The following is a 57,180-nucleotide window of genomic DNA, read 5'->3' on the forward strand; positions in this document are numbered from 1 at the left end:
TTGTCAGCTATCTGCCCGACAAACATGGCATCCGCATGTCCCAGAGCGACTATGCCTACGGTTACGGCCGCGCCCTCTCTGACGGCGTCGTGCGCCCGGTGATGTTCATGGTGTACGCCGGGCATATGAAGTGGCGAACCCGGGCCGGTGACGAGATGGAAGCCAAGCTCGGCGAGGGTAACACCAAGGACATCACGAGCCAGGCCTGGCGCACCGCACTCGAACCGAGCGGGCAGTGGATTCCCGCCGTGCTGCGCGCCGCGAATTCCCGGCTGACCGAGGTGCGGCACGGCATTCCGGATGCCGGTGGTCTCGTCATTGCCACCGACCAGACCACTGCACGCGCCTACGCTGTCATTCTGGAGGACATCTGTGGTGAGCCGGTCACCATCGTGCTGTCCGATGAGAAAGAGGCGAGCGATCGCATCGACGAGTTCTCCAAGAACACCCGTCGTTGGATGGTCGCCGTGCGCATGGTGTCCGAGGGGGTTGATGTACCGCGCCTGGCCGTCGGCGTGTACGCGACGAGCGCGGCCACCCCGCTCTACTTCGCCCAGGCGATCGGCCGGTTCGTGCGGGCCCGCCGGCGTGGTGAGACGGCATCCATTTTTCTGCCGAACGTTCCCGGGCTGCTCAGCCTCGCCAACGCGCTCGAACTGGAACGTGACCACGCCCTCGACCGCAGCAACCGTGACGACGGCGACGACGGCATGTTCAACCCTGAAGACGCCATGGTCGCCGCGGCCAACAAAGAAGACAAAGCCTCCGACGACCTGGGCCAAGACGATTTCACCTGGCAGGCCCTCGAATCCCAGGCGACCTTCGACATGGTCATGTTCGACGGTGACGAATTCGGCGAGCTCGCCGAGCCGGGCACCGATGAGGAATTCGATTTCATCGGCATCCCGGGCCTGCTCGAGCCGGAACAGGTCTCGGAGCTGCTGCGGCAACGCCAATCTCGGCAGTCCAAGCGTTCCACCGACAAGCGAAAAGATCCGGTGACCGGTGAAATCGCCCCGCTCGATCCGCCGCCGCTCTACCGCACGCTCAAGGAACAGCGCACACTGCTGTCCAGCCTCGTGGGTATGTGGTCGAAACTCGCAAACGAACCACACGGCATGATCCACGCCGAACTGCGTCGGCTGTGCGGCGGCCCGGCCGTCGCCCAGGCCAGCGTCACCCAGCTGCAGATGCGCATCGACCTGCTCCGGCGCCGTCTCGGCCGCAGTTAGTTCGGTGACTGCGCCGACCAGCCAGGGGTCCCGGCTCCCACCGGCACACGGGCGACCAGCAGGGCGGTCAGAATGTCGTCCATGAGGTCATCGATGTGTTCCAGCCCGATGGAGATGCGCACGATGCCGGCGGCCGGGCGTGCGTCGGCAGCGACCGGCCGGTGCGTGAGCGAGGCCGGATGCTGCACGAGCGAATCGACCCCGCCGAGAGACACAGCATGGGTGATCAGGCGAAGCGTTTCGGTGAATCGCAGGGCCGCCGCATAGCTGCCGAAATCCAGTGCCAGGAGCGACCCGGCTCCGGAACACTGGCGCCCGATCAACCCCTGGGGGTCTTGGCCGGGCAGACCGGGGTAGAGCACTCGAACCAGCGCGGGGTGGCCAGCCAACCGCCTCGCCACCTCACCGGCTGTCTCCTGTTGAGCCCGCACCCGCACCGGCAGCGTGCGCAAACCACGATGCAGCAAGTAGGCACTGAACGGCGTCAGCAAGCCACCGGTGAGAGCGCGCACCTGGCGCAGGCGCACCATCCACTCCTTGGGGCCGGAGACAGTTCCGCCCATGGCGTCGCCGTGCCCGCCGAGAAACTTGGTCGCGCTGTGCAGCACCAGCGTGGCGCCCGATTGCAGCGGTTGCTGGAGGACCGGGGTCGCGAATGTGTTGTCCACCAACACCGGAACGTCGCCGGCGGCGTGCACCACCGCCCGAATGTCCGTCAGCTCGAGGGTCGGGTTGGCGGGCGTTTCCAGAATGACCAGGCCGGTATCCGAGCGGATGGCCGCAGTCAGGCCGGCGAGATCGGTCCAGGTCACCGTCGTGCCGAGTAGCCCGCTCGCCAGGACATGATCGGTTCCGCCGTACAAGGGGCGCAGGGCCGCGATATGGGGTTTGCCGGCGGTGACCGTCGCGATCAACGTTGCGGTGAGGGCGGCCATCCCGGTGGCGAAGGCCACCGTTCCCTCGGCCTGCTCCAACGCCGCGAGTGCACTTTCGAAGCGGGCGACTCCGGGCTGCCACAGGCGTTGATAGACCGCGGAATCCCCGGGGTTCGGGGTTCCTCCGGTCGCGAGATTCTCGTACGCCTCACCACCCGATTCGACGCCGCGCAGCGGATTAGTGGTCGATAGGTCGATACCGGGAACGTGAACGCCGGCCTCGGTGAGGCCGTCCATTCCGGCATGCACGGCAAGGGTTTCAATATGTGACAACGGTGGCAGCATGCCCCCACAGAAACAGATTCTGTGCTTGCGCGCAAGTGACACTGCAGACCCTTGCGAAACATCTCATCGAATCGCATAAACTCCTTGGTAACGAGGGAGCCACTTGATGGAATCGAAGAAGCCGGAACTTGACCGGGTTGACCGCGCCCTGCTGCGCGCCCTGTCGGTCAATGCCCGGGCCTCGGGGGCAGCCCTGGCGAGCGAAATCGGCGTCGCCGAGTCCACCGTGTCCCTGCGCCTGCGCCGGCTTCAGCAGCTCGGCCACATTCGTGGCTACCGCGCCAATATCGACCTGGCCGCGCTCGGCGCAAGCCTGCAGGCGCTCATATCGGTGCGTCTGGCCAAGCACGCTCGGGTGCAGATCGACGACTTCCGTAATGCTGCCCCGCACTGGCCCGGCGTGATCGGACTGTTCCACACCGCCGGTGCTGACGACTACCTGTTGCACGTGGCCGCAGCGGATGCGTCTCATCTGCGTGATTTTGTGCTGGAACACCTCGCGGAGCATCCCGCCGTCGCCCACACCGAGACGAATCTGATCTTTGAGTACGTCGACGGTGACGGGTGGCAAGATCTGGTGAAGTAGGTCGGCATCGGCCGGGCCAACAGTCGGTTGGTGTCGATGGTTTAAACAAGAACGCCTCCCGCCGAAGCGGGAGGCGTTCTTCGCAAGCTCTATTTAGAGGGCGCGGATGTTCTCGGCCTGAGGACCCTTGGGGCCCTGGGTTACCTCGAACTCGACCTTCTGGTTCTCATCGAGGGACTTGTAGCCATTCGACGCGATCGCGGAGTAGTGCGCGAAAACATCGGCGCTTCCGTCGTCGGGTGCGATAAAGCCGAAGCCCTTTTCAGCGTTGAACCATTTCACGGTACCTGTTGCCATTTGTAAAACTCCTCCAGGAGTGTTAGATCGGCCCCGACTGTCGGGACCGTTCGTCGCGGTATTCGTCGTCCGCTTCCGAAAGGAATGTGGCGCACCAGCTGCGATCCAGATGAATCACAATCAGTACGTTTAAGACGTGCAAGCACTACAACTTCGTATCCAACACTAGCCCACAAGTCTGGATTGTTTAGGAATTCCCGACCTTTTTGACACGAAAGCGTTACGTTTGCTGGAAAAAAATAGGTGAACTCCGGGTCTACCACTGCCCACTTCGCGCTCCATGAAATTTTCGAGAGCTGATGTAAATGAGTTATTCGGCTGTCACGAAGTCGATCAGGTGTTCCACTCGTCCCAGAAGTTGCGGTTCGAGATCCGCAAACGTGCGCACCTGCCCAAGAATGCGCTGCCACGCCCGGGCGATGTCAGCCTGCTCATCGTGCGGCCAGCCGAGCGCGTCGCAGATGCCGTGCTTCCATTCAATACTCCGCGGTATCTGGGGCCAGGCAGTGAGGCCCACCCGGGCAGGCTTCACCGATTGCCAGACGTCGATGAACGGATGCCCAACGACGAGCACGTTCGCTGCGAACGGCCCGAGTGCCACGGCGTCGGCAATGCGGCTCTCCTTGGATCCGGGGACGAGGTGGTCTACCAGTACCCCCACCCTGCGTCCCGTACCCGGACGAAATTCGCGGAGCATTTCGTCGAGGTTGTCGACTCCTTCGATGTATTCCACAACGACGCCCTCGATACGCAGGTCGGCGCCCCAAACCTTTTCAACCAGTTCGGCATCGTGCCGTCCCTCGACAAAAATGCGGCTGGCGCGGGCGACACGAGCGGGTGCGTTGGGTACGGCTGTCGACCCCGAGGCCGTGCGCGTCCGCCCCAGTGCCGCAGCCATCGTCGGAGCAACCAGGGTGACGGGACGGCCGTCGATCAGAAAACCGGAGCCGAGCGGAAACAGTCGCAGCGTGCCGTGCCGATCTTCCAGCGTGACGATTTTTTTTTCCACTCGTAGGACGGCACCGCAAAATCCGGTGGCGACTTCTTCGACGACCAGGTCACGAGTGGCTTCCTGCGTCGGAATCGTAATGCGGCCGGCCTCACGCCAACCGGGGGAGAGCACGTCTGCACTGTATCGATCGTCCATTGCATTGACGCTAGCGGAAGTCCTGCGACATGGTCTGCACGACCACGGTGCGTGGATCAAATTTATAGACCACCGCGTTGATCACTTCTTCCGGCGAGCGTTCGGGCACGCCGCGCACGATGAGAGCCGGGGATTCGCGGGCGATGCGCCGGAAGCGATTCCAGACACCGATCCCGCGATGACGTCGAGCGTTCCGGTCTCGTCATCCAGATTGATGAATGTCACTCCATTCGCGGTGGTGGGGCGCTGGCGGTGGGTGAGCACACCCCGCCTTCGATACAACGGCCGTTCTCCTGCCCGAGCCGGTCCCGCGTGTGCCGGATCGGGTGTTGGTTCTTCCTCGATCGTTGATGGTACTGAGTTGATGACACTGCGGAGTTGATGACACTGCGGCGTTGATGACACTGCGGCGTTGATGACACTGCGGAGTTGATGACATTGCGGCGTTGATGACACTGCGGAGCGCGACGGGCGTTGTGAGGCAGAGGATGGCAGGGTCGATGTCAGAGTGCGTCGGCATCATTATGGTCATCAGCAGCCAGCCCTGCCAGCGTCAGAGAATCCATTGGTTCCGCGGTTTGAAGTCCCCGCAGCAGGCCAATTCGCGCTTGGCACCGCGAGGGCTTTATGGTCTCAAGCCGAAATCCCGCGCGCAGGGAGCGCTCACTTCGGCGCAGATCCTCGAGTTGGAGGCGACGGTGAAGCTGGAACGCTCGGCGCGCACAGCGGATCAGATCCGCCGCATCATGGCCGACACTCTCGGGGATGCGTCGTCGGAATCAGTGTTACTGCGTCACTGTGGCACGCTGCACATTCCGACGGGGAACGGGGAGGTGTGCGGCCGGTTCGAAGCGGACTATCCGAACGAGCTCGGGGTGGGTGATGGCCTGCAAGCCCGCGGCGTTCCCGGAACTTTCTTACGTTAACAACGGCTCGCCGTTCGATCTGGCCGGGCCGATGACCGTCTCCGCCGGCAACGGTGTTCCCGCAGCCGAAGCGGTGCTGTTGGAGATCAAACGTCACGTTCACAGCAAAGCCGTCAACGCTGTCAAAGACGCTGATGCCCGCGCGGTACACGCGTCCTCGATCGACGATTACCCGCTCTTTTCTGAGATTCGCCACAAGGCGGCCCTGAAGGTCCACTCGATCAGCTTCGACACGATGCCCACCCCGCCACTACTGGCGGCCACACCCGCTGCAGCCCGGACGGTCGTCTTCGAATGCGTATCGTCCGCCTGCTTTAAACCCATTACGGTTTCACGTGCACGCCATTCAGTCGTGATGGTCCGTCGCAGGCCCTGCACGCGCACCCGTCACAGTGGGAAGCGGTCGCCCGCATCGATTGGTGCGGAGCCAACGTCATCTCGGCGTGATCACCGGGGAGGTCGGCGCCGGCAAAACCGTCGCCATCGTCATCGAACATGACGAACAACACCGAAAGGTCACTGGCATGCGGACCGTCAATACGCGAGTGCAACAGCTCAGTGGCCTGATGTGCTCAGCAGTGTGCTGCCATCCAGAGTGCCCCGCCAACGGCAGGGCGATGAGTTCCCGCTGTCACGTTCGACATCCATCACTATCGAACGCACGTGCCAGTAGGTCAAGAGCCTAAGGTCGCGAACGCGGGCCCCATAATCCCATCCACCGCATTGCTGCACCGGAAAATACGACGGTGAAACACAACCCGATATTCTAAAGGCATGTGTGGTCGATTTATCATTACCGATACAGCGCCCGATCTGGCTGCCATGTTCGATGTCGAACATGAGGGGGAAAACCTGCCGGAACCGTCGTGGAATATTCGGCCGACCGAGCAGATTCCGATCGTGCTCGAATCCGCGAGAACCGACCCGGCCGTCCGCCGGCTGGAATCGGCCCGCTGGTCATTGATCCCGTCGTTCGCGACGGAACCGACCTCGAAATTCTCTACCTTCAACGCTCGGGCCGAAACCGTTGCCGAGAAACCGACCTTTAAGGCATCCGTGCGGTCACGACGTGCCCTGGTTCCGGCAACAGGCTACTTCGAGTGGCACACCGAGGGCACGGTGAAGACTCCGTACTTCATCCACTCCGACGATGGCCTGCCGCTCGCCTTCGCAGGTTTGTATTCCTGGTGGAAGAATCCGGCCGCAGCCGATAACGATCCGGCCCGCTGGGTGCTGTCCGCCACCATTCTGACAACGGACGCCGTCGGTCCGCTGGCGCGGATTCACGACCGCACACCAGTCGCCCTGCCGGAGGAATGGTGGGACCAGTGGCTGGATCCGCGGACCGAGGGCGACCAACTACTGGTCGATTCAGCCGTGGTGGCCTCCCGCCAGGTCGTAGAGTCACTCAACTTCTATGAGGTCACCCCGGTAACAGGTAACGGCCCAGAACTGATCGAGCCGGTCAACAACGATTCGATGTAAATGCACCCGGCCCTAACCGGTACGCTCGAATCAGTACGATCAACTACGTACGCTCGAAGCAGTGACGTGACGAAATTCCGCGGGCGCTGCCGTGAAAGGATCACCCATGCACATTGTCGCCTTCATCGTCGCGTTTGCGATCTTCGTCTTCGGTTTCTGGCTGTTCGGCCTGGCCTTCTCTGCCACGTCCCTGATGGCGCCGATTTTCATCGGCGGAATCCTGTGCGTGTCCGTCGCCATGGCGATCCCGTTTCACCTGGTGCGCGACTAAGCCGAACCAGCCGGCCCCAAGGCCCCTCCAGCGCCCGTCACGTTTCACGCGGGCGGGCGGCTAGTGCAACAACCCAGCCACGAGGTTGATGAGCGTGGCCAAAATCACCGAGCCGAACGGAAACGACAGCAGCGCGTGGCGCAGCGTCGTCATCCGCAGCGAGTGATTTTGAATACTCGTGTCTGAGACCTGATAGGTCATACCGATTGTGAAGGCCAGGTAGGCAAAGTCGCTGTACCGCGGCGCTTCGGTCTGGTTGAAATCGATGCCGCCAGGGGAGTCGCTGTAATACAGCGACGCGTAGCGCAGAGTGAACAGGGTGTGCACGAGAACCCAGGACAGGGCAACGCTCGCAATGGCCACCCCGGCCAGCAGCCCGCGCTGCGACCCCGAGGTCGCGGGGGTGCCGAGCAGCAATACGACGATCGCACCCAGGCTTGCAAGCCCGGCGAAAAGAATGAGAAATTCCGAGGCGCCCCGCGACGGATCTTCGCGGATCGCGTGACTGGCCGTCGAGTCCGCATCCTGACGGCCGATGACGATCCAGACCCAGCCGATGTAGGTCACGCAGGCGGCCGCCCAACCGAGGATCACCGCGAGGGCCCAGTCACCCGGTAGCCCTGCCGCCACACCCACGACTATCCCGACCACGAGCATGACGACGAGCCGGGTGCTGTACCGGTGCAGGTGTGCAAGTGGAATGGTCACAGGCCGATCGTGGCACACAATGGTCCGGTCAACCGCAGCAGGAACCGTCGGCCCGGTAACAGAATCGCGCGGTAATGTTGATGTCCAATCGATTTCGCACCGATTACCCGAACACGGAAAGGTCCCGCCCAGGATGCAAGACAGCCCGGCCGCATCCACCCCCTACGAGGTTCTTGGCGTGAGTCCAACCGCGACCGACGATGAGCTGCGTCGCGCTTACCGGTTGCTCTTGCGCCAAACCCACCCTGATGTCGGCGGCACCGCGACCGAATTTCACGCCGTGCAGCTCGCTTGGGAGCGCATTGGCAGCCCCGAAAGTCGGGCCGCCTACGATCATCGACGCTTTGATAACCCCGAGCAGACTGCCCCAGGGGATGCCTACGCCGCCCCCTCCGCCAGCGGCCCGGCCACGAAATCCAGCCTGAAAACCCGCATGCACGGTCACCCTGGCGGCCAGGCGAGGCTGAGATACCTCGATTTAGTGCGCGAATGGGCCGGCCGCGGTACGGTCATCGACGACCCGTACGCCCCCGCCCTCATCCGCAGCGCCCCGCGACTCGTGCGCCACTGCCTCGCCAAGGCTTTCGCCGAAGAGGCCACCGCCCAGCTCGTGGCGAACCTCGGCATCGGTTTCACCGCCTGGCATGACGTTGACACCGGCGGCCAGACCGACAAAATCGACCACATCGTTCTCGGCCCGGCTGGACTGTTCGGCATTCTCTCCGAGGACTGGGGCGGCCCGGTTCAGCTGCTCCGCGGGGAGCTGGTCGGCGACGAGCTGCCCGAGGAGGACCGACCGATCCGCCAGTTCGACGACGCCGCCCGAATGATCACCCGGGCCTTCAAGGTGCGCTTCACCGCGCTCATCGTCGTACTACCCGACCGGGCGCTCGACGCCCCCGTGTCGCTGCCCAAACGCGGTCGGCGACCGATGATCATCGTCATCCCGCGGTCACGCCTCGTCGGAGTGCTGCGCGACGGATTGGCCGGCATGGAACGCGGCAGCTTCGAGAAGGTCTTCGAGCTGCGCAGCACCCTCCAGAACGGCATCCGCTTCGTCAACACCTAAACGGTCAGTCGGGCAGCGCCAGTTTCTCGACCCAATAGTGCAGGAACGTAGCCCCGGCCTCATCGTGAATCTGGTCGCCGATCACGATGACCGGGTACGGTCGGTCCAGAATTCCATCAGACGGCCGCACGTCCACATGAGACACGTCGTAGCCGGCTTCATGCAGGTGGTCAGCCATACGGTAGTCGCTGCGGGAATCGCCCACCGAACGCCACAGCCGGGGCAGCGGACCGCTCTGCGCGAAGTAGGCGAGCGCGCGTTTCGCGGCATGGTCCTTATCGAGCGTGACCGATTCAATATCGGTCGAGATGATCGTGGCATCCAACCGAAACGGAATCTCGCCCCACCTATCGGTAGCCTCCTGATCGTCGAAGCGAACGCCGAGCCCGTGTTTGACCAGGATGGCGAATGCGGCGGCGTTGAATTCGGGTTGGCGGGCGAGAAAGTCCTCATGGCTGACGTCGGTGCGCTGCTCGACCGAGATCATTGCCTGCTTGGTCTCGTCGAAGAACATTTCGTTCGCAAACGACTCCGTGACCACCTTGCGCACCTCCTCGATGACAGCCGTCGGCAGGGCGACGGCCCGGTCGACCATCACCTCACCCATTCCGCCCGGCCCGATCGGAAACCACACCGCGCCCTTCTCACAGACGCCGTACATGCGAAAGGTCTCGGGAAGCCCGACCGCCACGAGCGGGGCAACGACCTGCTCGCGAATGAAGTCGGCTGACCGTCCGGTGATGAAGGCGATCGGCACGTGTCCGGCCGCGAGGGTGATCAGGTCGCTCAGAATGCTTGGCGTAGCAATAGTGCGAGTGACCGGGCTGGCAAGCGGACCGTCAACGTCGAGGAGCAGTCCGAGCGGGGACACAGGCGTAGGCATTTCGCTATTGTCCCATAACGGTCGGCGCCGAATCAGGCGGTGACGGCCAGCGGAGGCTACGGCCAACTACGCAAACGCCTATCGTTGTCTGAGATGATTACGCGACGAGAAGCAGCACTACGCCTGGACATTCCGCTGGAAATGGCGGCACGCCACGGAATTCCCTCGCGCCTCAGCGAGGGACAGCTCGCCAAACTCGAGGCGGAACCGCCGGTCTGGCTGGTGCAGTCGCGCGCTAATCGCACCGGTACGAAGCCCGTCTGGGTTCAGCTCACCTGCACGATCTGTGGCTATACCGAAGCCGTCCGCCCGAAAAAGTGGTGGCCGAAGTTCACCTATATCAGTTGCTCAAATCATGGCTTCGACGAGCTGCCCGAGCCGGCCGCCGGTTTCGGCCGCACCGAGTGCGACGGCATCGGCAGCCAGTTCATCGGCATCACCGACGAGGGTACAGTCCAGAGTGCACCCGCCTGACGACCGTTGCGGTACCTGAAAATACACTGATCTCGCAGCTGGCGAGCACCCTGGGGGCGTACGATCACAGTATGAATCTGACTGCAAGAGGTCGTTGAACATGTCTCATAATTCTGTGAAATGGCTTCCCGCCTTCCTCGTACCGGCGGTCGTCGTCGCCGCGGTGATCGCCGTGCCTCTTCAGGCCGGCGCCGCCGTCGATCTGCCCGACAAAACACCCGAGCAGGTTCTCCTCCTGGTGAACGACAGCACCGTGTCGACCTTCTCCGGAACGGTCGTTCAATCCTCTGATCTCGGACTCCCCCCACTGGACGTCAGCCCGGGTATGACTGAATCCATGCAAAAATCCATGACGGAAGGTGCGCCGAAAGGCACGACCGACGGCGCGACCGCGGTGTCGTCCACCGGCGCGCTGACCACGGCACTCGACTTGCTCAGTGGCTCCCACGAGTTTCGAGTGTTTATCGGCGGCCAGGACCAGTCCCGCGTGCAGGTCAAGGACCGCCTGGCTGAACGCGACGTCGTGCATAACGGCAGCGATGTCTGGCTGTTCGACTCAAGCAGCAACGCGGCGAACCATCTGAGCCTTCCGACCGATCTCGCCGCTAGCGCCCAAGCGAAATTCACCGAGCTGGAATCGCAACTGCCCACTGACCTTTCAACGCCTTCCCAGCTCGCCGAACGCTTCCTGAGCGAACTCGACCCGAGCACGACGGTGTCGGTCGGGACCGACGCCCGGGTTGCCGGGCGCAGCGTGTACCAGTTGGTGCTGAAACCGAAAACGGCTGACACTCTCGTCGCATCCGTTTCTATCGCTGTCGACTCCGAGACCGGCCTGCCCCTGCAGGTGACCGTGCTTGCGGAGGGCCAGAGCGCGCCGGCTCTGCAGGTTGGCTTTACCGCCATCAACTTCGCAGCTCCGAACACCGACCTGTTTGACTTCGTGCCGCCCGCCGGCGCCACGGTGACGGAGCAAGCCCTTCCGGCGATGCCCGACGGCGCTACCGCTGATCACGCGGGCGGCCGCAGCACGGCAGCGGGTGAGGTTCCGGTCGTCACGGGAACCGGTTGGTCCAGCATCGTCGAGGTGCCCGCGGCCGCCGTACCAGCCGAACTGAGCAAGAACCTCATGGTCGAACAGGTCACCACGGCTGTCGGCGGCGGTCGGGCCCTGTCAACGTCCCTCGTGACGGTCTTCTTGGCCACCGACGGTCGCGTTTTCGCCGGCGCTGTTCCGCTCGCCAGGCTCCAGGCAGCCGCCGAGTGATCTCTATCGCAGTGCGTCGCGCCACACTGTGACCGGTCAACCCCCGGCTCTCGACCTCGCAATCGAGACCCGGGGTCTGACGAAGCGGTTTGGCACGCAGACCGCAGTGAACGGCATTGACCTTGCGGTTCCCCGCGGATCGGTCTTTGGCTTTCTGGGTCCAAACGGTTCGGGCAAGACCACGAGCATTCGCATGCTGCTGGCACTCACCCAGGCAACGAGCGGCACCATCGCCGTACTCGGCCAGAGCATGCCAACCCGACTGCATGAGGTGCTGCCCCACGTGGGTGCCCTCGTCGAAGGCCCGGCGTTCTATCCCTTTCTCTCAGGTTTGGCGAACCTCTGGCGGCTCGACACCGCTGATCGGCATGCACCGAGCGGTACCCGCCGGGCACGGGTGCAGCTAGCCCTGGAGCGGGTGGGCCTCTCCCATGCGGCCGACAAGAAAGTGCACGCGTATTCGCTCGGAATGAAGCAGCGACTCGGCCTAGCCAACGCCCTGCTGCTGCCGCGGGAGCTGCTCATACTCGATGAGCCCACGAACGGCCTCGACCCCCAGGGCACCCGGGAGGTGCGCAGCCTCGTGCGCTCCCTGGCCGCCGAGGGAACGACCGTGTTCGTCTCCAGCCATCTGCTCGCCGAGGTCGAGCAGATGTGCACGCACGCCGCCGTGATGAGCGCCGGTAGCATCGTCGCCCAGGGCACGTTGGCCGCGCTGCGGCAGGTCGGTGAGACCCGGGTCCTCGTGCGCACACCGGACGCCGCAGGCGCCATGCGCGTGCTCACCCATCTCGGGCTGGAGCCGGCACGCAGGGCGATCGATGCTGCTGACCCGGTCGTCGTCGCGCCGCTCATCAGCACCCGCTGGCAGCCGGAGGCCATCGTGACGGCCCTCGTGGCCGGTGGGGTGCGCATTCGCGGTTTCGCCATCGAAGAGCCGAGCTTGGAAGAACGTTTCGTCGCACTGACCGGGGAGGGTTTTGATGTCGTCCAGTGAAGTTCTGCCCTCGGTGCCGGGCAGCGTGAACCCCGCGCGCCGCGGAGGAGGATGGGACCTGCTCGGTTCCGAGATTTCGGTGCTATTTCGCCGCCGACGTACCTGGGCCATGCTGGTCGCCGTCGCGCTCATCCCGATCCTGCTCGCCGTTGCGGTGCGTTTGTCGTCGTCGACGCTCGCGCCGGGGGAGGGCCCGCCATTTCTTGACCGAGTGACACAGAACGGTCTATTTGTCGGCTTCACCGCGATGGTCGTCGCCATCCCGCTGTTTCTGCCACTCACCATCGGTGTGGTCGCCGGAGACACCATTGCCGGGGAAGCCGGCCTCGGTACTCTACGCTACCTTCTGGTGGCACCAGCCGGCCGGGTGCGGCTGCTGCTGGTCAAGTACGTCGGTGCCGCCCTGTTCTGCCTGGTGGCAACGTTGACTCTTACGGTGTCCGGAGCGCTCATCGGCGCCGCCCTTTTCCCGGTCGGCCCGGTCACCCTGCTGTCTGGCGACACCATCAGTGTGACCGAGTCCCTGTTACGCTCACTGCTGGTGGCCGCCTATGTCACCGTGTCTCTGCTGGGCCTGTCCATGATTGGGCTCTTCATCTCCACGCTCACCGATGTTCCCGTCGGGGCGATGGCGGCGACAATCGTGGTGTCGGTAGTAGCGCAGATCCTCGACGTCATTCCGCAACTGTCGTGGCTACACCCGTGGCTGTTCAGCCATTACTGGCTCGGATTTGCCGACCTGCTGCGGCAGCCCCTCGATCTGGGCTCGTTTGGCCAGAACGCGATCGTTCAGCTCTGCTACCTGGCCGTTTTCGGTGCCTTGGCCTACAGCAGGTTCGTGACCAAGGATATTTTGTCCTGAAATCATTACCCGGCCAATGGTGCCGTCACTATCCAATCGGATTAACGAGACAGGGCCGGATCCCTGGGATCCGGCCCTGTGAACTGTCTCAACCAGTCCGCGTTGATCTCCCGAAAGAAATCTCCGTGTCCGAGATGGGAATTGAACCCACACGCCCTTAACGGGCACTGGCACCTCAAGCCAGCGCGTCTACCAATTCCGCCACCCGGACTGGGTGAAGGCCTCCGGACGAACCGGCTGCCGAGGTAATAACTTAGCATGGATTAGAACCCCGGTTGTGTCACTGTGCCCGTGACGACGGGTAGCGTTTGATCATGGCTTCCTCCCCGAACGTGCCCACGGCAGCTAGTCCCGCTGATACAGCGGGTACGTCGCCCACAGATGCCCCACAGAAACTCGACCTGACCGCCGAAATCGCGCGTGATCTCATTCGGTTTGACACCACGAACTATGGTGGGGGCCGTTCCAACGGCGAAACGGATGCGGCCGAGTACGTTGCCGAGAAGCTGCGAGCCCTCGGCTTGAAGCCCGAGCTGTTCGATTCCGAACCGGGCCGGACCAGTGTTGTGGCGCGGGTGACGGGACGCGGTCCGTCCCGGGACGCCCTGGTCGTGCACGGTCACCTCGATGTCGTGCCGGCTGACGCGGCCAATTGGAGCGTCGACCCCTTCGCCGGCGTCATCAAGGACGGCCTGCTGTGGGGCCGTGGCGCGGTCGACATGAAAAACATGGACGCAATGATCCTGGCATCCCTGCAGGACGTGATCTGCGCCAACGGTGCGCCCCAACGCGACCTCGTCATCGCCTTCTTCGCCGACGAAGAGGCTGGAGGCGTGCTCGGCTCGCACTTTCTCGTGAATGATCACGCCCACCTGTTCGACGGCGCGACCGAAGCGATCAGCGAGGTCGGCGGATACTCGATCATGCTCGGCGGCAAACGCGCCTATCTGCTGCAAACCGGAGAGAAGGCGCTCATCTGGGTCAAGCTCGTCGCCCGCGGGGACGCGGGGCACGGCTCCCGCATGCACCCGGCCAATGCCATCACACGGCTCGCCGAGGCCGTGGCCAAACTGGGCCGCCACGAATGGCCGATTCGGCTGACCGACACGACCGAGCAGCTCCTGGGCGAGATTGCTCGCATTCTCGACGTTGATCCGCAGCGCGTCGGCCCCGACGAACTCGCCCTGGCCACCGGAACCGCTTCTGGCTTCATCCAGGCCAGCCTGCGGACAACGGCCAACCCGACAGGCCTGACCGCCGGGTACAAGCACAACGTCATCCCCGACACGGCCGAAGCGCTCATCGACATCCGTTCACTGCCGGGGGAGGAAGACCTCGTACTCGCCCAGATTCAGCAGCTTGTCGGTTCCGACATCGAGATCGTGACCATGCACCGCGACATCGGTCTGGAGACCGAATTCAGCGGACCGCTGATCGAGGCCGTTGTGAGCACACTGGAGCGCCATGACCCCGGCGCACCGGTTCTGCCCTACCTGTTGTCGGCGGGAACCGACAACAAAGCGCTCAGCACTCTCGGGATCAAGGGTTATGGTTTTGCGCCCCTTCGACTCCCGAATGACTTGGACTTTCCTGCAATGTTCCACGGAGTGGACGAACGGGTGCCGCTGGACGCATTAGTGTTTGGCAGGCAGGTTTTGACTGATCTGCTATCAAAATATTGACGCTGTGAGCACCGCGCTCGACCCTGGTTGGTGTGGGCTCTTTCCAAGAAAGCGAAGCCTGTGGACTATCTGAATGCGATCATTCTGGGCCTGGTTCAGGGATTGACCGAGTTTCTTCCGGTGTCGTCGAGTGCTCACATCGCCATCGTTGGCCAGTTTCTGGGTACCGGTGAAGACCCAGGGGCTCGGTTCACGGCCATCACCCAGATTGGCACCGAAGCGGCCGTGGTTATATTCTTCTGGCGCGACATCGTGCGCATCATCGGCCAGTGGGCGAAATCGCTCAGCGGCCAGGTCTCTCGGAAGGATCCGGATGCCCGCATGGGCTGGCTGATCATTCTGGGTTCGCTGCCCATCATCATTCTCGGCCTGCTGTTCCAGGACCAGATCGAAACCGTGCTGCGCTCGCTCTGGCTCACCGCCACCATGCTCATCGTCTTCGGCATCCTGCTCGGTATTGCCGACCGCGTCGGCGCTAAACGACGCCAACTACAAGACATCACTGTCGGCCACGGCGCGATCTTCGGGTTCGCACAAGCGCTCGCGCTGATCCCCGGAGTGTCACGGTCGGGCGGCACCATCACTGCCGGGTTGTTCCTGGGCTACGAGCGCGCCGCAGCCGCCCGCTATGCCTTCCTGCTGGCGATTCCCGCTGTACTCGGCAGCGGCTTTTACCAAATGTACAAATCCATTGCCGAGCCGTGTGTGGCCGGCGCAACGACCTGTACTCCTGAAATATTCGGACCGCTCGAAACGCTCCTGGCGACGGTCATCGCCTTCGTCGTAGCCCTCGGCGTGATCGCCTTCTTCATGAATTACATTTCCAAGCGCAGTTTTCTGCCATTCGTGATCTATCGCATCGTCCTCGGTATCGTGCTGTTCGTGCTCCTCGGCACAAACGTCATCTCCGCGTAGGCGGCTCGCGAAGCAGGTGCCCCAGCAAAGCTAGGCTTGCTCCATGCGTGCATGGAAACGACCCGATATTGTCTCTGTCCCCGGCGAGTCGAGTGCACCGTGGCTCCATGACACGAAAACCGACAGCCTGGTGCTGGCCCGGCCTCGCGATGCGGCTCGCCTCTACGTGTGCGGCATCACCCCCTACGACGCGACCCACCTCGGCCACGCCAACACGTATCTCGCCTTCGACACCCTGCAACGCGTCTGGATCGACGCCGGTTTTCGCGTGCACTACGCCCAGAATGTGACGGACATCGACGACCCGCTCCTCGAGCGGGCGACCGCCACCGGCGTGGACTGGCGTGACCTGGCCGAATCGCAGGTTGAGCTATTTCGCGCCGACATGGAGGCGCTCGGCATCATTCCGCCGAATGACTTCGTCGCCGTGACCGAGGTTATCGACGAGGTCGCCGCTGCCGTCGCGCTGCTCCGGGATGCGGGATTGGCCTACCCAGTGCCCACGGACGATGCCATTGGCGGCGCCGACGGAACGATCGCCGCTGACCTGTATTTCGATATTCGTGCCGCGGAGGCCAGTACCGACTGGACGCTCGGCGAGGAGAGCAATCTCGACCCCGTCAGTATGCTCCGCCTGTTCGCCGAGCGCGGGGGAGACCCCGACCGCGCGGGCAAGCGTGACCGCCTCGACCCGCTGTTGTGGAGGGCCGCGCGCGCGGGGGAACCGGCGTGGGAATCGGCAGTCGGCGCCGGGCGACCCGGCTGGCATATCGAGTGTTCGGTCATCGCGCTCAAGGAACTCGGCACCGACTTCACCGTGCAGGGGGGTGGGTCAGATCTGATCTTTCCGCACCACGACATGAGTGCCGGGCACGCGCAAGCGCTGTCAGGGCATCCGCTCGCCGGGGTCTACAGCCACACCGGCATGGTCGCCTATCGTGGCGAGAAGATGAGCAAGTCGCTCGGCAACCTGGTTCTGGTCTCGGGACTACGCGCCCACAATGTAGACCCGCGCGCGATTCGACTGGCCCTGCTCGCCCGCCACTACCGCACCGACTGGGAATGGACGACAGCTCTTCTAGACGAAGCCGTCGAGCGACTGTCCGTGTGGGCGGCGGCCTTCGGCACCGCGGTCGTGACTGGAACATCGAGGGCGACGAACCTCGGTACTGCCAATATTGCAGGTACGACCCGCACAGCGGCCTCGATCGTGCAATCTGTGCGGCTGGCACTTCGCCATGACCTCGACACGCCTCAAGCCATGCAACTCATCGATGCCGCTGCCGCGGGGCCACTCGATGACCCGGCACTACTAAATCGTGCCATCAGCGCGCTGCTTGGCGTCGCCTTGTAACGCGCGATGCCGCACGGTTGAGTTGCGTCGTGTCGTGTCGTTCGGCTGCCTGCCTGGTGCCGATGCCCCCCCAGTACAGAGGGTGTCTAGTGCCGAGGCCCGTCCGGCCTGCTGCCTGGGCCATCCGGTCTGCCATCGGGTCGCCCATCTGCGCGTCCCTCTCGCCCGTCGGTTCCGCGCTTGCGCAGGTATTTCTCGAATTCCTGGGCGATCGCCTCGCCGCTCGCCTCCGGCGAATCGACGGTGTCGCGGGCTTGCTCGAGCTGGGCAATGTACGCGGCCATTTCCTCGTCTTCACCGGCCAGAACATCGATACCGGTCTCCCATTCGGCCGCCTCCGTCACGAGCGCGCCCCGGGGGATCACAACGTCGATGACCTCCTCGAGCTTGTCGATCAACGCGAGCATCGCCTTGGGCGACGGTGCATTATGCACATAGTGGGGAACGGATGCCCAGATCGACAGTGTCGAAATTCCCATCGTCTCGGCGGCATCCGACAATACGCTGAGAATCCCCACCGGGCCTTCATAATTGCTGCGTTCGATTTGCAGTTCGGCGCGCACCTGCGCGTTGTCGCTCGACACGAAGATGGAAATGGGACGGGTGTGCGGAACGTCGGCGAGCATCGCGCCCAGGAACACCACGCCGCTCACGTCGGCGGCGAGGGCCGCGTCGAGAATCTCGGCGGCAAAGCTCTTCCAACTCCGCGATGGTTCCGTGCCGATCAGCAGGTAGATGTTGCCCGCATTCGTCCCGCTGACCCGCAACTCGGCATCTTCGGCCAGCGGAACGGTGACAACGCCGGGCGTCGTCGGCCCATACATGATCGCGCCCGGCCAACCGATGGTGCGCACGCCGTCCTCGTTGGTCGATACGGTCGGTCGGTTGAATTGGTAGTCGAAGTACAACTCCGGATCGACCTCAGTGATCATTTCCACGTCGAGCAAATCTTTGAGCGCGCGAACCGCGCCCGTCGCGGCCTCGCCGGCATCGTTCCAGCCTTCGAAAGCGACGACGAGAAGCCGTCCGCCCAGGAACCCATTACCGTCAGTCACCGTGTACGCCCTCAATTCCTGCAGCCTCCCGCGTGGAGGGCCTCAGTCAAGGATAGGCGGTGGCCCTACACTTGAACCCCGTGAATGTTTTTCCTCTGCCGCTCCCCGCGCCCGCCTCCCTGCCCGCCGCCGTTCTGTGGGATATGGACGGCACCATCGTTGACACTGAACCGTACTGGATGCGCGCCGAAACCGAGCTCGTGGCCGAGTTCGGCGGTGTCTGGACTCAGGACGACGGCATGTTGCTGGTCGGATCCGGACTGTGGAATTCCGCGGCGATTCTGCAATCCCGCGGTGTGGAGCTCACCCCGAATGCCATCGTGGCTCGCCTCACCGACCGCGTGCAGGAGCAGCTGGCCGAACACGGGATTCCCTGGCGCCCCGGATCCCGCGAGCTCCTCCAGGCATTGAAAGCCGCCGGCGTACCAACCGCACTGGTGACCATGTCGGTGGAGCGCATGGCCCGCCAGATCATCGACCTCATTGATTTTCCCGCCTTCGATGTTGTCATCGCCGGCGATATGGTCGCCAACAGTAAGCCGCATCCCGATCCGTACCTGGTTGCCGCCGACCGTCTAGGTGTCGATCCGCGGCTGTGCATCGCGATTGAGGATTCCGTTCCGGGCGTCGCTTCCGCTGTCGCCGCCGGGACCATTACCATCGCCGTTCCCCACCAGATCGACCTACCGGAGAGTATGTCCTACACCCGCTGGCCGACGCTCGTCGGGCGCACCCTCCTCGATATTTCGGCGCTGTATCAATTCTCGAACCCAACCGATTCAGCGGATCCCGTTAGTCCTCCCGCCCCCACCGGCTTCGCCCGCAACGAAAGCGCACCACTCGCATGAGCAACAACCAGGTCATTCAAAATAGTGGACGATTTCGCATCGGCGACCGGGTGCAACTCACCGGGCCGAAGGGGCGGATGAACACCATCACCCTGCAGGAAGGCCTGACGTTTCACACCCACCGCGGCATCCTCGCACACGACGACATCATCGGGCAGCCCGACGGCTCGGTCGTCACTAATAACGTCGGCGTCGAGCACCTTGCGCTGCGGCCGCTTCTCGTCGACTTCGTGATGAGCATGCCGCGCGGTGCCGCCATCATCTATCCCAAGGATGCGGCCCAAATTCTGGGACAGGCCGATATCTTCCCCGGCGCAACGGTCGTGGAGGCCGGCGTCGGATCGGGCGCGCTGTCGCTCTGGCTACTGCGCGCAATCGGACCGGCCGGCCGCCTCGCATCCTTCGAACGTCGCGAGGAATTCGCCGACGTCGCCCGGGACAATATCGCCACCTTCCTCGGGAGCGATCCACAGAACTGGACCATCACCCTCGGCGACCTCGCCGAGACGCTACCCGCAACTATGCCGGCGCAGAGCGTCGACCGAGTCGTCCTTGACATGCTGGCACCGTGGGAATGCCTCGGCGCCGTCTCCGATGCTCTCAAGCCGGGGGGCGTGCTGCTCTGCTATGTCGCCACGGTGACGCAACTCTCCCGCGTGGCCGAGGCCATCCGCGGCACCGGGTTTTACACCAACCCGGATTCCAACGAAACGATGATCCGAGGCTGGCATGTGGAGGGACTCGCCGTGCGGCCCGACCACCGCATGATCGGCCACACCGGCTTTCTGATCACCGCCCGCCGTCTGGCCCCCAGCACGATCCTGCCCGAACTGAAGCGACGTCCGTCCAAAACGGACTTCAGCGACGCCGATGTCGAAGCCTGGACCCCGGGAGCGCTCGGGGAACGTAACGTGAGCGCCAAGGTCATGCGCAAGCGCGTGCGTGCCGCCGGTACCAGCGCCGAGCTTTCCAAGGCTCGAGACCTCGACGCCGGTTAGGATGGTTTCCGGCCCGTTTCGGTTGTACTGCGCCGAAACCGCAGCCGTCTGACCCCCGGAGCACCCGCACCACCCCTCACACCCGCGCAGCAGATCCGTGCTGCAGCAAACCCGTACCGAAAGAAGGACTCGTGCGCAAAGCATCCGCGCTGATCGTCACCGCCGGCCTCGTGATGACGGCATTGACCGCGTGCGCCAGCCCCGGCATATCCCAGGCGTCGTGTGATGCGCCGGTCACCACGGGTGCGGCCTCCGAGCTGGTGTCCGCCTCCGGGAACTTCGGCTCGGCGCCAGACGTGACGTTTCCGACCCCGCTGAAGACGACGTCAACGCAGCGCACCGAGATTATCTCCGGTTCGGGCACACAGGCCGTGGCAGGCCAGCAACTCAACGTCGAACTCAACGTTTACAACGGAACGACCGGCAAGGTCATCCAGCAGGCTGCCTACGACGGTAAGAATTTCATTCCGGTTGTGCTGAATGGCGCGGGCGTCAAGGGCCTCACCGATGGTCTGCTCTGCGCGCAGGTCGGCGAACGTGTCGCGATCGTCGTGGCACCCGAAGACGCCTTCGGCGCAGCGGGCAACGATCAGTTTGGCGTCGCACCGACGGATTCCCTCGTCGTCGTCGCCGATGTTGTCACGGCGTTCCTGCCCCGTGCTAACGGTGTGGATCAGACGGTCGCGAACGGCCTCCCGGCCGTGGTCCTCGATGAGAACGGCGTCCCGGGCGTCGTCATTCCAAACGGCGACGCTCCCACCATGCTCGAAGTCGGGGTGTTGAAGAAGGGTGCCGGCGAGAAGGTCACGGAGGGTTCGACCGTCACGGTGAACTATTCCGGCATCCTGTGGAAAGAGAAGACCGTCTTCGACTCCAGCTGGGCCAACGGATCGCCGGTCCCGCTCGTCGCCGCCGTCGGATCCGCAACCCAGCCGGGCGTGATTGCCGGCATGTCCACGGCGCTCATCGGTCAGACAGTCGGATCCCAGATCGTCATGGTCATTCCGCCCAGCCTGGGCTATGGCGGCGCAGCGTCCGCCGCGATTCCGGCCGACTCGACCCTCATTTTCGTGGTCGACATTTTGGGCATCAACTGACACTGGTCGCGCCCTCGGGTCACGGGTGCCCGGCACCGATCACGTCGCACATCTCGGGTGGCCGGCTCGCTCGGGCAGCTCGGGCGATAAGATCACAGCGTGATAGCGATGCCTGCCCAGCCTGACCCGAAGCGTGAACCGGCCGCGGGCGTGGGTGCGTCCAAACCCCGATCGGTCCCCGCTCCTGAGCGCTTATTCAGTCTGGTGCTGGCTCTGGTGGCGACGGAATCCGGCCTGACCAAGGCCGACATTCTCGCCAACGTGCAGGGTTACCGCCAGAGGTACTCGTCCGCCGGCCTGAACGACAGCCTCGAGCGTCAATTTGAACGCGACAAGGACGACATCCGTGAATTGGGTATTCCGCTCGAAACAATTGAGTCCCCAGATGATCCGGGCAGCAACCATTTTCTGCGCTATCGCATTCCGAAGGGTCTCTACGACCTGCCTGCCGACGTGACCTTCACGCCCGACGAGGTCTCCCTGCTGAAACTCGCCGGCACGGTCTGGCGGGAAGGATCGCTGTCCGGAGAATCCCGCCGGGCCCTGATGAAGTTGAACTCCCTCGGTGTCGAATCGAGCGAACCGGTCCTCGGCTACGCACCCCTGCTGCGCACGAAAGACCAGAGCTTCGAACCCCTGAGCAAGGCTCTTGACCGCGCGCAGGTCGTGGCCTTTCTTTACCTCAAACCGGGGGAGACCAACCCGGCCCGTCGAGTGGTTGCACCTCGCGCGCTCGTGCAACACGAAGGCCGCTGGCACCTGTACGCCACGGATGAGGTCGCTCACGCACCGCGCACTTTCCTCCTGGCCCGCATCGCCGGCACGGTAGCGGTGGTACCCAACGCGATTCCCGCTCCGATCAGCGCTGGCGCACCGCACAATGCAACCGACAGCGCACAAGCTCTCGCCGAGCTCGATGACCTGTGGACCAGCAATATCGCCCGCATCGTCGTGGTGCCAGGGTCCGACGCCGCCGTGCGGCTCGGTGCGCGTCAGGCGGCGCAACACCCCGCACCTCGGGTTGGCCCTTCCACGGAACTCGAGCGCACCCTGCACTTCACCGACCTGAACGTCCTCGCTGACGAACTGGCTGGATTCGGCCCGGAAGTTTTTATCCAGAGTCCGCTCGCCCTGCGCGACGCCGTGCAGAAACGACTGGTCGCTGCCCGTGACGCTCATGCCAGCGCCCTCCCGGTCATCCCTCCGGGGCGTACGCCGCTTCGCCGGGCAACCCCGCCACACGCGCAGACGACCAAAGTCGCCACCCAGCCCCGAGTCGCTGGCGACCAGCTCACCCTCTTACTCTCCCTCGTTCCGTACCTCATCGATCAGGGGCGAGTCACCGTCACCGAGGTGGCCGAGCACTTTGGACTGTCAGCGGAGCGGGTGCGCGCCTTGGTCAGCCTCATCGCCCTGTCCGGCATCCCAGGCGAAACACGCCAGTACCTGCACGGCGACTTGTTTGACATCCTCTGGGACGAGTTTGAAACCAACGATCGGATTGTGCTCACCCATCAGGTCGCCATCGACGACTCACCGCGGTTCTCCGCCCGCGAGGCTGCGGCGCTCATCGCCGGCCTGCAGTACCTGTCAGCTCTGCCCAACAACGCCGACACCGATGCCATCTCGTCGTTGATGGCCAAACTGACCAGGGGGGCATCGGCGCCGCCAACCCAACTCGCAGTCGCGCAGCGCGATGCCGGCACGACCCGCGGCATCGTGCAGGCGGCGTTGATCACCGGGATGCAAATCGAGTTTGACTACCTCAATGCGCGCGGCAGTCAGGTGCACCGCCTCGTCGACCCGCTGCGCATTGAATCCGTCGACAGTGACTGGTATCTCCGTGGCTGGTGCCATCTTCGAGAGGCGGTGCGAACCTTCCGTCTGGACCGCATGAGCAACCCGCGCGTCACCGTCGTGCCGCTCAGCACGCACCCGGCAGACCTGCTGCTGCCCGACACCCTATTCCAGGCGTCCTCCGACGACGTCGACGTTCGACTTGAGCTCGCGACTGCGGCGCTGCCGTTGCTGGCCGACTACCGGCCCGAAGGTTCGGAGCCTGTCGGCTCGGGGGTTCGCACCCGCACGACCCTGCGCGTCGCCCATACCCATGCGCTCAAACGCCTCGTCACCGGCCTGGCCGGCATCGTGACCGTGCTCGAACCGGCCGAATCACGCCAGGTTGTGTTCGACTGGGCCGCAGCCGGACTTGCGCAGTATGCCCCGGACGAACAGTCCCAGACGGAAATGGACTAGCCGATGCCGTGGTGGTCGTGGGCACTCATCTGGACTGGGCTTGCATTAATTCTGCTCGCTGTCCTCGGCTGGTTCGCTGTGGCGCTGTACCGCAAGTCGCTCGGCACCCTGAGCGCGGTAGCAGCCCTCAGCGATCGGGTCTCCTCGGTGGATCTCGATCTGCCTCTCGGGTCCGCTCCGTTCACCGCCGCCGTGTTCGCCGATTCGGCCGAGTTGGTCCGTAAAGTCGAGCAGCATCGAGTAGAACGCACCCACAGGCGCCAGCTGCGTCGCGATGCGCGAATCATGCGGGGTAAACTTATTCCAAACGCCCGCTAATCCAGAGGACACACCGTCATGCTGCAAAACCTGACCGGATGGCACTTCCTGATCATCCTCGTCGTCGTACTGCTCCTCTTCGGTGCGCCTAAGCTCCCCGGACTCGCTCGCAGCCTCGGCCAGTCAATGAAAATCTTCAAGAGCGAGATCAAGAGCGACACTGTCGACGCTGATCCCAACGCCCCGGCCCAGCCGACCACGCGCACGGGTCACGACGCATCGACGCCGTCCGGCCCGACGTCGGCCGCCCCCGCCGATCCCGCCTCGAAGCCCTAGCCCCGTGGCGGTCCGCGCTCGACGAAGTGCGACCGAAGCGGGAAAGATGTCGCTGGGTCAGCATCTGATCGAACTGCGCAAGCGCCTCTATCTGGCCGCCGCCGGCCTTCTCATCGGTGCCATTGCAGGTTGGTTCCTCTCCGATTTCGTCTGGGATCAGTTGCGCGAACCGATTTACGCCATCATCAATGCGCAGCATCGCAACGCGCAGATCAACTACCCCGACATCACGAGCGCCTTCGACCTCAAACTGAAGATCTCGCTGTACGTCGGCCTGATTGTTTCGAGCCCGGTGTGGCTGTATCAGGTGTTCGCCTTTCTGGTTCCCGGACTTACCCGCACCGAGAAGAAATACACGTTTGGATTTCTTCTCACGGCCATTCCCTTGTTCCTGGCCGGCTGCGCGGCGGGTTGGATCGTATTGCCACACGTGGTCGAGCTCATGACGAGTTTCGCTCCCACCGAGGATTCGGCGTTCATCAACGCGCAAGGCTACTTTGACTTCGTGCTCAAGCTCGTCGTTGCGATCGGTATTGCATTCGTGCTGCCCGTATTCATCGTGCTGCTCAACTTCGCTGGCGTCATAAGTGCTACATCGATCATCAAGTCCTGGCGGATCGCCATTTTGGTCATCGTGCTCTTCACGGCAATCGCCACCCCGGCGGCCGACGTGGTTTCCATGTTCCTGTTGGCCGTTCCCATGGTCATGTTGTACTTTGCCGCCTACGGCATCGCCTGGCTGCACGACCGCCGAGCGGCCAGAAAAGCGCTCGCCTTCGAAAAAGAACTCGCCCTGAAGTAGTGAGACCCGGATCTAGCAATTTGTGAAGGATCACGTGACGCACACGCAATCACCGGCCGAACGGTATTCGGCCGCGCGCATCCGGGCCAGCCAGCCGAAGCTGCTGGCTTTCGAGAGCAGGCTCAAATTCGACCTCGACCAGTTTCAGCGGGAGGCCTGTGCCTGCCTGGAAGCCGGCAATAGTGTGCTCGTTGCAGCCCCAACCGGAGCCGGCAAGACCATCGTGGCCGAATTTGCCATTTATCTGGCGATGCAGCAGTCCAGAGCGAAAGTGTTCTACACCGCGCCAATGAAGGCGCTCAGCAATCAGAAATTTCAGGAATTCGTCGGTGAGTACGGTGCGGACCAGGTCGGGTTGCTCACCGGAGACAGCAATGTCAACCCGAAAGCACGCATCGTGGTCATGACGACCGAGGTGCTGCGCAACATGCTGTACGCCGATTCGGATCTGCTTACCGACCTGGCCTTCGTGGTGATGGACGAGGTGCACTACCTCGCCGATCGTTTTCGCGGGGCCGTGTGGGAAGAAGTGATCATTCATTTGCCGCAGCCGGTGCGCATGGTGTCGCTCAGTGCCACCGTGTCGAACGCGGAAGAATTCGGAGATTGGTTGCAGGCTGTCCGCGGCGAAACAGACGTGATTGTATCTGAGGAACGGCCGGTCCCGCTCGAGCAGCATGTGCTCGTCAAGAACAATATGCTTGACCTGTTCGATTCCACCGGGTTGATCGGCACTCATCGGGTGAACCCCGAGCTCGTTCGTCTGGCGCACGCCGGCGGGCGCTCGGCCGGCGGCCGCGGCCGCGGTCCCGGCCGCCAGGGCGGCTCCTCCGGGGGCTACCGGGGACACGACAAGCAACGCCCGCAGTTCGACGCCGGCAGAATGGATCGCGGCGACATCGTGCGCATGCTCGACGGCAAACATCTGCTACCGGCCATTTTCTTCATCTTCAGCCGGGTCGGCTGTGACCAGGCCGTGCGGCAGGTGCTCCGCTCCGGGGTGCGTCTGACACAAGAACACGAGCGTGACGAAATTCGCCAAATCGTCGACGACCGATGCCGCACCCTGCTCGACGAAGATCTCGGCGTGCTCGGCTACTTCGAGTGGCTCGACGGTCTCGAACGCGGTGTCGCCGCCCACCACGCCGGTCTGCTGCCGGCGTTCAAGGAGGTCGTCGAGGAGCTGTTTCAAAAGAAATTGGTCAAGGCCGTGTTTGCCACCGAGACGCTTGCCCTCGGCATCAACATGCCGGCCCGCACGGTCGTTCTCGACAAGCTGGAGAAGTTCAACGGGGAGGCTCGCGTGCCGATCACCCCGGGGGAGTACACCCAGCTCACCGGTCGTGCCGGTCGCCGCGGAATCGACACCCTCGGCCACTCCGTGATTCAGTGGGCACAAGGACTGGATCCACAGGCCGTGGCCTCGCTCGCCTCCCGGCGCACCTATCCTCTGAATTCGAGTTTCAAGCCGACCTACAACATGGCCGTCAACCTCATCGACCAGTTCGGGGTCGCGCGCACGCGCGGCGTGTTGGAATCGTCGTTCGCCCAATTCCAGGCCGATCGCGCTGTCGTCGACCTGGCCCGCTCGGTGCGTCAGCACGAGGAGTCCCTAGCAGGCTTCCAGACCAGCATGACCTGCCACCTCGGCAATTTCGAGGAGTATTCGTCCATTCGGCGGCGTCTCACCGAGCTGGAACGTGAGGGCGCCAAAGCCGACAATTCCCTGCGCGGTGAGCGTGACAAACGCCAGCGTGAGGTGGCCAGCCTGCGCAAACAGATGCGCGCCCACGGCTGCCACCACTGTCCCGACCGCGAGGCGCACTCCCGGTGGGCAGAACGCTGGTTCAAACTCAAGCGCCAAACGGATGCCCTCAACCAGCAGATCTCCCAGCGCACCGGAGCCATCGCCCGGGTATTCGACCGGGTCACCGACGTTCTTCTCGGCTACGGCTACCTCGAATCCGATGCGGGCGGCACGATCGCGCTCAGCGAGAGTGGACGCATCCTGCGCCGCATCTACGCCGAGCGGGACCTGCTCGTCGCCGAGTCCCTGCGCCGAGGCCTGTGGAAGGACCTCGATGCTGCGAGCCTGGCCGCGATGGCGTGCGCGCTCGTCTTTGAACCACGCCGCGAAGAGGGGCTCATCGATGCCCGCTACCTGCCCAAGGGACCGTTCCGACCGGCCCTCGATGAAACCGAGGACCTGTGGAGCCGCATCGACGACCTCGAACGCGACCACCAACTGCCCGGCAGTAACCCACTCGCTGTCGGCCTCAGCCTGGCAATGTGGAAGTGGGCTCGCGGCGCGTCACTGAGCGACGTGCTCTACGAGGCGGAGATGGCGGCCGGGGATTTCGTGCGCTGGACCAAACAGACCATTGACCTGCTCGACCAACTCTCCAGTGCCGGCGACGGGCAGGTCGGGCCGACCGCTCGGGCGGCCATGGACGCGATCCGTCGCGGCATCGTCGCGTATTCCTCGGTAGCCTGAACCAGCCATGTGGGGGAGTGAGCGCACGTTCAGTCTGCCGCTGTGGGCATCCGTTCTCGTCGCAGCCGGTGCCGGAGTGGTTCTTGATGCCGGTTTTCCGGATCGAGACTGGTGGTTTCTCGCGCCGGTCGGTATAGCTCTGATGCTTGTCGCCCTGCTCGGTCGCAGCTTCGGCACCGGAGTGCTCGTGGGACTGACCGCCGGACTGTCATTCTGGTTGACCCATATTTTCTGGATCACGCTGTACCTCGGCCTCGTTCCGTGGTTTGCGCTCGGAGGGCTGGAAAGCCTGTTCTTTGCCGTGGGACTCGGTTTCATTGCCGTCGTGTTGCGCTACGGTCCCCGGGTGTGGCCGAGCGTCTGGGCCCGTCTCGGGGTCGTGCCGGTGATCATCGCCGGCCTGTGGACGGCGCGCGAAGCGATCAGCGCTGTCTGGCCTTACGGCGGCTTCGCCTGGGGACGAGTTGCCCTGTCGCAATCGGAGAGTCCGTTCGGACCGCTCGTGGCCTGGGTGGGCATGTCCGGGCTGAGCTTCATGATGGTCTGGCTGAGCGCTCTCGCCGTGCAACTGGCCCGCGAACCCGATCTGGCGCGAACGCTGCGTACGGGCGTTGGCGTCGGCGCCGTCGCCGTGATCCTCGTCGTCCCGGCCTGGCCGACCATCGAGAGCGGCACGGCCCGCCTCGCCGCCGTGCAGGGTAACGCGGATGCCGGACTGTTCGCCGAGTACTCGCCGGGCCAAATTTTGCAGGACCACACCTCGGCCACCCTGCCGTTGATCGGCGAGAAGGTTGATTTTGTGGTCTGGCCGGAAAACGCGAGCGACATCGACCCGACCCGGTCAACGGCCGCTGCGCAGGTGCTCGACTACATCAGCACCGAAATGAATGTCCCGCTCATTACCGGCACCATCACCAAGCCCGAAAACACCTATTACAACAGCTCCCTGCTCTGGGAGGCCGGCCGTGGTGCCGTTGACGTCTACGACAAGGTGCATCCGGTTCCCTTTGCGGAATACATGCCGGATCGGGCCTTCTGGCGACCATTCGCCCCAGAACTGATCGACCTCATCGGCCGGGACTACGGCATCGGCACTCGGGACAACATCTTCGACATCAACGGGGTTCTGGCCGGTATCGCGATTTGCTTCGACATCGCCGACGATCAGCTCGTGCACGAGATGATCGACGACAAAGCGGAGATTATTCTCGCCCAAACCAACAATGCCGATTTCGGGCACACCGACGAGAGCGTGCAACAGCTCGCCATCGCCCGGCTGCGCGCGGTGGAGACAGGACGCACGGTGGTGAATATCTCCACCGTCGGATCGAGCGCCATCATCACTCCGGACGGACAGACCCTCGACAGCCTGCCGACCTTCACGGCGGGGGCCATGGTCCGAACGGTGCCGCTGAGCGATACCATCACACCAGCGATGATGGCCGGCCGGGGCATCGAATGGCTCGTGTCGGGGCTGGGTCTGGCGGGTCTGGCCCTCTGCGCCGGTGCCGCCCGGCGCCCACGATGCCGCTAGTCGTGTCGCCCGCCGGTTAACCAACGACGACCCCGCCACGAGGTGCGGGGTCGTTAGCGGTGCAATCGGCGGTTAAGCGCCGATCTTCTGCTGGCCGCCACGGCGAAGACGCAACACGGAAAGGCGCTCTTCAAGCAACTCTTCGAGTTCGTCCCTGGTGCGACGTTCCAGCAGCATGTCCCAGTGGGTCCGCGGAATCTTCTCGTCGGAGTGGTCAACAATTACCGGCAGGGAGTCCACGAGTCTGGTCGCTGTCCGTGCGCAATACTTGCATTCCCACTCGTCCGGAGCCTCAGCTTCGGCTGAAAAAATCATAACCGTCTCACGCCCGCACGTTTCACACCGGTAGGTGTGAGCGACCCGGGGAGAGAAGGTGACGCCTTCTTCGCTCTGTAGGCTTTGTGCGCCTAATCTCATGCCACGCAAACTACGGTCAGCCATCGTGTGGTCTCCTCTCGATCGCGATCACAGTTCGATCACGATGCCTTCACAGTTGTAAACCATCAAGCTGGGCGTTAACCTTCCCAGACCCGCGTTCTGGGAGGTAACTCTCAGGTTCGGCGAGTACTGGCGATCACAGCAAGATCGGTGCGATCCGTGACAAGGCCGTCAACACCCAGGTCGAGGAGTCGAATCATGTCGACCGGGTCATTAATGGTCCACACGTGCACCTCAACGTCCACTCGGTGCATCATGTCAATGAAACGGGGAGTGACGATTCGAACGGGCCCGGCCCGTTGGGGCACCTGCACTGCGACGCAGCCCTGCAGGGCGCGTCGAACGGCGGCTGTGAGGCCCAGATTCGTCGCGGCTACGGCCCGGGCCACTAACAATGAGGAGGCCGACGAGACCACGCCGGGCAGCAGGCCAACCACGCGTCGACGGCGCGGTTCGTTGAACGAGGTCACGAGCACCCGAGCTGTTGCTCGCTGGTCCCGTATCGCGCGGGCGGTCGGCTCGGCTGCGGCATCCGTTTTGATATCAATATTGAACCGTGCGGAAGGAAACGCCTCGAGGGCCTCGGCCAGGGACGTCAACGACTGCCCGTAGCCCAGGTTGATGCGTTTCAGTTCGGTCAGGGTCAGCTGGTCGATGCGTACGTCCTGTCCCAGCCCCGTGAGGTCGCGGTCGTGGCTGATGACGGCCACACCGTCGCGGGACACGTGCACGTCGGTCTCGAGGTGGGTCGCCCCGCCCGCGAGGGCCTTCACAAAGGCCAGAAGGGTATTTTCCGGCGCCTCTTGGGCGAGACCGCGGTGGGCGAGTATCCGTGGATACGGTGCGGTCAGAAATAGTGACTGTGCGCTCTCGGCCACCCGCTACACCTGCGGCGCTGCGGGTGTAGCGGATGCTGACGGTGCCGCTGGGGCGGACGGCGCCGTCCCCGGGTTCTGGACATTCGCACCAAACGCGCTGCCGATACCCTTCATCGCTTCGGTCAGTTCGCTCGGCACAATCCAGAGTTTATTGGCGCTGCCCTCGGCGAGCTTGGGCAGGGTGAGCAGGTATTGGTAAGCGAGCAGCTTCGGGTCGGGATCACCGTCGTGTATGGCCCGGAACACGGTCGTGATTGCCTCGGCCTCGCCCTGCGCGCGCAGAACCGCCGCTTTGGCATCGCCCTCTGCTTCGAGGATTGCCGCCTGGCGTGCTCCCTCAGCGGTGAGAATGGCGGACTGTTTGGTGCCTTCGGCGGTCAGGATCAAGGCGCGACGATCACGTTCTGCACGCATCTGCTTTTCCATGGAATCCTGGATGGAGTGGGGTGGTTCGATCGCCTTGAGCTCGACTCGGCCCACGCGAATGCCCCATTTGCCGGTGGCTTCGTCGAGCACGATGCGCAACTGGCTGTTGATGTTGTCACGGCTGGTGAGCGCCTCTTCAAGGTTCAATCCGCCGACCACGTTGCGCAGGGTGGTCGTGGTGAGCTGTTCGACCGCGCCGAGGTAGTTGTTGATTTCGTACGTCGCGGCCCGGGCATCCGTCACCTGAAAGTAGACGACGGTATCGATGGAGACAACCAGGTTGTCCTCGGTGATCACCGGTTGCGGGGGGAACGATACGACCTGCTCGCGAATGTCGAGGAGCGGCCGCACCCGGTCGACGAACGGCACCAGCAGGTTCAGACCCGGCAGCAGCGTCTTATGATATTTGCCGAGGCGTTCCACCACCCCGGCGTTGCCCTGCGGAATGATGCGAATGGCGCGCAAGAGAATAACGATGACGAACACCGCCAACACGGCGAGCAGGGCGATCACGAAGATCTGACCGATGAAAGCTGCGGGGTCAAGCATTGTTCTGAGTCCTTTCGGCAGAAATGACGACGGCGGTGGAGCCTTGGATGAGATGCACGGTGACCGGCTGGCCGGGCTCAACACTGACCCGAAAACTGGTGTCGTCGCTGGCGTTGCCGGGGCCGTCTGGCTGAAGACGAGCCGTCCAGGTCTCACCGTTGGCCAGTTTCACCAGCCCACCGGTGTCTGTGACCGTCGAGACGACCCGGCCGGTCATTCCGATCAGGGCGTCAATGTTGCTGAGCGCCGGATCGCCGCCCTTGCGTAATGCCCGCAGTAAGAAGGGGCGGATCGTCAGGAGCAGCAGCACCGAAAGTCCGGCGGCAACCACGATCTGCAACCACCAGTCCAGGCCGAGTAGATTGGCTCCCAAACCCCCGAGACTGCCGATGGAAATCATGAGAAATGTAAATTCCAGGCTCAGCAGTTCGATGGTGATGGCCACGAGAATGAATACGAGCCACAAAATCCAGAGATAGTCGGTTAGGTCGACCATGTGTGACACCTTCCACATTTCGTTTCACGTTGAAACTAGCAGGTGCTGGGGACAATACGCCGGGGGAGTGACCGGGGCTTGTTGATAAGGTCGGAAGCGACGTTGGCACCGCACTGTTTCGCCACCTTTTTCGCAGCATAAATTTCACTGAATTTAGAGGAGCACGCGTGACCAATCCACTTGCAACAGGTTCACTCGAGGGCAAGCGCGTACTCGTCACCGGCTCGTCCCGCGGGATCGGCGCCGACACGGTCAATTATTTCGCCGAAGCCGGCGCGCGCGTCGTGATCAATTACCGTAATAAAGAAGCGCGGGCTAACAAACTTGCCGAGGCCATTCGTGCTGCGGGCGGAGAAGCGATCACCGTCGGTGCCGACCTGACCGATCCTTCACACGTTGCCTTGATGTGCGAGACCATTCGTGCCAAATTCGGCGGCCTCGACATTCTCGTAATGAACGCGTCGGGTGGCATGGAAAGCGGAATGGCAGAGGACTACGCCATGACCCTGAACCGCGATGCCCAGGTAAACCTGCTCAACGAGGCCATCCCCCTACTCGGCGACAACTCCCGGGTCGTTTTCGTGACCAGCCACCAGGCGCACTTCATCAAGACCACACCGACCATGCCGGAGTATGAGCCGGTCGCCCGCAGCAAGCGGGCCGGCGAAGACGCTTTGCGCGCCGTCATACCGCAGCTCGAAGAAGCCGGCATCGGATTCGTGGTCGTCTCCGGCGACATGATCGAGGGCACTATCACCGCAACACTGCTCGAGCGGTCGAATCCGGGCGCCCTGAGTGCCCGCAAAGAGGCGGCCGGTCGCCTCTATAACGTCAGCGAGTTCGCCGCGGAGATCGTCACGGCCGCCATCGAGCCGGTTCCGGTCGGCAACACCCGCTACGTCGGCGATACGGCCGGGTTCACGGGCGAATAAGAAACGAGTAGCCGATGAAGGCCGCCGATCTGCCGCTGCTCGCACTGGTAGCCCAACCGACGATCCATCCCGACGGCTCGCGGGCCGTGTTTTCGAGGACACACGCCGATTTTGCAGCGGATGACTATGTCGGCCAGCTCTGGACCGTCGCGCTCGTCGGCGAACCGGCGCCGCGCCGCATCACACGGGGATTTCGGGATTCGGCGCCCCGGTTCTCCCCGGACGGTACCCTGATCGGGTTTCTTCGGGCGAGTGCCGGTGGTACGCCGCAGCTGCACGTTGTCGACGCGGCCGGCGGCGAGCCGGTGGTGATGACCGACGCGGCCCTGGGTGTGACCGACTTTCGCTGGCATCCGAGCGGCGACACGATCGCTTTTGTGGCCCGGGTTCCCGAGCAGGGACGGTACGGCACGGTGGCTGGCTTGTCAGCGGACTCCGAGCCGGCCCGCCGCATCCTTACCCTGCGATACCGGTCGAACGGGGTCGGCTACACCATCGATCGCCGCACGCACGTGTTCTTGGCAGTGGTTCCCAATGTCTGGGCTGAACCGACCCCGGCTCCCGCGCCCTCCGCGGCCACTGTGACTTCCACGGTGTCCGGCACCGGGCACGGCGCAGATCTCGCCGTGCCCGCCGTTCTGCCGTCCGGGCTTCCGATCGCCCGCCAGCTGACCGACGGGGTCTTCGATCATTCCGGGCTGGCTTTCTCGCCCGATGGATCCCGTCTCCTCACAATCTCGGCCCGCCACGCGGGGCGAGACAACGATCTGCGCAGCGAAATCGTCGAACTCGACCTTGAAATCGACCACACCGATGGCGCCCAAACGATCGCTCAGGCTCGCGTCGTGCTGCGGTCCGCCGCGAACCTGAGCGTATCGGCCCTTGCCTGCGCCGATGACGGCACACTCTGGCTGCTCGCCAGCGACGTGGGCGCCACCGGTCGTGACTTCGTCGGCCGCGCTACCGCGCTCTACCGCGTCGGCGCTCCGTTTGACGGTTCAGGTCCGATCCGCGTGACCGACCCGGACCAGACCGATACTGACCGCCTCGACCTGGATGCCTCCGGGGGCATCACGCCGCTGCCGGACGGCTCCGTGTTTGCCCTTGGCAACAGCCGGGGAAAGGTCGAGTTGATTCGGGTGCGCGGCCAGGGACAGGTCGAGGCAGTCGAGTGCGGCGCGGCTGTCGTCTCCGCCGTGAATGCGCGGGGCGCAACGGTTGTCGTCGCGGTCCAGTCCGCCGGCACGTCCGGTGACCTCGTTCTCGTTCACACGGACCTTGCCAGCACGCACGCGCAGGACACTGCACCGAAGCGCCTGACCGATTTTTGCGCGGCGCTACGCGCCACCGGTCTCGTGACGGGCCTTGAGTACACGGTCACCGCACGAGACGGCTACCCGGTGCACGGCTGGGTGCATATTCCGCACGGACCGGGTCCGCATCCGGTGCTACTGACCATTCATGGCGGCCCGTTCGCGCAGTACACCAGCGCGCTGCTCGATGAGACCCAGGTGTACGTCGACGCTGGCTATGCCGTTGTGATGTGCAACCCACGCGGGTCATCCGGTTATGGCGAAGCGCATGGGCGTGCCATCCGCCAGCGGATGGGCACACTCGACCTGGCCGATGTGGTGGACTTCCTCGACGGCGCGCTCCAGGCTGAGCCCGCTCTCGACGCACACCGGGTCGGCATCATGGGCGGTTCCTACGGTGGCTACCTGACCGCGTGGACGATCGCGCACGAGCACCGATTTGCGGCGGCCATCGTGGAACGCGGCTTTCTCGACCCCGACGCATTCGTCGGCACGAGCGATATTGGGGACTACTTCGGTGACGAATATGTCGGTACGGATGCCGACCTGCTGGGGTCGCAAAGTCCCCAGTTCATGGTCGGTCGGGTGAGAACCCCGACCCTCGTGCTGCACTCGGCGCAGGACCTGCGCTGCCCACTATCGCAGGGGGAGCGCTACTATGCGGCACTCAAACGCGGGGGAGTCCCGACCGAACTGGTGATTTTTCCGGGGGAGAATCACGACCTCAGCCGCACCGGTCGCCCACGGCACCGATTGCAACGGTTCGAGATTATTCTGGACTGGTGGGCCCGCCACCTGCCCGCCGCCTCACATCACAGGAGGTTCGATGAGCATGACCACGAAACCGGCCGTCCCGTCACGTGAGCCACAGGCTGCGGACAGCCACGATCTGATCCGCGTTCAGGGCGCACGAGAAAACAACCTCAAGAACGTCAGCGTTCAGATCCCAAAACGTCGGCTGACCGTGTTCACCGGTGTGTCCGGCTCCGGTAAGAGCTCACTCGTGTTCGGAACCATCGCCGCCGAGTCCCAGCGCATGATCAACGAGACGTACAGCGCATTCGTGCAGGGCTTCATGCCCACCCTGGCGCGGCCAGACGTCGATGTGCTCGACGGGCTGACGACCGCCATCATCGTCGATCAGGAGCGGATGGGCGCCAACGCGCGATCTACCGTGGGCACCGCCACCGACGCCAACGCGCTGCTGCGCATCCTGTTCAGCCGGCTCGGCCAGCCGCGCATCGGCTCGCCTCAGGCCTACTCCTTCAACGTCGCCTCGATCAGCGGCGCGGGCGCGGTCTCGATCGAACGCGGCGGACAGACCGTGAAAGAGCGTCGCAGTTTCAGCATCACCGGCGGAATGTGTGCACGCTGTGAAGGTCGCGGCTCCGTCACCGACATCGATCTGACCGCGCTGTACGACGAGACAAAGTCTCTCAACGACGGCGCGCTCACCATACCCGGGTACAGCATGGACGGGTGGTTTGGCCGCATCTTCAACGGCTGTGGATTCTTCGACCCCAACAAACCGATCGCTGCATTCACCAACGGGGAACTCGGCGACCTGCTCTACGGGGAGCCGACCAAGATCAAGGTCGAGGGCATCAACCTCACTTACGAGGGGCTGATCCCGAAGATCCAGAAATCGATGTTCTCCAAGGACGTCGCCTCGCTTCAGCCGCACATTCGTGCGTTTGTGGAGCGGGCGGTGACGTTCACCGTCTGCCCCGACTGCACCGGTACCCGACTCAGTGCGGGGGCTCGATCGTCGAAGATCAACGAGATCAGCATCGCGGATGCCTGCGCGATGCAGATCAGCGACCTCGCCGACTGGGTGCGTGGGCTGGCAGAACCGTCCGTCGGGCCGCTGCTCGTGGCGTTGCAGCACCTGCTGAACTCGTTTGTGGAGATCGGATTGGGCTACCTGTCCCTCGACCGGGCCTCGGGCACGCTGTCCGGCGGAGAATCGCAGCGCACCAAGATGATACGCCACCTGGGATCCTCCCTCACCGACGTCACCTACGTCCTCGACGAGCCGACAATTGGGCTACACCCCCACGATATCCAGCGCATGAACAGCCTGCTACTGCAGCTGCGTGACAAGGGCAATACGGTGCTCGTCGTCGAGCACAAGCCGGAGATGATCGCGATCGCGGACCACGTCATCGACCTTGGCCCGGGCGCAGGAACCGACGGGGGCGACATCGTTTTCGAGGGGTCCCTGGCCGGGCTGAAAAGCAGCGGAACGCTGACCGGTCGGCACCTGGACGACCGGGCTGTCGTGAAACCGAGGGTGCGCACACCGTCCGGTGTCCTTCAGGTGCGCGGTGCCAGTGAACACAACCTGCGGAACGTCGATGTCGATATTCCGCTCGGCGTGCTGACGGTGCTGACCGGTGTCGCCGGGTCGGGCAAGAGCTCACTGATCCACGGCTCGGTCTCGGGCCGGGACGGGGTGGTGTCGGTTGACCAGGGCGGGATCACGGGCTCCAGGCGCAGCAACCCGGCGACGTATACGGGCATGCTCGAACCCATCCGCAAGGCGTTCGCCAAGGCCAATGGTGTCAAGCCCGCACTGTTCAGCTCCAACTCCGACGGGGCCTGCCCCAATTGCAACGGCGCCGGCGTCATCTACACCGACCTGGGAATGATGGCGGGCGTCGCTATACCGTGCGAGGTTTGCGAGGGTAAGCGGTTCCAGGCATCCGTTCTGGAATATCATCTCGGCGGGCGCGACATCAGCGAGGTGCTGGCGATGTCGGTGACCGAGGCCCGGGAATTCTTTGGTGCGGGGGAGGCACGGACCCCGGCCGCTCACACGATCCTCGGCCGGCTCGCCGACGTTGGACTCGGCTATCTCAGCCTCGGCCAGCCGCTGCCGACGCTCTCCGGCGGCGAACGGCAGCGACTCAAGCTGGCCACACAGATGGCCGAGAAGGGCGACGTCTACGTTCTGGACGAGCCGACCGCCGGCCTCCACCTCGCCGACGTCGAGAATCTGCTCGGCCTGCTCGATCGGCTTGTCGACTCCGGCAAATCGGTCATCGTGATCGAGCACCACCAAGCCGTGATGGCGCACGCCGACTGGATCATCGACCTCGGCCCGGGTGCCGGCCACGACGGCGGCCGGATCGTCTTTGAGGGCACGCCGTGTGACCTCGTGGCTGCACGGTCGACCCTCACCGGCGAGCACCTTGCGGCGTACGTCGGTTCGTCGGGTGATGCTAACCCTGCCGGTGCAAACATCGGCGCCTGACCGGCCGTCGCCGACCCGCGACAAGTTTTTCACCCCCTCTCGGCACCACGGGCTCATGACCGATAATGTACATTATGTCAAGAGATACCTCAGAGTCGACAGTCAGCATTCAGCGTGACCACCTGCACCGCCCACGTTATGGCCGTCGCCGTCTCCAACATTCTCGCCTGCTACTCGCTGAGCCATCGTCAAACTTGGTATCTCAATTCAGAAGCTCCATTCAGACATCCGACCGGATACCGTCGTCGAGCCGGATCGGGCTGCTCTCAACGTGTTTTTTCGGACCAGGCTCAATGACCGCAGCCACTTGCCTGTCGCAGACCGGGGCGACGGACCGGTGGGCACTCGGGTGCTCTTCGCGCTGTTCTGGTGCGTGGGGGCTTTGTGAGCGTGCGGGCCGCAGGAACGAGTCAGGCCTTCGTTCGGTGAATCACCATGCCAAATTCATTGACGGGTTCGAAGGCGTCGCGGTCCCAGGCCCCGGGGTGTGGGACCGGACAGTTGACCACGGTATTTCGGGACGCATGATCGATCGTGTGTTCGCGCATGGCATGACCGCAAATAGGGCAGGCCCGCACATCGGTGGCGCCACGCTCCTCTGAACCGCTTGAGGTACTCCTGTACTGAATCATGCCCAATACGATACGCCGGATTGGACAAAATAGCGCGGAACTGCTAGGACAATTCGCCGGTTGATCCAATCGACCCGGCTACTCCTCGTCGAAGCCGGACTCCAGCAGGTTCGCGAGCGCATTGATTGCCGGTCCGGCCGACGGGTCGGGTGAAGCGAGCTGCACGCTACTCCCCCGAACGAGACCGAGCGACATTATGCTCAGCAGGCTCCTCGCATCGGTTCCATTCACGGTTATTGGAACCGAAAAGCTGCTCGCCAGATTCACAAATTCTGCGGCCGGGCGGGCATGAAGGCCGTCTTTGTTGATGAGTGTTACGGTGCGTGAGATCGCCCCCGCAGCCAAAGTAGCGGTGACCACCTGGGGGGCATCGCCTGCCGGGAAGGCTGTTGAGCTGTTCGTACGGAGCGCCGTCTGCGCGGCGGCCACGACCGCGTTGAGGTCTCCCCCGGTTTCTGCGGCCACCGCGGCCGCCACCCCGCCCTCCACGAGCGGGGCGTCAACGATCCGCACGCGGTGCCGTTCGGACTCTGCGAGAAAGTCATGGGCTGTTTCCGCGGTCAGAATTGCCGAGCCGAGATCACAGAGAATCACCACGCCGCCGCCGGTGTTCGCCTGAACGATTGCGTCGCTGATCTTCTCGAAGCTCGTGCCGATCCCGCCGGAGTCCGTGCCGCCTGCCGCAATGAGATGAACGGTCGGTGCCATTTGTCGCGCGAGGTCAACCAGACCGGTCGAGATCTTCTCACTGTGCGAGACGAAGACGAGCCCGACGCGGTCAGCGGGTGCCGCCGCCATCACTCGGTCGCCAAGGCCGTGTCGGCCGCGGCGCGCAGCAGCAGCGCGGTCGACTGTGCGCCCGGATCACGGTGGCCGACCGCGCGCTCACCGAGATAGCTTGCCCGTCCCTTGCGCGCGACGAGCGGATCCGTGGCCTGCGCGCCCCCCGATGCGGCATCCGCTGCGGCGAGCAACACAGCGCCCACCCCCGAACCGGCCGCGTGCGCAGATGCCCCCGCGTTCACCGCCGGGGTCCAGGCATCGATCATGGTTTTGTCGCCGCTCTCGGCTTTGCCGCGCAGCACGATACCGTCGCGAGCCGCCGTCATCAGGGCCACCAGCGCGGCCGCATCCAACGATTCAACTGACCCGACCGCACCGGAGGCCTTGAGAAAGGCCGTGCCGTACAGCGGCCCGGCGGCGCCTCCCACAGTGGAGATCAGTGTCGTGGCGAGGAGCTTGAGCACGGCACCGGGCGTTGTCTCGACGGCCAGGCCCTCAAGCTTGGGCAGGATCGCTTGGAAGCCTCGATCCATGTTCTCGCCATGATCACCATCTCCGATGTCTCGGTCGAGCGTATTGAGCGCGGTGCGGTTGGCCGCCAGCACCTCAGCGCTCTGCCGAATCCACCGCACGATCCAAGCGGTGTCCAACGTGATCAGTGCGTCGGTTGGGGCAGCGTCGGGTTGCTCGTTCAGGGTCATCTCGTCTCCTTCTACCGTCCCCACCGTAGCGCCGCCGTCTGAACCGGGGCGTCCCACAGGCTCGTGAGTTCATCATCGAGCTTCAGAACTGAAATGGACGTTCCTGCCATTTCGAGGCTCGTCGTGTAATTTCCGACCAGGCTGCGGGTGACCGTGATGCCTTGCTGTTTCAGCACTTCGGCAGCCCGGCGGAACACGATATAGAGCTCAACCTGCGGTGTGCCACCCATACCGTTGACGAACAAGAGCACCTTGTCGCCGCTGACGAACGGCAGGTCTTCGAGAATGGGAGCGAGCAGCCGGTCGACGATGGCATCGGCGGGTTCAAGTTTGATTCGCTCCCGCCCGGGCTCGCCGTGGATTCCGATGCCAATCTCGATCTCATCATCGGCGAGCACGAAGCTCGGCTCCCCGGCGTGCGGCACAACGCACGGGGTCAGCGCGACGCCCATGGTGCGCACGCGGGAGTTCACCTTCTCGGCCACGGCGACGACGGCATCGAGGTCGTCGCCGCGCTCGGCTGCGGCCCCGGTGATCTTTTCGACGAGGACCGTTCCCGCCACACCGCGGCGCCCGGCCGTGTAGAGCGAGTCCTTCACGGCCACATCGTCGTTGATGATGACCGCGCGCACTTCGATTCCCTCAGCGGATGCCAGGTCGGCCGCCGTCTCAAAGTTCAGCACGTCCCCAGTGTAGTTTTTCACGATGTGAAGTACGCCGGCGCCACCATCTACGGCCTGGGTCGCCGCCAGGATCGGGTCGGGCGTTGGTGACGTGAAAACGGGTCCCGGCACCGCCGCGTCCAGCATGCCGTACCCGACGAAACCACCGTGGAGCGGTTCATGGCCGCTTCCGCCACCGCTGACGATTCCTACCTTGCCGTGAATGGGAGCATCGCTTCGTACGATAAAGATCGGATCGTGCGAGACCCGAACAATGTCAGCGTGCGCCTCCGCAAATCCGGCGACGGCCTCATTGACCACGTTCTTGGGATCGTTGATGAGCTTCTTCATGACCATCCATTCACTCGGTGATTCCACGGTTCGAAACTGGGTGCCACGGCGGGGTCGGGCCGGCACTGCCCCACGAGAGCTCTTTGCCCACGGTAAATATACGCGCTGTGCCCGCGCTCGGTAAAGGTCGCTACTGAACTGCGTCCGCCTATTCCCCTCGATGACACCGCACGCTATGTTGTTGCCAACCGCCAACCGCTCACCGCAGAGGGGTAGCTTCGGCATCACCGGCCTGATCAGAAAGGTTCTCGTGGAAAATATCGGAGCTGTATTCGTCTCGGAGGTCGTGGGCACAGCCATGCTGATCCTCCTCGGAACCGGCGTCGTCGCCAACGTCGCTTTGGCCAAGAATAAGGGCCTCGGGGGTGGGTTCCTCATGGTGACCATCGGCTGGGGCTTCGCGGTGTTCTCTGGCGTCGTTGTCGCCTACCGGTCGGGAGCGCATCTCAATCCGGCCGTCACCCTCGGCCTCGTCGCCAACGGTGCCACGGAGTTCGGAATGGGCGTCCCGGTCAACGCGGTCTCCGTGCTCGCCTATATCGGCGCCCAGTTGATTGGAGCCATCCTCGGCGCAATCGCCTGCTGGCTCGCTTACAAGCAACACTTCGACGCCGAACCTGACCCGGCCAACAAACTCGGTGTCTTCTCCACCGGGCCGGCCATCCGCTCCTACGGCTGGAACCTCGTCACTGAAATCATCGGCACCTTCGTGCTGGTCTTCGTCGTCATCGCGTTCGGTGGTAACCGGCAGGGCGAATCCGGAGGCCTAGCTTCTCTTGGAGCCCTCCCCGTGGCCCTCCTCGTCATCGTCATCGGCACGTCGCTCGGTGGACCGACCGGGTACGCCATCAACCCGGCCCGTGACCTCGGTCCGCGTATCGCCCACTTCATCCTGCCGATCAAGGGCAAGGGCGGCTCCGACTGGGCCTACTCCTGGGTCCCCGTCGTCGGCCCCATCATCGGCGGCCTACTCGCCGGCTGGGCCGCGCTGATCCTGCTGCCGCTGCTCACCACCTGACCCGAACGAACGGGCCGGTTCCCCAACGGACCGGTCCGTTCGTGCGACCGCAAGTGTATTTCATGCACACCCAATAGGAGGACACGCACCAATGACTGACTACATTCTCGCCATCGACCAGGGAACGACCAGTTCTCGGGCCATCATCTTCGACAAGGCCGGCTCGATCGTGTCGACCGGGCAACTCGAACACGAGCAGATCTTTCCCCAGGCAGGCTGGGTCGAGCACGACCCGAAAGAAATCTGGGACAACACCCGCGAAGTGATCGGGCAGGCACTGTCCAAGGCCAACCTCACCCGGCACGACATCAAGGCCATCGGAATCACCAACCAGCGTGAAACCGCCGTGGTCTGGGACAAGACGACCGGTGTTGCGGTCTACAACGCAATCGTCTGGCAGGACACCCGCACCCAGCCCATCGTGGACCGCCTCGCCGCTGATGGAGGCGTCGAACGGTTCAAAAAGAAGGTCGGGTTGCCCCTGGCCACCTACTTCTCCGGCACGAAGATCGTCTGGATCCTGGAAAACGTCGAGGGGGCCCGGGCCAGGGCCGCGGCCGGCGACCTGCTCTTTGGAACAACGGACTCCTGGGTGCTCTGGAACCTGACCGGCGGAGTCGACGGCGGCGTGCACGCGACCGACGTCACCAACGCAAGCCGCACCATGTTCATGGACCTCGAGACGCTGCAGTGGGACGACGAGATTCTGGCCATCTTCGACGTGCCCAAGTCGATGCTGCCCGAGATCAAGTCGTCGTCTGAGGTCTACGGCATCGCCAGCGAGCACAGCCTGCTTCGTGAGGTTCCCGTCGCCGGTATCCTCGGTGACCAGCAGGCCGCTACTTTTGGTCAGGCGGCGTTTGACCAGGGCGAAGCCAAGAACACCTACGGCACCGGAAACTTCCTAATTTTCAACACCGGAACGGAGATTGTGCACTCCAAGAACGGCCTGCTGACCACCGTGGGGTACAAGCTCGGCAATGCGGCCCCGCACTACGCCCTGGAAGGGTCCATCGCGGTAACCGGAGCCCTGGTGCAGTGGATGCGCGACAACCTCGGCATGATCAGCTCGGCCTCTGAGATTGAGAGCCTGGCGAAAACGGTGGATGACAACGGCGGAGCCTATTTCGTACCGGCGTTTTCGGGGCTGTTCGCACCCTACTGGCGTTCCGACGCCCGCGGCGCCCTGGTCGGACTCACCCGATTCGTCAATAAGGGCCATATTGCCCGAGCGGCACTCGAGGCGACGGCATTTCAGACTCGGGAGGTCATCGACGCGGTGAACGCCGACTCGGGTGTTCCCCTCACCGAGATCAAGGTCGACGGCGGCATGATCGCGAACAACCTACTCATGCAATTTCAGGCGGACATACTCGGTGTGCCGGTGGTTCGGCCGGTCGTCGCGGAGACGACCGCGCTGGGTGCCGCCTACGCCGCTGGCCTCGCGGTCGGATTCTGGAGCGACCTCGACGAACTGCGCACCAACTGGCAGGAAGACAGCCGGTGGACGCCGCAAATGAACGAGGAGGAACGCAGCCGCCAAATGCGCAACTGGAAGAAGGCCGTAACGAAGACCTTCGGGTGGGTTGACGAGGACGTTCTCTAGCGCGCGAACGCAAGGCGCCCTCTCAGTCAGACCTGAGTCGCCGCAATCCACGCCGACAATTTGGCCGTGGCCGCGCCGGAATCGATGGCTTCGGCGGCTACGGTCATCTTGTCGCGAAAACGGTCAAGAATGGCCACCTGCACCTGTGACGCGTCGTTGGCCAGGTCGAAGGCGACGAGCCCTGCAGCGGCATTGAGCAACACGATGTCGCGAATCGGCCCGGGCTCGCTGGCGAGCACGGAGTGCACGACATCCGCGTTGTGTTGCGGCGAGCCGCCGACCAGGTCACTGATTTGCGCGCGATTGATGCCGAGATCACGGGGGTCGATGTCGTGCTCGGTGACCAGGCCACGCGACACCTCCCAGACGTGACTGTGCCCTGTCGTCGTCAGTTCGTCGAGCCCATCGTCTCCACGAAAGACGAGGGCCGTAGCACCCCGCGTTTGAAAGACTCCCACAAACAAAGGCACGCGGTCGAGGCTGGCCACTCCGACAGCGGATGCCTCCGGCCGAGCCGGATTGCACAGCGGGCCGAGGTAATTGAAAACGGTCGGAATGCCCAACTCCTTGCGGGTGAGCGCCGCATACCGAAATCCGGGGTGAAAAGCTGCTGCGAAAGCAAAGGTGATCCCGGTCTCCGAGAACACCTGCGCCACGCGCGTCGCATCGCGCGACAGGTCGATTCCTAACGCACCCAAAACGTCGGATGATCCGGAGCCTGAGCTGGCCGCACGATTGCCGTGCTTGACGACTGGCACCCCGGCAGCCGCGCACACGATCGACGCCATTGTGGAGATATTCACCGTCCCGAATTGATCACCACCGGTTCCGACGATGTCAAGGGCCATCGGATCAACCGGCAGGACAACAGCCTGCTCGAGGATCGCGTCCCGGAAACCCACGATCTCGTCCACGGTCTCCCCCTTGGCACGAAGTGCCACCAGGAAAGCCCCAAGTTGGGAGGGGGAGGCCTCACCGAGCATGATTCGTTCCATGCTCCAGGCGGCATCCGCCACACTCAGGTCCCGTCCGTCAAGAAGGGAATTTAATATTTTCGGCCAGGACTGCGATTCGAGCATGATTCCGATCATAGGAGAACGGGCCGAACTCCCCCGAATTCACGCTGTTCGCGTGGCCAGATAGCCCACCCCAATCGGGTAGAAACTCTCACTTGCATGCGCAATTGAGAAAAAGCTGTGGAAATATCGGCCATAATAGAGGGGTGACCAGCACCTCAATTACTCAGACGGCGAGTGCGCCCGTCGTGAACCGGCCCAACAGCGTAGCTGTGGGCACCATTGTGTGGTTGGGCAGCGAGGTGATGTTTTTCGCGGGTCTCTTCGCAATCTATTTCACGCTGCGTTCAACCTCCCCCGAGCTGTGGCTCTTCGAGGCCGACAAGCACAACGTGGCCTTCGCGACGATCAATACGCTGATCCTGGTGACATCCTCGGTGACCTGCCAATTCGGAGTGTTCGCGGCCGAACGGCTGCAGGCGCGCTCGACCGGCTGGAAGCCGAGCGAGTGGGGCATGGTGGAGTGGTTCTTCCTCACCTACGCCCTCGGCGCAATCTTCGTCACTGGTCAGGTGTTCGAATACGCGACCCTGGTGTCGGAGGGAGTTTCACTCTCCTCCAACGCTTATGGTTCTGCGTTCTACATTACGACCGGCTTTCACGGTATCCACGTCACCGCCGGGCTGCTCGCCTTCCTTCTTGTGATTGGGCGTGGTTTCGCGGTCAAGAACTTCGGCCATAAGGAAGCCACCAGCGCGATTGTAGTTTCCTACTACTGGCATTTCGTCGACGTCGTCTGGATCGGGCTCTTCCTGGTCATCTACGTTCTCAAATAGAAACAGGAGCGGACACCTTCAGCATGACCACGATCAAAACCCCTCGCGCACGCCGGGCACGCAAAACCGGACGTCGCCATCCTCTCGCCAGTATCGCTCTCATCGCCATCGGATTGCTCTTTACCGGAGGCGCCTACGCGGCCTTCAGCACAAGCACAGCCGTTGCAACGACGGATGCATCCTCTCAGCAGACCATCGCTCAGGGTGAAAAGCTCTTTGCGGCGAACTGCGCTACCTGCCATGGGCTGAGCGCCCAGGGCTCGTCCGAAGGCCCCAGCCTGATTGGAGTCGGCGCAGCCTCGGTCGACTTCCAGGTCGGCACCGGTCGTATGCCGATGCAGATGCAGGGTCCACAAGCGCAGAAGAAGCCGGTGCAGTTCACGGCCGAGCAAACCGCAGCGCTGGCCGCCTACGTGGCTTCACTCGCTCCCGGCCCTGGTATCCCCGCCGCCGCGCTGCTCGACGCTGCCGGCGATGCTGCGACCGGTGCTGAATTGTTCCGCATCAACTGCGCCATGTGCCACAATGTCGCCGGTGCTGGCGGCGCGCTGACCGAGGGAAAGTTCGCCCCCGCCATCGAGAACGTGTCGGCCCAGCACATCTACGAAGCCATGATCACCGGCCCACAAAACATGCCGGTCTTCAACGACATGAACATCGCGCCCGAAGACAAGCGCGACATCATCACCTACCTCAAATACGTCGAGGACAACCCGTCCCCGGGCGGATTAGCTCTCGGTTCCCTGGGGCCGGTCGCTGAAGGACTCTTTATCTGGATCTTCGGACTGGGTGCACTCGTGGCCCTCACCGTGTGGATCACCGCCAAATCAAACTAAGCCGGGTATCCGGTCTTGACACGACCCTCGGAACCGATCGACTGTCGCGCAGCACCACGGTGCAGAGCATTTATACAGCCCACAAAGGAGAACAATGGCCAAGGACGATAACGGCGCGGAGCACGTAACCGCCGCCGACTCGCCTGGCGCGCAGCTCGCGACATCCGCCGCAAGCACAGCCGTCGTTACACGGGATGCCCTGGTCAACCCAGGATTCCCACCGCACCGTCCACGCATCACCGACCTTGACCACAAGGAAGAGCGCAAGGCGGAGCGCGCCGTTTTCTCGCTGTTCTACGTGTCAATCGTGGGTAGCGTTTTTGCCATCGCAGCGTACATGGCCTTTCCGATCGTTGCCGAAGATCCGGGTTCCGTTCGTCTGAACAACCTCTTCATCGGCCTCGGCCTCAGCCTCGCGTTGCTCGCCATCGGTATCGGCGCTGTGCACTGGGGCAAGGCCCTCATGAGCGATCATGAAGGTGTCGACGAACGCCACCCCGTGCGTGGAACCGAGCCCGTGCGAGCCCGCGCCGTGGAGATCTTTCAGCAGGCCAATGAGGAATCCGGCTTCGGTCGCCGGACGCTCATTCGCAACAGCCTGATCGGCGCCCTCGTCGTCTTCCCCCTGCCGGCGGTCGTCTTGTTTCGTGGCCTCGGCCCGATGGACCAGAACCCGGTGGCCCTCCTCAATGGAACCATGTGGAAAAAGGGAATTCGACTCACCATGGACCCGAGCGGAACCCCGATCAAGGCGGCGGACGTCACGCTCGGATCGTCCTTCCACGTTATTCCCGAGGGCCTGTCCGAAATGGGCCACGGTCGTTTGGAAGAGAAGGCGAAAGCCGCTGTTCTACTCATTCGGATGGATCCCAAGGACCTGATCGAAGAAGAGGGCCGCAAGTCTTGGTCGTATGATGGCATCGTGGCATATTCTAAGATATGCACCCACGTCGGGTGCCCAGTGGCTCTCTATGAACAACACACGCACCATCTGCTATGCCCGTGCCACCAGTCGCAGTTCGACGTTGAGAACCACTGCAAGGTCATCTTCGGACCGGCCGCGCGGCCACTACCCCAGCTCCCGATCGCCGTGGACGCTGAGGGCTACCTGATCGCGCAGAGCGATTTCACTGAACCAGTCGGCCCAAGTTTCTGGGAGCGAGCATGACAACGATAACCACCCGCGAACCCGCTGAGGATCACGCTGTCGGGATGAAGAAGTCCGGTGGCTTCACCGCCTCCGCTGCCAACTACATTGACGAACGCACGAGCATCTCTGGCGCGGTCAAAGAGCTCGGTCGCAAGATCTTCCCCGACCACTGGTCGTTCCTACTCGGCGAGGTGGCGCTGTACAGCTTCGTCATCATTCTGCTGTCGGGCTCGTTCCTCACCTTCTTCTTCCAGGCATCGATGGCCGAAGTCGTCTACGACGGTTCCTACGCCCCGCTCAAGGGAATCCCGATGTCCGCGGCGATGTCATCGACGATGGACATCTCCTTTGACATTCGCGGTGGCCTCCTCATGCGCCAGGTACACCACTGGGCAGCCCTGCTATTCGTGGCGGCCATTGGCCTGCACATGCTGCGCATCTACTTCACGGGTGCGTTCCGCAAGCCGCGCGAGCTCAACTGGGTCATCGGCTTCATCCTGTTCATCCTGGCCATGGCCGAAGGCTTCACGGGCTATTCCCTCCCCGACGACCTGCTCTCCGGTAACGGCCTGCGCATCATCGACGGTCTGATCAAGGGCATTCCGGTCTTGGGCACTTGGGTTTCCTTCCTTCTCTTCGGTGGCGAATTCCCCGGTAATGACATCGTCGGCCGGTTGTACTCGCTGCATATTCTGTTGCTGCCGGCCATCATCGTTGCCCTGATTGCGATGCACCTTCTGTTCGTCGTTGTGCACAAGCACACCCAGTACCCGGCCGCCGGTCACACCAACCAGAACGTGGTTGGTTACCCGGTTCTCCCGGTGTACGCCGCCAAGGCAGGTGGGTTCTTCTTCATCGTGTTCGGTGTCGTCATGCTCATCGCATCGTTGTTCACGATCAACCCGATCTGGAATTACGGACCGTACGACCCCTCACCGGTCTCCGCCGGAACCCAGCCCGACTGGTACATCGGCTTCGCCGACGGCGCCATGCGGCTGATTCCGACCGGCTGGGAGTTCGTCTTGCTGAACCACACCTACTCGCTCAACATCCTCGTAGTGCTGACCGTGGTCGGACTGTTCATCGTGACCGTCATGATGTACCCATTCATCGAAGCGTGGATCACCGGCGACAAGCGTGAACACCACGTACTCGACCGTCCGCGCAACGCCCCCACCCGCACCGCCATCGGCGCGGCCGGCGTCACGTTCTACGCTTCGCTCTGGGCAGCAGCATCGTCGGACATCATGGCGACGCACTTCCACCTCACCATGGAAGGTGTCATCCACACGCTCCAGGCGACCACGTTGCTCGGCCCGATCCTCGCCTTCTTCATCGCCAAGCGAGTCTGCCTGGCCCTGCAGAAGAAGGACCGCGAGATCGTGCTACACGGCTACGAGTCAGGCCGCATCGTTCGCCTCCCCGGTGGCGAATTCGTCGAGGTTCACCAGCCCGTTGACGAATACGAGCGCTGGAAGCTGGTCAGCTACAGCGACTTCAAGCCGCTCATGCTGCGTCCCAACGCTCAGGGCAAGATCGGTCCCGCTGAGAAGGTTCGCGCCGGCCTGTCCCGCTGGTTCTTCGAGGACCGGATCACTCCGGTCGCGCAGTCAGAGCTGAACCGGGCCCACGGCGATCACCCCGCGGAGATCACCGGTAAATAGCAGCACCCAACAGATCGGGCATCGGTGTCACTCCAGACGTTATCGGAGTGGCTTCGGTGCCCGAACTGTTTGCTGCCCCTCCATCCCAGCGGCGGGCTGCTGCTGGGATGTGAGCGCGGGCATTCCTTCGACGTGAACAAGCGGGGCTTCGTCAACCTGCTCACCGGACAGCGCAAGTTCATCGGCGACAGTGCGACAATGCTCGACGCCCGCGATCGATTTCTCGGCGCCGGGTGGTTCGAACCCCTCCGCAACGCCGTGCGCACCATCGTCACCGGCGAGTTCCCCCGGCGCATCCTAGACGTGGGTTGCGGCACTGGCTACTACCTGGGGGCGGCGCTGCCCCCAGGAGACGACGTACGCGCGCTGGGCATGGACCTCTCCCCCACTGCCGTGGGCCGCACCATCCACTCGCACAATCGCATTGACGGGCTGGTAGCGGATGTCTGGTCGCCGCTTCCCCTGCTCGGCGGCGGCATTGACGTTATTCTGAACGTCTTTGCACCGCGCAATCCCGCCGAATTCCATCGTGTGCTGCGGCCCAACGGCCTGCTGCTGGTCGTTGTGCCGCAGTCGACGCACCTGCGACAGCTGCGAGAGTCGGGCTTGGCCGTGGAGATTCAGGCCGACAAGGCTGTGCATCTGACGACCAGTCTCGCTGCCGGGTTCAGCCTCGAATCACACGAGCGACTCAACCGCACCGTGCAGTTGTCGCCGTCCGATGTGGCTTCGCTCATCGGCATGGGCCCGTCTTCTCACCATTCCGGCGCCGCAGGCGACGATGATGTGGCAGACCTCGCTCGGGACGTCACGGTCGCCTTCGACATCTTTGGTTTCCGCCGCCGCTGACCTCATGGTTGGGCACTGAATCGGCACTGTTTGTCCATTAAACGACGATACCGACCTCCCGTGAGGAAGATCGGTATCACACGGGACGTGCGCTTAGCGGGCGAACAGGCCCCGGTAATACTCGTATACCCAGCCGGTCAGGGCAACGAGGCCGAGCCCCAGTCCGATGAAGCAGATCCAGAAACCGACGGCGAGGCCGAGGAAGAGCAGCGCTGCTGATGCGGCCAGGAAGATCGGCCACCAGCTCCACGGGCTGAAGAAACCCATTTCAGGATCCCCGTCATCGATGTTGCCATCGAGACGGTCCTCGGGCAGCTCTCCGCCCTGGGCGCCGTGCACCTTGTCGAGGTAGAACGCTATGAACGCCACGAGCAGGGTCGTGAGGGCCAGCATGAAGGTACCAGCCCATTCCACCCGACCGTGGGCGGGGTCGAGCAGGCTCCACGTGACATAAACGACCGTTACGATTCCGAAAAAGGTGGTGAGGACCCAGAGTATGTTGACGTTGGTCTTCATTTATTTAACCTGATTCGAATCGATGTCGTAGACCGCAACGTCGGGCGCATCCTTGCCCGGACCGATGCCGACGGGCATACCGGCCTCGGGGTGGTTCAGGTCGAAGGCCGGACGCTCAGAGCGGATTCGCGGAATAGACGTGAAGTTGTGCCGCGGCGGCGGGCACGACGTCGCCCACTCGAGGGAAGAACCGTAACCCCACGGGTCGTTCACGGTGACCAGCGGCGCCTTGCGGGCTGTGATGTACACGTTCAGGAAGAATGGAATCATCGATACGGCGAGAATCATGGCGCCGATGGTGGACACCTGGTTCATCCAGGTGAATCCGTCTTCCGGGGAATACGTCGCGTACCGACGCGGCATACCCATAACGCCGAGCCAATGCTGGATCAGGAACGTCGTGTGGAAGCCGATGAACAGGAGCCAGAAGTGCCACTTGCCGAGACTCTCGTTGAGCATCTTGCCGGTCCATTTGGGCCACCAGAAGTAGAATCCGCTGAACATTGCGAACACGACGGTGCCGAAGACGACGTAGTGGAAGTGCGCGACGACGAAGTAGGTGTCGGACACGTGGAAGTCGAGCGGCGGCGAAGCCAGGATGACACCCGTCAGGCCACCGAAGGTGAACGTGATGAGAAAGCCGATGGCCCAGATCATGGGGGTTTCAAAGGTTATGGACCCTCGCCACATGGTACCGATCCAGTTGAAGATCTTCACCCCGGTGGGTACCGCGATGAGCATGGTCATGAGCGAGAAGAACGGCAGCAGCACCGAACCGGTGACGTACATGTGGTGCGCCCAGACCGAGATCGACAGCGCGGCGATCGAGATGGTCGCATAGATCAGTGTCTTATAGCCGAACATCGGCTTGCGGCTGAAGACCGGGAACACCTCGGAGACGATGCCGAAGAACGGCAGGGCGATGATGTACACCTCCGGGTGGCCGAAGAACCAGAACAGGTGTTGCCAGAGGATCGCACCGCCGTTGGCCGGATCGTAGATGTGCGAACCGAAGATGCGGTCGGAGGCTGCGGCAAGCATGGCGGCGGCCAGTACCGGGAAGACCATGAGAGCGAGCAGTGACGTGATGAGCGAGTTCCAGGTGAAGACCGGCATCCGCCACATTGTCATGCCCGGCGCACGCATCGTGATGATCGTGGTGATGAAGTTCACCGAACCGAGAATGGTGCCGAAACCGGAGAGGCCGAGTCCGACCATCCAGAGGTTGCCGCCGACTCCCGGTGAGAAAGTTGTGCTCGCGAGCGGCTGATAGGCAAACCAACCAAAAGACGCCGCCCCTTGCGGGGTGAGGAACCCGGCGACGGCGATGAGGCTGCCGAAGTTGAAGAACCAGTAGGCGAGTGCGTTCAGCCGTGGGAAGGCGACGTCGGGAGCGCCGATTTGAAGCGGAACCAGAAAGTTGGCGAAGCCGAAGAAGAGCGGCGTTGCAAACATCAAGAGCATGATCGTGCCGTGCATCGTGAAGAGCTGGTTGTACTGCTCCTTGGTCGCTACCACGTCCAGGCCCGGAGCGAACAGTTGGGCACGAATGATCAGCGCCATGACGCCGCCCAGGCAGAAGTAGAGGAACGAGGTGATCAGGTACATGTACCCGATGACTTTGTGGTCGGTGGAAGTGATCCACCGAACGAGAACGTTGCCCTTGCGTTCGGCCGAGGTCGAGACCGGCTCTGCCGGGCGTGACTCAACGGGTGCGATGGTCGTGGTCATGGCTTATTTTCCCTCCGGAGCCGTTGGGGCACTCGTGCCCGGCTGATTCTGACGGCGGTCGAACTCATTGTCGAGCTGACCGACGTTACCCGCGGTGCGCAGCGATTGAATGTACGTGTCGTAGTCAGCCTGAGAGACGACCTTGACGTTGAAGAGCATGAGGGAGTGGTACTGGCCGCAGAGCTCGGCGCACTTGCCCGCGTAGGTTCCGATGCGCTGTGGGGTGACCGACATGTAATTGGTCTTGCCCGGGATGACATCTTTCTTGTACAGAAAGTCGATGACCCAGAACGAGTGGATGACGTCGCGAGATTCCAGTGCGATCTCAATGGTCTTGTCGACCGGGAGCACGAGCACGGGAAGTTCCGACTCGACGAGCGAACCGGTGGCGCCAGCGGGATCAGGCTGGCCCTGGATTCCGGGCGAGTACACGTCTTCATCGACATAGTTGAAGTCCCACGCCCACTGCTTGGCCTGCACTTCGATCGACACGTCGGGGTTGTCGTAGCGAGTTTCAATGGCGATCTGGTCACGCACGGTGAAGGCGAAAAAGCCAACGACGAGAATGAGAGGAACGACAGTGTAAAAGATCTCGATCGGCATGTTGTAGCGCAGTTGAACGGGAAGTCCGGTCTGGCCCTTGCGACGTCGGTACACGACGATTGTCCAAATGATGAGGCCCCACGTGATGAGACCGACAGTGAGGAGCACGATCCAGGACGTGGTCCACAGACCGGCAATGCGATCGGTGTGGTTGGTCACCGCCTTTTGGCCCTCTTCTTCAAAACCGGGCAGGAAACCATGGAGCTGGGCTTGCGTGCATCCGGCCAGTACAACGGCTAACGTCGCTGCGAGCGGAACAGCAGCCCAACGCAGGCGGTGATTATTGCGCACCGGGGACCTTTCGGGAGATTCGAGGACACTTCTCAGGAAGTGTTTTGATCGATTTCCAGCTTACTCTGCGAGAGCGCATACGAAGTGCACTCCGAGTCGGGTGGCACACTTATTTGGGCGACTCCACCCCTGCTGAAGATGCACACGCGGGCGAATCGGACGCAATCCGGGCAGAAAAAAACGGGGACACCATCGAAGTGATGATGTCCCCGTCATTCGTGCTTGAAAATTTGAGTGCTGGGGCGAGCGTGCGGAGCTAGTGGAACGAATCTCCACACGCGCAGCTGCCGCCGGCGTTCGGATTGTCAATGGTGAAACCCTGCTTCTCGATCGTGTCCTCAAAATTGATCGTGGCGCCATCGAGGTAGGCAACGCTCATCTTGTCGACGACGACCCCGACGCCATCGAAATCGACGAGGGCGTCGCCGTCGAGGACGCGCTCGTCGAAGTAGAGCTGGTATATCAGACCAGAGCAGCCGCCAGGCTGCACGGCGACGCGCAGCCGAAGGTCCTCGCGGCCTTCCTGGGTCAACAGGCTGCGTACCTTGAGCGCGGCAGCCTCGGTGAGTCCGATGCCGTGGGCAGCGGCCGGGGCGTGTGCGGTGTCAGAAGTGCTGACGGTTTCGGTCATGGTGTCGGTCATGCTTCTCCTCGGTTCACGCAGTAACGCACAGTTGCGATCTCATTGATTGCGATCTCATAAATTCTACCTGCGACGACCAAAAAGTCGACGGGGGCTTTACTACCGTCTCACATTTCTTCGACCGTGGGCAGTTAATGGGATGTCTGGTTTGTGGCTGGGTGGTTCAGTGGCCGGTGCGCTCGTTCAAACTGCCGAGCAGGAACGCTTCGCTCAGTACGGCACGTTTGAAGACGCCGAGGTGCAGGGACTCATTCGGGCTGTGGGCCCGGGAATCGGGGTCTTCCACTCCGGTCACCAGAATCTGGGCGGCCGGAAAGACGCGAACCAGGTCGGCGATGAACGGGATAGACCCACCGACACCGATATCGACCGGCGGCACGCCCCAGGCATCCGTCATGGCGGATCGAGCCTCGGTCACTGCCCAGCCGCTGGTATCCACGAGGAAGGGCTCACCGGTATCCACATCGTCGATCTCAAGAACCGCACCGAACGGCGCGTTCTCGCGCAGGTGCGTCTCGATGGCCACGGCGGCGTCAACCGCGGACTGCCCGGGGGCAATGCGAGTGCTGATCCGAACGGTCACCGTCGGGGTGAGAGTGTTGGAGGCATTGTCGACGGTCGGCGCATCAATACCGGTCACGGTCAGGGCGGGCTGCGACCAGATCCGGCTCAGAATGGAGCCGTGGCCGATCGGGGTGACTCCGGGCAGGAGACCGGTTTCCGCCCGCAGCTGCTCCTCGGAGTAGTCAGGAGTGGGGACGTCGATGCTGGTGAGGCCGGCGACGGCCACGGAGCCATCGTCGTGATACAGAGTGGCCAGCAGCCTGATCGTGGCGAGCATGGCATCGGGCACCGCTCCCCCGAACATTCCGGAGTGTGAGGCGTGCGCGAGGGTGCGCACAGTGAGTCGCAGGGTGACGTTGCCACGCAGGGCCGTCGTGATGGCCGGAGTGTTGATATCCCAGTTGTTGGAATCGGCCACGACGATCACGTCACCGCGCAGAGCCTCCCGGTTCTCGTCGAGGAAGGTCGCGAAGGATCGGCTGCCGAATTCCTCCTCGCCCTCGATGAACAGGGCGAGCCCCAGGTCAAAGTCGGGGCCAACGGCCGCGACAAGGGCGCGAATGGATGCGACGTGCGCCATGACGCCGGCCTTGTCGTCGGCGGCGCCACGCCCGTAGAGGCGGTCGCCGCGAACGGTCGGGGTGAACGGATCGGACTCCCAGTCCTCGTCCTTGCCGGGAGGCTGTACATCGTGGTGGGCATAGAGCAAGACGGTTGGGCGGCCGTTGCGGGCTGGTCGAGACGCCAGAATCGCCGGCTGACCCAGTTCGGTGCCGCCGGGAATACCGGCCTGAACGGTCTCGACCGACTCGAATACGTCGAGCTCGCGCACGAGCGTCGCGACGGCGTCGGCGCTGGCCGCGACCTGCGCACGGTCGAAGGCGGCCCACGATACCGAGGGGATGCGCACCAAGGCGCACAGGTCGGCGATCGTGGTGGGGAGGCCCAGTTCGACCGCCGTGCGCAGGGCGGACTGTGCCCCCGGATCGACCGCCGGATCGACCGCCGAATCGACCGCCGAATCGGTGGCGGAGCGGGACGTCGAGCCGGTTGCGTGGGAATTTGTCTGTGGGTTGCCAGTCATACGGGTAATCTTAAGGCACCCGATTGCAAGGATTTGATGTGGCCAAGCCTCCCGTACACCCCGACGCCCAGCCGTCGATTGAAAGCTCCGACGAGACCGCAGCGCGCCTCGGTCTCACACCCAACGCGGGCAAGGGTCAGGCGACCCCCACTCGCAAGCAGCAGGAAGCGGCCAACAAGCGCCCGCTGGTTCCGGACGACCGCAAGCTCGCTGCGAAGCAGGCGCGCGCCAAGTCAAGCGCCGCGCGCGACGTGGCCCGGGTCGGCATGGCCGCCGGTGTCGACAAGTACCTGCCGCTGCGTGAACGCGGTCCCCAGAAACGGTACGCCCGCGACTATGTCGACGCACGGTTCAACGTGGGCGAGTTGATGATCCCGATAATGTTTCTGGTCATCCTGCTCACCACGATTCCCAGCGTTGACGTGTACGCGATCTTTGCGCTCTGGGCCTTCTTCATCCTCGCGGTCATCGACTGCGTCGTGCTCGGCTTCATCCTGACGAAGAAGATCGAGGCCAAGTTCGGCGCCGACAAGGCCGAACGCGTCCGCTGGTACGCGGCCATGCGCGCTCTCCAGCTGCGCCCCATGCGTTTGCCCAAGCCGCAGGTCAAGCGCCGCCAGTACCCGATCTAGTCGCTCGGGCACCGTTCTGACCGTTCGGCGGCGCGAGCTATCGTGCGAAGGCGCCCGCGCGGATAAACGGTACACGGACTTCCTCATCGGTCAGCGAGCCGTGCTGCCCGATCATTCCGCGGGCCTTCTGGTTCGCCGGTCGGGAGTCGTAATAGGCGATCGACTTGCGGGCGGCCACGAGCACATCGCCGATGCGCGGCAACACTTCGTCGGCCACCCGGCCGTACAGTCCGGCCGCCACGGCTTCGGCGCGGGTGTAGACCCAGGCGCGGTCACCCTGGGACGCTCGCCAGGCATCCGCCAGTGTGTCAGCGGTCACCGTGGACTGCCGCGGCTCGAGATAGAGCTGCACGCAGCGTGGGTCCCCCGCGACGTGGCGCACGCCGGCAACCAACGCGGGCTCGGTGTCGAACAACACGTGTTTGGTGCTCGGTACATCGATCACTCCGTGATCGGCAGTGAGCAGCAGACCCTCGTCGGAGCGGAGCGTCGCCGCAAAACGGGTGACCTCGGAGTCGAGGTTCTCGAGCTCGGCCAGCCACCGGTCGGATTCCCAACCGTGAGTGTGCGCGGCGACGTCGAGCTCGGCCACGTAGAGGTAGATCAGCGCGGTCGGGTTGTCGGTGAGGATGCTGCGCGCGGCGGCGAAGCGATCGGCCACCTTCTCGGCGGGAACGTACCGGGCGCCGCGCAGCACCGCCTGCGTGAAGCCGGAGGCCACGAAGCGTTTAGGGCCGATGGCGAAGCTCGGCACGTTCTCGTCGGCGGCTCGGTCGAAGATGGTGCGGGCGCGCTGCCAGGTGGCCGGCTGCATGCCGTCATCCCAGCCGGTAAGCTGGTTCACCACCCGGTCGCGGGCCCCATCGAGCACCTGGTATCCGACCAGGCCATGTTGGCCCGGTTCTACCCCGGTGGTCAGGGTCGCGATTCCCGCGGCCGTCGTGGCCGGGAACACCCCGTCGATGATGCTGGACTTGTTGAGACGACCCGACAGGAACCGGGCATGTCCGGCGCGGGCCCGGATCGAACTGACGCCGAGTCCGTCGGCCAGAATCACGACCGCCTTGCGCACCGCGGGCAGGCCCAGCGGATTCGGCCTGGCGCAGACAGCATCGAGGGAACTGGTGAGAACATCGGCAAGGCGCAAAGCACTGAATTGGCGGGCCGGTAGCATGGTGGGCATCGGGTCTCATTCTTTCACAGGGAGGAGCCCGAGCCCTCCAGCGCTCTCGCGAGCGCTCCCTACCCAGTGCAGCGGTGGCCGGTTCGATCGGTTGCCGCCGCACGCTTGAAGCAGAATTCACAATGAGCCGCTCAGACAGCACCCCACCAGCCACCAGCACAGCTGGCACCGAACGAATTGAAGACGTCGATGTGTCGGTTGAGATGCAGGGGTCCTTCCTCGAGTATGCCTATTCGGTGATTTACTCCCGGGCCCTGCCCGACGCCCGGGACGGCTTGAAACCGGTGCAGCGTCGCATCCTTTACCAGATGAGCGAAATGGGGCTCCGCCCCGACAAGGGCCACGTGAAGAGCGCCCGCGTCGTCGGGGAGGTGATGGGCAAGCTGCACCCGCACGGTGACACCGCGATCTATGACGCCCTCGTACGCATGGCCCAGTCTTTCTCGCTGCGGGTGCCGCTCATCGACGGGCACGGCAACTTTGGTTCC

The 57,180-nt window shown here is 63.4% G+C and carries 55 protein-coding genes and 1 tRNA gene (2 of these 56 running past the window's edge); 35 read left to right on the forward strand and 21 right to left on the reverse strand.

Going from position 1 to position 57,180, the window contains the following annotated elements; genetic code table 11:
• Positions 1-1,232 carry the 3' portion of a DEAD/DEAH box helicase gene (locus tag IWX77_RS09750; protein WP_297413168.1) on the forward strand. Its footprint begins 586 nt before the window's first position, so the window shows 1,232 of its 1,818 coding nt (coding positions 587-1,818); the start codon falls outside the window, past its left edge; its stop codon occupies positions 1,230-1,232.
• On the opposite strand, the gene IWX77_RS09755 is transcribed toward IWX77_RS09750, so the two are convergent.
• Complete coding sequence (locus IWX77_RS09755) at positions 1,229-2,452, reverse strand: trans-sulfuration enzyme family protein (protein WP_196844322.1); 1,224 nt, start codon at positions 2,450-2,452, stop codon at positions 1,229-1,231. The two genes, IWX77_RS09750 and IWX77_RS09755, sit on opposite strands and share 4 nt — an antisense overlap.
• Positions 2,453-2,558: 106 nt before the next feature.
• Here IWX77_RS09755 and IWX77_RS09760 point away from each other — a divergent pair, with 106 nt between their 5' ends.
• On the forward strand, positions 2,559-3,038 hold the full coding sequence (locus IWX77_RS09760) for an Lrp/AsnC family transcriptional regulator (protein ID WP_092107921.1): 480 nt from the start codon (positions 2,559-2,561) through the stop codon (positions 3,036-3,038).
• A gap of 93 nt (positions 3,039-3,131) precedes the next feature.
• Here the strand turns inward: IWX77_RS09760 and cspE are convergent, their stop codons facing one another.
• Complete coding sequence (gene cspE / locus IWX77_RS09765) at positions 3,132-3,335, reverse strand: transcription antiterminator/RNA stability regulator CspE (RefSeq protein ID WP_035840308.1); 204 nt, start codon at positions 3,333-3,335, stop codon at positions 3,132-3,134.
• A 310-nt stretch (positions 3,336-3,645) separates the two neighbouring features.
• Positions 3,646-4,482, reverse strand: coding sequence for a DUF3097 domain-containing protein (locus IWX77_RS09770; protein ID WP_196844323.1), 837 nt, complete (start codon positions 4,480-4,482; stop codon positions 3,646-3,648).
• A gap of 500 nt (positions 4,483-4,982) precedes the next feature.
• Here IWX77_RS09770 and IWX77_RS09775 point away from each other — a divergent pair, with 500 nt between their 5' ends.
• From IWX77_RS09775 to IWX77_RS09790, 4 genes are all read left to right on the forward strand, one after another.
• Positions 4,983-5,408 (forward strand): hypothetical protein, encoded by a 426-nt coding sequence (locus IWX77_RS09775; protein WP_196844324.1) that lies wholly within the window; start codon positions 4,983-4,985, stop codon positions 5,406-5,408.
• On the forward strand, positions 5,365-5,907 hold the full coding sequence (locus IWX77_RS09780; RefSeq protein ID WP_196844325.1) for a hypothetical protein: 543 nt from the start codon (positions 5,365-5,367) through the stop codon (positions 5,905-5,907). The genes IWX77_RS09775 and IWX77_RS09780 overlap by 44 nt, the downstream gene beginning before the upstream one ends.
• 275 nt (positions 5,908-6,182) lie before the next feature.
• On the forward strand, positions 6,183-6,893 hold the full coding sequence (locus IWX77_RS09785) for an SOS response-associated peptidase (RefSeq protein WP_196844326.1): 711 nt from the start codon (positions 6,183-6,185) through the stop codon (positions 6,891-6,893).
• A gap of 106 nt (positions 6,894-6,999) precedes the next feature.
• On the forward strand, positions 7,000-7,164 hold the full coding sequence (locus IWX77_RS09790) for a hypothetical protein (RefSeq protein ID WP_196844327.1): 165 nt from the start codon (positions 7,000-7,002) through the stop codon (positions 7,162-7,164).
• 60 nt (positions 7,165-7,224) lie between these two features.
• Here IWX77_RS09790 and IWX77_RS09795 read toward each other — a convergent pair whose 3' ends face one another.
• Positions 7,225-7,872: a DUF1345 domain-containing protein gene (locus IWX77_RS09795; protein WP_297413169.1), complete on the reverse strand. Its 648-nt coding sequence runs from the start codon at positions 7,870-7,872 to the stop codon at positions 7,225-7,227.
• Positions 7,873-8,005: 133 nt separating this feature from the next.
• Between IWX77_RS09795 and IWX77_RS09800 the strand changes: the two genes are divergently transcribed.
• Positions 8,006-8,941, forward strand: a complete 936-nt coding sequence (locus IWX77_RS09800; protein WP_196844328.1) for a DnaJ domain-containing protein — start codon at positions 8,006-8,008, stop codon at positions 8,939-8,941.
• A gap of 4 nt (positions 8,942-8,945) precedes the next feature.
• On the opposite strand, the gene IWX77_RS09805 is transcribed toward IWX77_RS09800, so the two are convergent.
• Positions 8,946-9,824 (reverse strand): hypothetical protein, encoded by an 879-nt coding sequence (locus IWX77_RS09805; RefSeq protein ID WP_297413170.1) that lies wholly within the window; start codon positions 9,822-9,824, stop codon positions 8,946-8,948.
• A 93-nt stretch (positions 9,825-9,917) separates the two neighbouring features.
• Between IWX77_RS09805 and IWX77_RS09810 the strand changes: the two genes are divergently transcribed.
• From IWX77_RS09810 to IWX77_RS09825, 4 genes are all read left to right on the forward strand, one after another.
• Positions 9,918-10,298 (forward strand): hypothetical protein, encoded by a 381-nt coding sequence (locus IWX77_RS09810; protein ID WP_196844329.1) that lies wholly within the window; start codon positions 9,918-9,920, stop codon positions 10,296-10,298.
• Positions 10,299-10,413: 115 nt separating this feature from the next.
• Complete coding sequence (locus IWX77_RS09815; protein ID WP_196844330.1) at positions 10,414-11,565, forward strand: LolA family protein; 1,152 nt, start codon at positions 10,414-10,416, stop codon at positions 11,563-11,565.
• Positions 11,566-11,593: 28 nt separating this feature from the next.
• Positions 11,594-12,562: an ABC transporter ATP-binding protein gene (locus IWX77_RS09820; RefSeq protein ID WP_196844331.1), complete on the forward strand. Its 969-nt coding sequence runs from the start codon at positions 11,594-11,596 to the stop codon at positions 12,560-12,562.
• Entirely contained in the window at positions 12,549-13,424 is an 876-nt protein-coding gene (locus IWX77_RS09825) for an ABC transporter permease (RefSeq protein ID WP_196844332.1), read from the forward strand. Before IWX77_RS09820 ends, IWX77_RS09825 begins: the two co-directional genes overlap by 14 nt.
• Positions 13,425-13,550: 126 nt before the next feature.
• Here the strand turns inward: IWX77_RS09825 and IWX77_RS09830 are convergent.
• A tRNA-Leu gene (locus IWX77_RS09830) sits at positions 13,551-13,635 on the reverse strand.
• A 103-nt stretch (positions 13,636-13,738) separates the two neighbouring features.
• On the opposite strand from IWX77_RS09830, the gene IWX77_RS09835 reads away from it, so the two are divergent.
• Genes IWX77_RS09835 through mshC form a run of 3 tightly spaced genes read left to right on the forward strand, consistent with a single transcriptional unit; the run spans position 13,739 to position 17,375 of the window.
• The gene (locus IWX77_RS09835; RefSeq protein ID WP_196844333.1) at positions 13,739-15,106 is read left to right on the forward strand and encodes a M20/M25/M40 family metallo-hydrolase; all 1,368 of its coding nucleotides are present in this window, start codon (positions 13,739-13,741) and stop codon (positions 15,104-15,106) included.
• Positions 15,107-15,166: 60 nt separating this feature from the next.
• Entirely contained in the window at positions 15,167-16,021 is an 855-nt protein-coding gene (locus IWX77_RS09840) for an undecaprenyl-diphosphate phosphatase (RefSeq protein WP_196844334.1), read from the forward strand.
• Positions 16,022-16,064: 43 nt separating this feature from the next.
• Positions 16,065-17,375: a cysteine--1-D-myo-inosityl 2-amino-2-deoxy-alpha-D-glucopyranoside ligase gene (mshC, locus tag IWX77_RS09845; RefSeq protein WP_196844335.1), complete on the forward strand. Its 1,311-nt coding sequence runs from the start codon at positions 16,065-16,067 to the stop codon at positions 17,373-17,375.
• A gap of 86 nt (positions 17,376-17,461) precedes the next feature.
• Here the strand turns inward: mshC and IWX77_RS09850 are convergent, their stop codons facing one another.
• Complete coding sequence (locus IWX77_RS09850; RefSeq protein ID WP_196844336.1) at positions 17,462-18,430, reverse strand: proteasome assembly chaperone family protein; 969 nt, start codon at positions 18,428-18,430, stop codon at positions 17,462-17,464.
• 80 nt (positions 18,431-18,510) lie between these two features.
• Here IWX77_RS09850 and IWX77_RS09855 point away from each other — a divergent pair, with 80 nt between their 5' ends.
• The 9 genes from IWX77_RS09855 to lnt all read left to right on the forward strand — a co-directional run bounded on the left by IWX77_RS09855 (position 18,511) and on the right by lnt (position 29,053).
• Positions 18,511-19,278 carry an HAD family hydrolase gene (locus tag IWX77_RS09855; protein WP_297413173.1) on the forward strand — a complete coding sequence of 256 codons (768 nt, stop codon included), beginning with the start codon at positions 18,511-18,513 and terminating at the stop codon, positions 19,276-19,278.
• Positions 19,275-20,276, forward strand: a complete 1,002-nt coding sequence (locus tag IWX77_RS09860; RefSeq protein WP_297413174.1) for a tRNA (adenine-N1)-methyltransferase — start codon at positions 19,275-19,277, stop codon at positions 20,274-20,276. Before IWX77_RS09855 ends, IWX77_RS09860 begins: the two co-directional genes overlap by 4 nt.
• 131 nt (positions 20,277-20,407) lie before the next feature.
• Positions 20,408-21,373, forward strand: a complete 966-nt coding sequence (locus tag IWX77_RS09865; RefSeq protein ID WP_196844337.1) for an FKBP-type peptidyl-prolyl cis-trans isomerase — start codon at positions 20,408-20,410, stop codon at positions 21,371-21,373.
• Between the two features lie 216 nt (positions 21,374-21,589).
• On the forward strand, positions 21,590-23,629 hold the full coding sequence (locus tag IWX77_RS17145) for a helix-turn-helix transcriptional regulator (protein WP_297413175.1): 2,040 nt from the start codon (positions 21,590-21,592) through the stop codon (positions 23,627-23,629).
• Between the two features lie 3 nt (positions 23,630-23,632).
• Positions 23,633-23,947, forward strand: coding sequence for a hypothetical protein (locus tag IWX77_RS09880; protein ID WP_196844338.1), 315 nt, complete (start codon positions 23,633-23,635; stop codon positions 23,945-23,947).
• Positions 23,948-23,965: 18 nt separating this feature from the next.
• The gene (tatA, locus tag IWX77_RS09885; protein ID WP_196844339.1) at positions 23,966-24,223 is read left to right on the forward strand and encodes a Sec-independent protein translocase subunit TatA; all 258 of its coding nucleotides are present in this window, start codon (positions 23,966-23,968) and stop codon (positions 24,221-24,223) included.
• A gap of 46 nt (positions 24,224-24,269) precedes the next feature.
• Positions 24,270-25,025 (forward strand): twin-arginine translocase subunit TatC, encoded by a 756-nt coding sequence (tatC, locus tag IWX77_RS09890; protein WP_196844340.1) that lies wholly within the window; start codon positions 24,270-24,272, stop codon positions 25,023-25,025.
• A gap of 34 nt (positions 25,026-25,059) precedes the next feature.
• A complete protein-coding gene (locus tag IWX77_RS09895) occupies positions 25,060-27,519 on the forward strand; it encodes a DEAD/DEAH box helicase (protein ID WP_196844341.1) in 2,460 nt (819 codons plus the stop codon).
• Positions 27,520-27,526: 7 nt separating this feature from the next.
• The gene (gene lnt, locus IWX77_RS09900) at positions 27,527-29,053 is read left to right on the forward strand and encodes an apolipoprotein N-acyltransferase (RefSeq protein ID WP_196844342.1); all 1,527 of its coding nucleotides are present in this window, start codon (positions 27,527-27,529) and stop codon (positions 29,051-29,053) included.
• Between the two features lie 72 nt (positions 29,054-29,125).
• Here the strand turns inward: lnt and IWX77_RS09905 are convergent, their stop codons facing one another.
• From IWX77_RS09905 to IWX77_RS09920, 4 genes are all read right to left on the reverse strand, one after another.
• Positions 29,126-29,494 (reverse strand): RNA polymerase-binding protein RbpA, encoded by a 369-nt coding sequence (locus IWX77_RS09905; RefSeq protein ID WP_196844343.1) that lies wholly within the window; start codon positions 29,492-29,494, stop codon positions 29,126-29,128.
• A 110-nt stretch (positions 29,495-29,604) separates the two neighbouring features.
• Complete coding sequence (locus IWX77_RS09910) at positions 29,605-30,369, reverse strand: glycerophosphodiester phosphodiesterase family protein (RefSeq protein WP_297413179.1); 765 nt, start codon at positions 30,367-30,369, stop codon at positions 29,605-29,607.
• A 3-nt stretch (positions 30,370-30,372) separates the two neighbouring features.
• Positions 30,373-31,344, reverse strand: coding sequence for an SPFH domain-containing protein (locus IWX77_RS09915; RefSeq protein WP_196844344.1), 972 nt, complete (start codon positions 31,342-31,344; stop codon positions 30,373-30,375).
• Entirely contained in the window at positions 31,337-31,840 is a 504-nt protein-coding gene (locus IWX77_RS09920) for an NfeD family protein (RefSeq protein WP_196844345.1), read from the reverse strand. Before IWX77_RS09920 ends, IWX77_RS09915 begins: the two co-directional genes overlap by 8 nt.
• Before the next feature lie 167 nt (positions 31,841-32,007).
• Here IWX77_RS09920 and IWX77_RS09925 point away from each other — a divergent pair, with 167 nt between their 5' ends.
• Genes IWX77_RS09925 through IWX77_RS09935 form a run of 3 tightly spaced genes read left to right on the forward strand, consistent with a single transcriptional unit; the run spans position 32,008 to position 37,341 of the window.
• A complete protein-coding gene (locus IWX77_RS09925) occupies positions 32,008-32,772 on the forward strand; it encodes an SDR family oxidoreductase (protein ID WP_196844346.1) in 765 nt (254 codons plus the stop codon).
• Between the two features lie 14 nt (positions 32,773-32,786).
• Entirely contained in the window at positions 32,787-34,949 is a 2,163-nt protein-coding gene (locus IWX77_RS09930) for a S9 family peptidase (protein WP_196844347.1), read from the forward strand.
• Complete coding sequence (locus tag IWX77_RS09935; protein WP_196844348.1) at positions 34,912-37,341, forward strand: ATP-binding cassette domain-containing protein; 2,430 nt, start codon at positions 34,912-34,914, stop codon at positions 37,339-37,341. Before IWX77_RS09930 ends, IWX77_RS09935 begins: the two co-directional genes overlap by 38 nt.
• A gap of 710 nt (positions 37,342-38,051) precedes the next feature.
• Here IWX77_RS09935 and dhaM read toward each other — a convergent pair.
• The 3 genes from dhaM to dhaK are packed head-to-tail and all read right to left on the reverse strand — an operon-like array spanning position 38,052 to position 40,470.
• Complete coding sequence (gene dhaM, locus IWX77_RS09940; protein WP_196844349.1) at positions 38,052-38,771, reverse strand: dihydroxyacetone kinase phosphoryl donor subunit DhaM; 720 nt, start codon at positions 38,769-38,771, stop codon at positions 38,052-38,054.
• Positions 38,771-39,412 carry a dihydroxyacetone kinase subunit DhaL gene (gene dhaL / locus IWX77_RS09945; RefSeq protein ID WP_196844382.1) on the reverse strand — a complete coding sequence of 214 codons (642 nt, stop codon included), beginning with the start codon at positions 39,410-39,412 and terminating at the stop codon, positions 38,771-38,773. Before dhaL ends, dhaM begins: the two co-directional genes overlap by 1 nt.
• 56 nt (positions 39,413-39,468) lie before the next feature.
• On the reverse strand, positions 39,469-40,470 hold the full coding sequence (gene dhaK / locus IWX77_RS09950; protein WP_196844350.1) for a dihydroxyacetone kinase subunit DhaK: 1,002 nt from the start codon (positions 40,468-40,470) through the stop codon (positions 39,469-39,471).
• A gap of 175 nt (positions 40,471-40,645) precedes the next feature.
• On the opposite strand from dhaK, the gene IWX77_RS09955 reads away from it, so the two are divergent.
• Together IWX77_RS09955 and glpK are read left to right on the forward strand one after the other, a co-directional pair.
• Positions 40,646-41,488: an MIP/aquaporin family protein gene (locus IWX77_RS09955; protein ID WP_196844351.1), complete on the forward strand. Its 843-nt coding sequence runs from the start codon at positions 40,646-40,648 to the stop codon at positions 41,486-41,488.
• 91 nt (positions 41,489-41,579) lie between these two features.
• On the forward strand, positions 41,580-43,094 hold the full coding sequence (gene glpK / locus IWX77_RS09960; protein WP_196844352.1) for a glycerol kinase GlpK: 1,515 nt from the start codon (positions 41,580-41,582) through the stop codon (positions 43,092-43,094).
• 26 nt (positions 43,095-43,120) lie between these two features.
• On the opposite strand, the gene trpD is transcribed toward glpK, so the two are convergent.
• Positions 43,121-44,173: an anthranilate phosphoribosyltransferase gene (gene trpD / locus IWX77_RS09965; RefSeq protein WP_196844353.1), complete on the reverse strand. Its 1,053-nt coding sequence runs from the start codon at positions 44,171-44,173 to the stop codon at positions 43,121-43,123.
• 143 nt (positions 44,174-44,316) lie between these two features.
• Here trpD and ctaE point away from each other — a divergent pair, with 143 nt between their 5' ends.
• The 5 genes from ctaE to IWX77_RS09990 all read left to right on the forward strand — a co-directional run bounded on the left by ctaE (position 44,317) and on the right by IWX77_RS09990 (position 49,445).
• On the forward strand, positions 44,317-44,946 hold the full coding sequence (ctaE, locus tag IWX77_RS09970; protein ID WP_297413183.1) for an aa3-type cytochrome oxidase subunit III: 630 nt from the start codon (positions 44,317-44,319) through the stop codon (positions 44,944-44,946).
• A gap of 23 nt (positions 44,947-44,969) precedes the next feature.
• Positions 44,970-45,782: a cytochrome bc1 complex diheme cytochrome c subunit gene (gene qcrC, locus IWX77_RS09975; protein ID WP_196844354.1), complete on the forward strand. Its 813-nt coding sequence runs from the start codon at positions 44,970-44,972 to the stop codon at positions 45,780-45,782.
• 94 nt (positions 45,783-45,876) lie between these two features.
• The gene (qcrA, locus tag IWX77_RS09980; protein ID WP_196844355.1) at positions 45,877-46,950 is read left to right on the forward strand and encodes a cytochrome bc1 complex Rieske iron-sulfur subunit; all 1,074 of its coding nucleotides are present in this window, start codon (positions 45,877-45,879) and stop codon (positions 46,948-46,950) included.
• Positions 46,947-48,596, forward strand: a complete 1,650-nt coding sequence (gene qcrB / locus IWX77_RS09985) for a cytochrome bc1 complex cytochrome b subunit (protein WP_196844356.1) — start codon at positions 46,947-46,949, stop codon at positions 48,594-48,596. Before qcrA ends, qcrB begins: the two co-directional genes overlap by 4 nt.
• A 24-nt stretch (positions 48,597-48,620) precedes the next feature.
• Positions 48,621-49,445: a putative RNA methyltransferase gene (locus IWX77_RS09990; RefSeq protein ID WP_327012160.1), complete on the forward strand. Its 825-nt coding sequence runs from the start codon at positions 48,621-48,623 to the stop codon at positions 49,443-49,445.
• A 93-nt stretch (positions 49,446-49,538) separates the two neighbouring features.
• Here the strand turns inward: IWX77_RS09990 and ctaF are convergent, their stop codons facing one another.
• The 5 genes from ctaF to IWX77_RS10015 all read right to left on the reverse strand — a co-directional run bounded on the left by ctaF (position 49,539) and on the right by IWX77_RS10015 (position 54,877).
• On the reverse strand, positions 49,539-49,961 hold the full coding sequence (ctaF, locus tag IWX77_RS09995) for an aa3-type cytochrome oxidase subunit IV (RefSeq protein ID WP_196844358.1): 423 nt from the start codon (positions 49,959-49,961) through the stop codon (positions 49,539-49,541).
• A complete protein-coding gene (gene ctaD / locus IWX77_RS10000; RefSeq protein ID WP_196844359.1) occupies positions 49,962-51,692 on the reverse strand; it encodes an aa3-type cytochrome oxidase subunit I in 1,731 nt (576 codons plus the stop codon).
• Positions 51,693-51,695: 3 nt separating this feature from the next.
• Positions 51,696-52,586: an aa3-type cytochrome oxidase subunit II gene (gene ctaC, locus IWX77_RS10005; protein ID WP_196844360.1), complete on the reverse strand. Its 891-nt coding sequence runs from the start codon at positions 52,584-52,586 to the stop codon at positions 51,696-51,698.
• 256 nt (positions 52,587-52,842) lie between these two features.
• Positions 52,843-53,229 carry a HesB/IscA family protein gene (locus tag IWX77_RS10010; protein ID WP_442784457.1) on the reverse strand — a complete coding sequence of 129 codons (387 nt, stop codon included), beginning with the start codon at positions 53,227-53,229 and terminating at the stop codon, positions 52,843-52,845.
• Between the two features lie 163 nt (positions 53,230-53,392).
• Complete coding sequence (locus IWX77_RS10015) at positions 53,393-54,877, reverse strand: dipeptidase (protein WP_196844361.1); 1,485 nt, start codon at positions 54,875-54,877, stop codon at positions 53,393-53,395.
• 38 nt (positions 54,878-54,915) lie between these two features.
• On the opposite strand from IWX77_RS10015, the gene IWX77_RS10020 reads away from it, so the two are divergent.
• On the forward strand, positions 54,916-55,509 hold the full coding sequence (locus IWX77_RS10020; RefSeq protein WP_196844362.1) for a DUF3043 domain-containing protein: 594 nt from the start codon (positions 54,916-54,918) through the stop codon (positions 55,507-55,509).
• Positions 55,510-55,546: 37 nt separating this feature from the next.
• Here IWX77_RS10020 and IWX77_RS10025 read toward each other — a convergent pair whose 3' ends face one another.
• Positions 55,547-56,692 carry an alkaline phosphatase family protein gene (locus IWX77_RS10025; protein ID WP_297413186.1) on the reverse strand — a complete coding sequence of 382 codons (1,146 nt, stop codon included), beginning with the start codon at positions 56,690-56,692 and terminating at the stop codon, positions 55,547-55,549.
• Between the two features lie 122 nt (positions 56,693-56,814).
• On the opposite strand from IWX77_RS10025, the gene IWX77_RS10030 reads away from it, so the two are divergent.
• On the forward strand, positions 56,815-57,180 hold the 5' end (the start) of the coding sequence (locus IWX77_RS10030) for a DNA gyrase/topoisomerase IV subunit A (RefSeq protein ID WP_327012161.1). It continues 2,124 nt past the right edge of the window; the window shows 366 of its 2,490 coding nt (coding positions 1-366); its start codon is at positions 56,815-56,817; the stop codon falls past the right edge of the window.

It is taken from the genome of Cryobacterium sp. CAN_C2, assembly GCF_015751745.1.
Classification (GTDB): Bacteria; Actinomycetota; Actinomycetes; order Actinomycetales; family Microbacteriaceae; genus Cryobacterium.

Excerpts from the sequence above, each read along its gene's own strand:
- IWX77_RS09755 (WP_196844322.1), bottom strand. The coding sequence starts at position 2,452 with ATGCTGCCACCGTTGTCACATATTGAAACCCTTGCCGTGCATGCCGGA.
- IWX77_RS09760 (WP_092107921.1), top strand. The coding sequence starts at position 2,559 with ATGGAATCGAAGAAGCCGGAACTTGACCGGGTTGACCGCGCCCTGCTG.
- cspE (WP_035840308.1), bottom strand. The coding sequence starts at position 3,335 with ATGGCAACAGGTACCGTGAAATGGTTCAACGCTGAAAAGGGCTTCGGC.
- IWX77_RS09770 (WP_196844323.1), bottom strand. The coding sequence starts at position 4,482 with ATGGACGATCGATACAGTGCAGACGTGCTCTCCCCCGGTTGGCGTGAG.
- IWX77_RS09775 (WP_196844324.1), top strand. The coding sequence starts at position 4,983 with ATGTCAGAGTGCGTCGGCATCATTATGGTCATCAGCAGCCAGCCCTGC.
- IWX77_RS09780 (WP_196844325.1), top strand. The coding sequence starts at position 5,365 with ATGGCCTGCAAGCCCGCGGCGTTCCCGGAACTTTCTTACGTTAACAAC.
- IWX77_RS09785 (WP_196844326.1), top strand. The coding sequence starts at position 6,183 with ATGTGTGGTCGATTTATCATTACCGATACAGCGCCCGATCTGGCTGCC.
- IWX77_RS09790 (WP_196844327.1), top strand. The coding sequence starts at position 7,000 with ATGCACATTGTCGCCTTCATCGTCGCGTTTGCGATCTTCGTCTTCGGT.
- IWX77_RS09800 (WP_196844328.1), top strand. The coding sequence starts at position 8,006 with ATGCAAGACAGCCCGGCCGCATCCACCCCCTACGAGGTTCTTGGCGTG.
- IWX77_RS09805 (WP_297413170.1), bottom strand. The coding sequence starts at position 9,824 with ATGCCTACGCCTGTGTCCCCGCTCGGACTGCTCCTCGACGTTGACGGT.
- IWX77_RS09810 (WP_196844329.1), top strand. The coding sequence starts at position 9,918 with ATGATTACGCGACGAGAAGCAGCACTACGCCTGGACATTCCGCTGGAA.
- IWX77_RS09825 (WP_196844332.1), top strand. The coding sequence starts at position 12,549 with ATGTCGTCCAGTGAAGTTCTGCCCTCGGTGCCGGGCAGCGTGAACCCC.
- IWX77_RS09835 (WP_196844333.1), top strand. The coding sequence starts at position 13,739 with ATGGCTTCCTCCCCGAACGTGCCCACGGCAGCTAGTCCCGCTGATACA.
- mshC (WP_196844335.1), top strand. The coding sequence starts at position 16,065 with ATGCGTGCATGGAAACGACCCGATATTGTCTCTGTCCCCGGCGAGTCG.
- IWX77_RS09860 (WP_297413174.1), top strand. The coding sequence starts at position 19,275 with ATGAGCAACAACCAGGTCATTCAAAATAGTGGACGATTTCGCATCGGC.
- IWX77_RS09880 (WP_196844338.1), top strand. The coding sequence starts at position 23,633 with ATGCCGTGGTGGTCGTGGGCACTCATCTGGACTGGGCTTGCATTAATT.
- tatA (WP_196844339.1), top strand. The coding sequence starts at position 23,966 with ATGCTGCAAAACCTGACCGGATGGCACTTCCTGATCATCCTCGTCGTC.
- tatC (WP_196844340.1), top strand. The coding sequence starts at position 24,270 with ATGTCGCTGGGTCAGCATCTGATCGAACTGCGCAAGCGCCTCTATCTG.
- lnt (WP_196844342.1), top strand. The coding sequence starts at position 27,527 with ATGTGGGGGAGTGAGCGCACGTTCAGTCTGCCGCTGTGGGCATCCGTT.
- IWX77_RS09905 (WP_196844343.1), bottom strand. The coding sequence starts at position 29,494 with ATGGCTGACCGTAGTTTGCGTGGCATGAGATTAGGCGCACAAAGCCTA.
- IWX77_RS09915 (WP_196844344.1), bottom strand. The coding sequence starts at position 31,344 with ATGCTTGACCCCGCAGCTTTCATCGGTCAGATCTTCGTGATCGCCCTG.
- IWX77_RS09920 (WP_196844345.1), bottom strand. The coding sequence starts at position 31,840 with ATGGTCGACCTAACCGACTATCTCTGGATTTTGTGGCTCGTATTCATT.
- IWX77_RS09930 (WP_196844347.1), top strand. The coding sequence starts at position 32,787 with ATGAAGGCCGCCGATCTGCCGCTGCTCGCACTGGTAGCCCAACCGACG.
- IWX77_RS09935 (WP_196844348.1), top strand. The coding sequence starts at position 34,912 with ATGAGCATGACCACGAAACCGGCCGTCCCGTCACGTGAGCCACAGGCT.
- dhaM (WP_196844349.1), bottom strand. The coding sequence starts at position 38,771 with ATGGCGGCGGCACCCGCTGACCGCGTCGGGCTCGTCTTCGTCTCGCAC.
- dhaK (WP_196844350.1), bottom strand. The coding sequence starts at position 40,470 with ATGAAGAAGCTCATCAACGATCCCAAGAACGTGGTCAATGAGGCCGTC.
- IWX77_RS09955 (WP_196844351.1), top strand. The coding sequence starts at position 40,646 with ATGTTGTTGCCAACCGCCAACCGCTCACCGCAGAGGGGTAGCTTCGGC.
- glpK (WP_196844352.1), top strand. The coding sequence starts at position 41,580 with ATGACTGACTACATTCTCGCCATCGACCAGGGAACGACCAGTTCTCGG.
- trpD (WP_196844353.1), bottom strand. The coding sequence starts at position 44,173 with ATGCTCGAATCGCAGTCCTGGCCGAAAATATTAAATTCCCTTCTTGAC.
- qcrC (WP_196844354.1), top strand. The coding sequence starts at position 44,970 with ATGACCACGATCAAAACCCCTCGCGCACGCCGGGCACGCAAAACCGGA.
- qcrA (WP_196844355.1), top strand. The coding sequence starts at position 45,877 with ATGGCCAAGGACGATAACGGCGCGGAGCACGTAACCGCCGCCGACTCG.
- qcrB (WP_196844356.1), top strand. The coding sequence starts at position 46,947 with ATGACAACGATAACCACCCGCGAACCCGCTGAGGATCACGCTGTCGGG.
- ctaF (WP_196844358.1), bottom strand. The coding sequence starts at position 49,961 with ATGAAGACCAACGTCAACATACTCTGGGTCCTCACCACCTTTTTCGGA.
- ctaD (WP_196844359.1), bottom strand. The coding sequence starts at position 51,692 with ATGACCACGACCATCGCACCCGTTGAGTCACGCCCGGCAGAGCCGGTC.
- IWX77_RS10010 (WP_442784457.1), bottom strand. The coding sequence starts at position 53,229 with ATGACCGACACCATGACCGAAACCGTCAGCACTTCTGACACCGCACAC.
- IWX77_RS10015 (WP_196844361.1), bottom strand. The coding sequence starts at position 54,877 with ATGACTGGCAACCCACAGACAAATTCCCACGCAACCGGCTCGACGTCC.
- IWX77_RS10025 (WP_297413186.1), bottom strand. The coding sequence starts at position 56,692 with ATGCCCACCATGCTACCGGCCCGCCAATTCAGTGCTTTGCGCCTTGCC.